Genomic DNA, 57,671 nt, shown 5'->3' with positions numbered 1-57,671 from the left:
AAGGGGAGTTATCAGCGTTTCCCATTGGTTGTGCTCATCAATGAGGGCTCGGCATCGGCTTCCGAGATATTTGCTGGCGCCATGCAAGACAACGACCGCGCTGTTATTATCGGCAGACGCTCGTTTGGTAAGGGACTAGTGCAACAGCAATTGGGCTTCACCGACGGCAGTTTGATACGTCTAACCATCGCCCGTTACTACACTCCATCGGGACGATGCATACAAAAACCCTACACGGCTGGCGACGGTGCCAACTACGAACAAGACATTTACAGTCGCTATCAACATGGAGAATTTTTCTCACAGGATAGTATTAAGCACACCGGACCGGCTTATCACACGGGTATTGGCCGTGTTGTGTATGGTGGTGGTGGTATTACTCCCGATATTTTTGTGGCCGAAGACACACTGGGCGTTACCTCTTATTTCAAACAGGCAGTTATGAGCGGACTGATTTTGCAGTTTGCTTACACCTATACCGATAACAACCGCCAAAAGCTCTCTAAATTTAAAACGCTTAAAGAAATCACTGCTTATTTGGATAAACAAAATCTGGTGGAGCAATTTGCTGCATACGCCGACAAACATGGACTGCAAAGACGCAACTTGATGATACGCAAGTCGCATAAACTGCTGATGCGCTACATCAATAGCCGCATTATTTACAGCATACTCGACGATGAAGTGTGGACCGAATACCTGAACGAAGACGACCCCGTTATCGCTGCTGCAATGAAAGTGTTTAAAGAAGAGGCGTCGTTCCCAAAGCTCACACAAGCAGATAAAGCGAAAAGCGAAACCAAACAAAAACCAAATGATGGACAAAAAGGAGCTAAGACACGAAATTAGGGGGCGTAAAAAACAATTCAGCTCTCTGCAATTGCAACAGCTGTCGCTAGAAGTGGTGCAACGTTTGTTGGTGCATCCGCGAGTGGTGCAAGCTAATACGGTGATGTTCTACCACTCTTTACCTGATGAAGTGTACACCCACGAGGCCGTTGACCAATTGGTGCAAATGGGCAAACGGGTGCTCTTACCAGTGGTTATCGACGAGGAAAATCTCGAAATACGCCTTTATCAAGGTCCGCAAGACTTAAAATTGGGGGCTATGAACATTCTTGAACCCGCCGGAACGCCTTTCACCGACTATCAAGAGATAGAAACGGTGCTTGTGCCTGGCATGAGTTTCGACCCCCAGGGTAATCGCTTGGGGCGTGGCAAAGGTTATTACGACCGTTTTTTGGCACAGGTGCCACAAGCTTATAAAATAGGTGTTTGCTTTGATTTCCAAAAGGTGGAGCTAGTACCTACTGATGAAAACGACATCCAAATGAATGAAGTGATATAACACTGTGGGGCAGGAGGGTGACAGATAAGCACCACCCTGCCCCACTCCTTATTATATATAGCGCACACAAGCGTGGGCATGCGTCGCTATAATACGCACATTTTTCGAACCAACTATTTTCTTTATCTAGGCCTTTGGCGGCTTCTAGTCTAATTCTCTCCCGAAAAACACGCCCCTTTCAGAAATGTACCATCACATTTCGCCAATTTCTCTCATTCCATTTCCGCAAAAACTCGCGCCTTCCAGAAGTTTATTACCCCCTTTTTGCTACATTTTGCACAGCCTTACATGTGAAACGCAAAATCACTTTTATTTTAACGCTGTAAACACCATCTATCGTGTATGCAAATCTGTAATATGAAACTTTGCCAATTGAGCAAACTTGTTATAGTTCTCAAAAACACGAGTTGATGAACTATGCCTCTATTTGCAAGCCATACTGCGAAGAAACGTTTCACCCCAATCGGTGATAAATGTTTATCGCGATGCTTTATGTTGAGCGTTTATTGGTTTCTGTGTGCTGTATTCAAATTCAACCGGTAAGCACAGTATTGTTTTGTAAAATATTCAGCCAATAATTTAACACAAAAAGAGCCGTTTAAAATCACCAATTGCCATCTCCGAGCGAAAATTTTCGATTCTCGCGGAGGTTTGACTTGATAAAAAACCACCTAAATAGGCGATGGCTAGCAAAATATGTTTTCATTACAAAAACCGTATTTTTCACTACAAAATAGGCTTTTTAAAGCATAATCTTGTGCAAAATGCACCAAAACGCTGTGCTAACTCCTAGTAAACGCAGTGCTAACTCCTACTAAACGCGGTGCTAACTCATGCTAAACGCAAGGTAATATGCTGCTAAATGCAATACTAAATGGTGCAAAACGCAAAATTTGGAGCTACTTAAATGCGTACAAAGAATAAAAAAAAGCAAGTGAAATAAGCGAAAACAATCAAATAAAGCGACTTTTTACCTACTAAAAGCACTTATTTGGGCAGATAAAAATCGTGAGAAAATTCGAAAATAGAAAGGCAAAATGGTGCAAAACACCCATATTGTTTCCAAAATCGCGGTAGAAATAAATTCTAAAAGCTAGAAATTGAGAGGAAAAACATAGTTTTGGGCACATTTATTCGCTAAAAGGAGTTGCCCAAAAACGCACGCCTTGTAAAGTATTATTACTACATTTAACAAAAAGTTTAGGAGAATATATTCAAAACCCCATCAGCGCTCATTTAATACACCTTAATATCGGTAATAATCAACGCCCCCACCTGCTCGTTGAGGCGTCTCATCAGTTGCGTGCGCATCATTGAAAGGTCGTGACGCAAAGCGGGATTGGTGATTTTTACAAACAAAGTCTGATTTTTAATAAACCGCTCTGTGGTGTAACTAGCCACCATTGGCCCTGCAACCGTTTCCCAAGCATCAATCAAACGCTTTTGCTGCAATGGCGTTTCCAATCCCTCATCGCGCAAAAGCTTTAGCAAAATTTCGCCCAAAGGCTTCACATCGCGTCTAAACATTGTCGCCTCCTTTCTCGGTTATCTCACCGTTTTCAACATAAAAGAGTTTATAATCCGCTGCACCAGCCTGCAATATACGGTCGAGATGCTCGCGATTGGTATCGGTAATGAAAATCTGTCCATAGCTATCGCCCGAAACCAGTTGCACAATACGTTCTACTCGCTGGCTATCCAACTTATCAAAGATATCATCCAACAAAAGCAGTGGCGTGGTTTTAGAGGCCGTTCGTTTCAGAAAATCAAACTGAGCCAACTTCATTGCCAAGACATAAGTTTTGCTCTGTCCCTGACTACCCTCACGTTTGAGCAGATAACCGTCAATAAGCATTTCCAAATCATCGCGATGAACGCCATGCAAGGAATAGCCCACAGCACGGTCTTTGTGCCTATCCTTGCGTATAACATCAAGCAAAGAACCACGCTGGCAATGCGAAACATAGCGCAAAGAAACCTTTTCAGAGCCGCCCGATATACGTTGGTGAATGCTTTGAAACACCGGAATGAACTCCTCAACGAAAGCGGCACGCTTGACAAAAAGCGCTTCTCCCTGCGTGGCCATTTCTTCTTCCCAGAGTTCGAGCAAAGCCAAATCGGGTTCGTTTTCCATTCTTAACAAGGCATTACGCTGCTGCAAAGCTTTGTTGCAACGAGTAAGCGCATCTATATAAGAGGAGTCGTATTGAGCAATTACCATGTCCATTAAGCGTCGTCGCTCTTCACTCCCCCCATCAATAAGCGTGGCATCGGCTGGCGAAACAAACACTAAAGGTATCAAGCCAATGTGTTGCGAAAGTCTTTGATAAGCCTTTTTATTACGTTTAAATTGCTTTTTGGCACCCCGTTTCATGCCACAATACACATTTTCGTTGTCGCCCATCTCGTTGATATAGTCGCCTTCCACTACAAAGAAATCCTGGTCGTGCGTGATAAGCTGCGAATCAATGGGATTGTGTGCACTTCGACAAAATGAAAGATAATAAAGTGCATCGAGAAAATTGGTTTTTCCCGACCCATTATGCCCAATAAAACAATTTGTTTTGGGCGATAGCTGTAAATTTACAGCCCTCAAATTCTTATAATTGATAACCGAAATGCTATTCAAAATCATAATCCGAAACAATCATTTTAGCACACAGAAAAGCGTATTGGCTCACCCGCGATGCTCGAAACCATACCTCAAGGCCTAACAAAAGCTTGGCGTATCCATTCACTCAGAACCACCATCACAGCCCCCAAGCCCCCCTTGTTTGTGTAATAAACAAGAAAAAGCACAGTATAGAAAATCTAATAATTCATCATAGGCAAATTAAACAACTAGCCTTATCTATCATGCAAAGATACGCCATTTGGGTATGAAAAACGAAAAAAGTAGCGGATATGTTTCACTATATGAGAGAAAATAAGTAATTTTGCCAAACTTCTTAGAACAATAACAACGTTTAAATATAATGGCAGACAAAATTAAACAAGGCGTTGCCGAAACATTCGACGCATCGCAAAGCTCAGAAGCATTCTTCTCGAAGAACAAAAAAGTGATTCTAGGCGCCATTGCAGCAGTGGTAATCATCATTGCCGGCTTCTTCCTTTACAAGTCATTCGTGGCTGGTCCACGCGAAGAAAAAGCCAGTACGGCTCTAGCTAAAGGTCAAGAATACTTCAACTCTGAGCAATTCGACAAGGCCCTGAACGGCGACGGAGCCGGATATGTGGGCTTTGCACGCATTGCCGACGACTACAGCAGCACCGATGCTGGAAACCTAGCCAAGCTTTACGCTGGACTTTGCAATGCAAATTTGGGCAAATGGGAAGCAGCTAGCAAATTCTTAGACAGCTACTCGCCTGCTTCAGATGCAATGGTTAGTCCTGCTGCTGTAGCAGCTTTAGGTAACGCTTACGCAAACTTGAACCAACTGGACAAGGCTGTTGACAACCTGAAAAAGGCCGCTAAGATGGCTGATAGCAAAGATGCCGATGGCGCTAACAGCAGTCTTTCGCCTCTGTTCCTTATCCAAGCTGGCGAAATTTTGGAGTCACAAGGCAAGAAAGACGAAGCTTTGACTCTTTACCAAGACATCAAAAAGAAGTATGTTAACTCGATGCTCGTACAGACATCAGAGATAGACAAATACATCGAACGCGCTTCAACAAAATAATGGCTACCGCATTACACAACCTTTCGGAATACGATTTTACGAAAATTCCCGATGCTAGCAACATGTGTATTGGCATCGTTGTGTCTGAATGGAACACCGAAGTAACTGGCGCTTTGCTTAACGGAGCTGTACAAACACTGGAAAAACATGGTGCATTGCCCGAAAACATCCACGTGAAAACAGTTCCAGGAAGCTTCGAACTGGTGTATGGCGCACACCAAATGGTGCTTAACGGCGGATATGATGCTGTTATAATCTTGGGTTGCGTTATCCGTGGAGAGACCCCACACTTCGATTATATCTGCCAAGGCGTTACCTATGGCATTGCCAAACTTAACGCCACAAGCGAAATACCCGTGGTGTATGGCTTGCTAACCACTAACGACCAGCAGCAGGCTCTTGACAGATGTGGCGGTAAATATGGCAACAAAGGCGACGAATGCGCCATTGTGGCCATCAAAATGGCTAAATTTTAAACCTAGCCTACAAACTTAAAACGAATAATCAACATCTATATATGGGCGGAACACAAGAAATGTTCCGCCCATATCGTTTTAAAATATTTAAAAAGAATGAATAGCTTTGCAGCAATCGACTTCGAAACGGCCAATTTTAAAAGGGAAAGCGTGTGCAGCGTGGGCCTTGTTCTGGTGGAAGAGGGTGAGATTGTAGGGTCGTATTACCACCTTATTCAACCCACACCTAATTATTTTGAAGACGTATGCGTAAGTGTTCACGGCCTAACTACTGCCGACACAAACGGACAACCCACATTTCCTGAAGTGTGGGCAGAGATTGCGCCACTGATAAGAAACAAGGCATTGGTGGCACATAACAAGGCTTTCGACGAGTCGTGCCTTAAAGCGGCCTTCGCTGCTTACGAAATGGAATATCCAGATTACCCATTCTTTTGCACCCTATTAACAGCGAGACGCAAACTAAAAGATGCTGGGCTAACCGACTTTAAGCTGCCCACCGTGGCCAAACACTGCGGTTACGAACTGGATAAGCACCACCACGCATTGGCCGATGCTGAAGCTTGCGCTGCCATAGCATTGAAAATACTCTGATTGGGAAATGCATTCCCAACTCAAACCACATAAAACTAGACAAGAATGAAACTACAACAACTCTTACAACGTTATCCATTCGACGACCTCATGCCTGTTGTCGCCGACATGTTCCCTGGCACAGGAAAGTATCGCACAGCTCTTCAACTGGGCTATAACATATTAATGGGAATGAAACCCGTGGCTTCAAAGAAGAATATTCGTTACAGAATAATGCCCGACCCCAACAGCGACGCATCGTTCATGGGAGCCGAAGACGCCGCTTTCGACACCACGTGGGAAGTGTGCTTGGGCAAAGAGGTGGTGAAAGAAAAGGGGGTTGACCTCACCGACATCGAGCTTGCCGCTAATTGCCTGGTAAACATCTGCCTTATTGGCCGACACCCTAAAGCCTTCGACGAAGCTTATCGCATGCTGATAAAGGAGTAAGGTGATAAAGCGTTAAAGAAAAGATGATATCCATTGTCTTTTGGCGGGCTTAGACAAACAAAATGGGGCATTTATGGCAGCAATATCGCTTACCATAAATACCCCATTAAGGTATTCACACTTTGACGTATCTCGCCATTCTATTTCTTCTTCAAGCGTGCAAATTCTTTTTTAGCCTTTTCAAGTTGTTTACGAAAACCCTCATCGGCATGCAAACGGGCCACTGCTCCACTAGCAGCAACGCGCGCAACGTCGACATCGCTCTGGTAATGATAGCCTACAATAACCCTACTCTCACCATATTGATAACCACGTTCCAAGATTTCGTCTTGGCGTTCGGGATTAATCTCGGCCAATACTAAGGCCATAGCCCATCCACGAGCGGTATGCCCTGAGGGGAAAGAACCCGTTTTACGCAATTCTTCTTCATCAGCAGGCACGCCTGTTGGTTCTCCAAACTGCACATAAGGTCGTTTGCGCATATATTTTTTCTTTGCAGCGCGCACCGAAAGACTACCGTCGTTCTCCACACGCTCCATTAAATAATACAATTCGGGAGCAGTTTGTTTGGTGATTAACATGCCAAAAGCCTCTGAAAAGCCTTTAAGCACCGAGTCGACCTCGACATACGCATCATAAACGGCCTGTTTTCCACGCTCAGTGTTACGCATCGACTTGCCCCACTGATAGCGATTAAAGTCTTTTAGATAAGCAATGCTCGAAGTATCGGGCGGAGCTGGAATAAACTTAGTGGCATTGGGCAAGTCTGTTTTTTGTAGAAACGATGGCCATCGTTCCACTTTCTGGGGCGCTTGCGCATTAGAACAAAGCGTAGCAAGCAGCGCCACAAAGATTAAAGCTGTTTTTTTCATCTTAGTTGTGTATTTATCTTAAACTATAAATTGACTTTACCCAACACTTGTTTGATAACTTCTGGGAAGTGAGCTTGCTCTAAAAGATGCACCTTTGCTGCGATATCATCGGGCGTATCGGCACTCGTAAGAGGCGTAGAGAACTGCGCCACAATCTCTCCACCATCACAAACATCGCTCACCCAATGAATAGTGATACCTGTTTCTACTTCTCCTGCGACCTTCACCGCTTCGTGAACATGGTGTCCATACATGCCTTTACCGCCATATTTGGGCAATAAAGCAGGATGAATATTGAGCATACGTTGACGGAAAGCCGAAACTAGAAAAGTCGGAATCATGAGCAAGAAACCAGCCAAAACAATAAAATTGACATCGTGTGCATGAAGTAAGTCCATCACTTTGGCCTCGTTATTAAACTCGCTTTTGGTTAAAACAGCCGTTGGCACATGGTGATTTTTGGCCCTTACCAGTGCATAAGCATCTGGTCTATTGCTCAACACCAATGCGATATGCACGTTGGCATCATTAGCAAAGTAGTTAATGATGTTCTCGCAATTGGTACCACTACCCGAAACAAAGATGGCAATGTTGGTCATAGGTTTTGTATTTGCGTTATTGTTGTCGTTGTTGAATGTTGTATTGAGTACCAAAGAGCACTCTATTATCCTCACTGCAAGAGTAATTTGTCTAAAATTAAACAGTAAAAGCCTACAGCAAGCAGCCTATCTAGACTTTAATCCTCGTCTTCTTCATCGTCGTCGAACCCAAACATCACAGGATCTACAAAGGCATCTAAGGCTCTTCGTTCCTTCTTAGTTGGTCGGCCCGTGCCATGTGCCCTATCAATAAAGCCACTAATACGGCTCATCTGCAGCAGTTCGTATTGTTTCGGGTCGGTAACATTTTCATAAATTTCGGGCAACAATTTAGCGCCCACACGTTGTTCAATGGCCTTAAGAACCTTAAACGAATAGGTAACAGGTGGTTTTTTCACACTCACCACGTCGCCTTCCTTGATGGTTCGACTTGGTTTCATGTTCATTCCATTAAATGTAACCCGTCCGTTTTTACAAGCGTCGGCCGCTATCGAGCGGGTTTTGAATATCCTTGCGGCCCACAGCCATTTGTCAATTCTTGCCTCGTTCATAGCAAAGTGTTATGCATTCTTTTTGTTAAACTGGTTCATTGTTATGGTTATTCCAGCCAATGCAAAGCTTTTGATTATCTCAATGCTTCGTTCAATTACTGGCTGTAAGGTTTTCTGTTCCTCCTCATCATATTCCCCAAGCACCCAGTCTACCTGCCCACCGCGTGGAAATTCGTTACCAATACCCACGCGCAAACGAGCATACTGCGGTCCGATAAGCTGTTGAATATGGCCCAATCCGTTGTGTCCACCATTGCTTCCATTCCCTTTAAGGCGCAAAGTGCCTAGGGGTAGAGCCAAATCGTCTACCACAACGAGCAAATTTTCTTGCGGGATATTCTCCTTATCAAGCCAATATCGCACGGCGTTTCCGCTAAGATTCATAAACGTAGAAGGCTTAAGCAAGAACAGTTTACGACCTTTTACCATTGTTGAGGTGATAAAGCCATAACGTTTATCCTCAAAAACAATATTGGACGCTTTAGCAAAAGCGTCCAATATCATAAATCCAGTATTGTGACGGGTAGCCTCGTATTCTCTTCCGGGGTTTCCCAAGCCTACAATTAAATATTTCTCCATTCGGTAAAGGGCATCTCAAAGCCCATTTTCATATTACTTAGCGGCGGCAGCAGCAGCGGCAGCAGCGGCACGTGTCATCTTAACTGTACAAACGATAACATCTTTAGGAGTTACCACTTCCAAACCTTCGAACGAAAGTTCTCCAGCTTTGATGCTCTTACCGATACCCAATGCAGTTACGTTAACGTCAAGTTTCTCAGGAATTTGCTTGTAAGGAGCCTTAACAACAAGCTTACGGATAGACAAGCTAAGACGTCCACCATCGCGAACACCTTGAGCCAAGCCCACGAGGTTAACAGGAATACCGATTGAGATGCTCTTTTCTTCGGTGATTTCGTAGAAGTCTACGTGTAGCAGAGCGTCTGTTACGGGGTGGAATTGCAACTCTTTCATGATGGCAGTGTGCTTTTGGCCATCGATATCCAAGTTTACAACATAGATATGGGGAGTGTAAACCACTTTACGAAGGTCGGCCATTGGAACGGTAAACGAAAGAGCTTCGGGCAATCCATCAGCATTTTTCTTTTCGCCATAGAGGTTACAGGGAATCAATCCCTCTTTTCTCATTTCCTTAGAAGCCTTTTTACCCAGGTTGCTTCTGCTCTTACCTGCTACATTAATTTCTCTCATAATGTGTTACTCTAAATTAAGTTATTATTAAATGCGCTTAATTCGCCATCACACGAAATATCAATTTCACGATTGATGTGCTTCAAAAAGCGGTGCAAAGTTACGATTTTTCTTTGTATTACGCAACGTATAGGTCTTAAAAGTGCTGTATTTTGTGTGATGACACAGCCTTTTTGTATGCTTTTTTACTTGCTTACGCGATTTAGTCGCATTCCGCAGAGCATTCCATTCATGCTTCCAATCAGCGAAGATGCAGTTTTGAGCGAAGTATTTCCGCTATAAGCGCCTATGGTTTTGAGATAAGTAAGCAGCTTGGAGGCATCCATAACGATAAGCAAGTCGTTGCCATCCACCTGTGTTGTACCAACAAGTTGTTTCACTTGACCAGCATATTTAAGCACCACTTGTTGGCCTTTAATGGTGAAAGTGCCACTAAGTTTGCGACCTCCGATAGTCTGCGTAAACGTGCCTTTGGTGGTAAAGTTCATCGACATAGCACCTTTTTTAATACCCACTTTATTGAGTTGCGTTTCAATTTTCTTCTCTATGGCACTTGCCATCAGTTTTCCGCCCGCTTTTTTCAGCAGGTTATCACTCATAAACACCACAGCAGGTTCGGTATAAGCCCAATCGCCAGCTAAGTCTTCTATTGTTGCCACTTTCTTACTTGAGAAAATTGAGGTGATTCCCGATACCAAATCGTCTGTAGAACCGCCATTAGATAGCACCTCGGCGCCATTCTGAAGTATTTTTCCAAAGTCTATCTGGGCATATGCTTTGTTGCCCATTAGCGACATAGCAGCTATGGCCATGCCTGCAATCAATTTTATTTTCATTTTTATACTCTAATTTTTTTGTTCTGCAAAGGTACACAAAAATGCGGGAAAACAAAGTTTGGGGAATAACATTTCTAGGGTAACAGGGAGGCATAAGATAACTAAGAAGCCTAAGATAGCTAGCGCTACAAGGATGCCTAGGATGCCTAGGATGCTTAGGATTACTAGGATTACTAGGATTACTAGAATGCCTAGGATTACTAGAATGCCTAGGAGAATCAAAAAGAACCTCTCACTCTTCCAGCTTCCCCTTCTCCAACTCTGCTTTCAGCCTTTGCACTTCGGCCTTTAATTGTTCGTTCTCCGTTTTCAACCTCTCCAACAATTCGTCTTGAGCCTGCCTATACCCCGTGCGAGCAGCGTGCATACGTTCTTTAATGCCGCCCTGTTCCACAAACCGCTTCTCTAATACTTTCAGATAACTGCACATCATCTTATCCGTGATGTGGCAAAGCGTAAGCAGCGTATTGCAGAACTCCTCTGCCGTCCATTTGTTGGCGTAAGGCAAATAGCACTCTGCCTTGTTGTTTGCCCTGCAAAATTTGAGCATCGAGTTGTAGCGAGGATGCGCATTGTCCCAACAAGTAAGGCCACGCGTATGCACAAAATCTTCATAATCTTCGCGCAACTCGCGAAGTGAACCACGAGCCACATTAAGCAGTTTAAGTTCCATCTCTGTCGAAGTATTGCCGTCTTCAATTCCCTCGACAATGTTTTGCTTACTCGAACGCGCGGCCTGAACCATTTGGTCTACGGTACGGTCGCCATACTTAGGTAAAAAACGCTTGCAGAAGATATACGTTAGCTGGAATACGACATCCGTCTTCTGATAGAAGTGCAAGTCGGTGTATTTCGTGTTTCTTCGCAGTACGTCTTTTGCTTTTTGTTGTTTTTCTTCTGGTAGAAAGGTCATAGATTAGGTATCTTATATTGTCATGGTGAAAAACAAATGTTTTGAAAAGCTGTTGCCAGCTGTAACGCGCATACAGACATCAGTACAAGGGACCTTGTACTGATGTTTTGCTGCGCTTAAATGGTACGTTTACATCGTCAACTCCACCACATAATCAATATCAGTGGGCACTTTATTAAGATGAAGTGTCACGCCATCGGCATGCTTTGTAAAATTAACACGCTTGCCTGTGGCATACTCTGTGGCCTGTTTGGGCATGCGGTTACCAAGTGGCAAATACAGTCCAGTGTCTTGCAGGTCCATGATGTGAATGTAAAGTTTGTTGCCTCGCTGCGTGCTAACGCCCCATGTATGTGGACCTACCACCCCGCCACGCGTACCATAGATGGTGTTACCATACTTAGATAGCCAATGTCCAACCTCTTTGAGGCGATCAACAGCCATAGAAGGAAGACGACCACCAGGCTCTGGACCAACGTTTAACAACAGGTTAGCATTTTTTCCTGCTGCTCTAACCAACATCTGGATAAGTTCTTTACCCGATTTATAATTGGTGTCGACCAGCGAATATCCCCAATGTTCGTTGATGGTTTGGCACGATTCAAGAGGCAAATGGCTAATGCTTTGACCAGAAAGTCCTGCTGTATTTTCTCCAGGTAGATCGCGTTCGAATATCTGAATATCTTCACCTGGAAAGGGTGTTTGATGATGATTGTTGCCTATTAAGCACTGGGGTTGCAACTTATGAATGAGAGCATATTGCTCGGGAAGTTCCCAATCAAAGGGTGTTGGGTCGCTATCGTGATCCCACCAGCCATCAAACCAGATGGCACCAACTGGTCCATAGTTGGTAAGCAGCTCAGTTAGCTGCGTATTCATAAAGTTGTAATAGCTTTTCCAGTTGACAGCATCCTTGGGTCTACCCGTTCCTTTGCCCGTTCTTCCCACGGGATAATCAGTGCGATACCAGTCTAGGTGCGAGTAATAGAGGTGTAGCTTGATGCCTTGGCGGGCACAGGCATCGGCCATCTCTTTGATAATGTCGCGTTTAAAAGGCGAGCCATCAACCGAATTATAGGTGCTAGTGCCTGTTTTGTATAGCGAAAAACCATCATGGTGGCGCGTGGTGATGGTTATATACTTAGCACCAGCGGCCTTAATGGCAGCTACCCACTCATCTGCATTGAAGTTAGAGGGGTAAAAAGTCTCGGCCAACTTGGGGTATTCCTTGTAGTTGATGTTACGATTGGTCATCACCCATTCGCTTTCACCAATCATCGAGTAGAGTCCCCAATGTAGAAACACGCCAAACTTCTGGTCTTGAAATGCTTCGCGGGCAGCAAGGTTTTGCGCCGTGGGCACATAATTTTCAGGCGCATTGCCATGTTTAGCCTTAACCCCAACAGCACATAGCAGGGCGAAGGCAAGCAAGATTGTTTTTCTCATTGCATAAGTTAGTTTAGACATACATATATATAATAAGGTGTTAGGACGGTGTATCAGTCGCGTTCGGTGCGATAATGGCTCCTTGCACATATGTTTTGCCAATCCTTACGTTGTTTCCAGTTATACCAATTAGGTATTATTTTGGCCTTTTGTCTGCGCTATTCGCAGATAGGTGCACAGCTTAAACAGCTTAAAGGCCACGAGCGAGGGTTTACCCCCCACGATATTGCGATGCAGCATAGGCATCATTCTATTGAGCATTTTGCATACAAGGCCATCCAGATGCCAGCGATGCAAGCGCCGTTCGAGCCTAATGATGGGCGAGATATCTGCCAGTTCTGTGCTAAAAGCATAGAGCGTGTAGAGTGCCTCAATGGTTTTGGCCACGAATGCCACGTTGTTGTCGTAATAATTAAAGCCCACGGGGTTGTCGATATGTGCCACTTGAATGCCTTTTTGTGCCAACGACATACCCCAAAACACGTCTTCGTAACCGTAAGTAATAAAGCGATTATCGAAAGGGACGGTCTGCATCACCGCTTTATGTACCAAAAGGTTTGACGTGGTGATGTGGTGATGCGGCTGTTTTGCACGTTGCTGAGCGGTGAACTGTCGTTCGGCCGCCTGCTCGTAGCGCACTCTTAGCAGTCGTTCGTCGGTCCATGCACCGCCATACGTGGTGTTTCCGCCATAAACCACCGTACACTCGTTGGGCAGTTGTAAATATCGCTCCACAAAATTGGGCTTCACCACGCGCATATCGCTGTCAACGAAGAGCAGCCAAGGCATGTTGGCCTGTGCTGCTAGGCGATTACGAATTACCGCACGACCCACATTTTCTGTGTTAACGATGTGTCTACAATGACTCAAGGCCATTATTTCGGCATTTCGTTCAATGGTTTCAGCCTCATCGCTTCCATCTTCGGCCACCACAATTTCAAACTGCAAGCCCTCAATGGCCATAGCCTGTTTGTGCAGTTCGCGCACGAGTGTCAAACAAACATAGTTGTATGTGGGAATGAGAACAGACAGTTGGGTTTTCATTTTCGTGCAAGCCTTTTTTGTTTAGTGTATATTGTGAAAGAAGGCTAGCTGCTTAAAGCCATGCAAAACCCACTTTCACAACACTCCAACCTATGCGTTGTTGGCCGGTTTATTGTTTTTACGGCGGTTGTTGTTGCCTCGCGAGCGATTGTTTCTAGCCCCATTGCCCTGATTGTGGTTGGGTTTGGCGTTACGGTGGTTGTTAGAGTACGTCTTAGCATATCGTTTTTTACCGCTGTGGGCACCTCTTGCTCCACCCTTTTGCGGTGCTCTAGAGGCCGGTTTATATTCAGGACCTTCGCCAATGCCTTCGGGTAAGGGCAATTTTTCAATTTCTTTTTCCAAGAAACGTTCAATCTGTTGGAAGTAATAAACGTCTTGATCGCTAATCAGAGTGTAGGCCACACCATCGCGTTCGGCACGCGCAGTTCGCCCAATACGGTGCACATAGTCTTCCACATCGTGCGGAACATCGTAATTAATCACCATCGTGATATCGTCGATATCGATGCCCCGCGATAGGATGTCGGTTGCAACGAGCACGTCGGTTGCGCCACTCTTGAACTTGAACATTACCTGGTCGCGTTCCTCTTGCGAAAGGTCCGAGTGCATTTCGTCGCTGTTTATCTTCATCCGCACCAAGGCGCGGTTAATTTCCTTCACCTTTTGTTTCTTGCCAGAGAAGATAATTACGCGGTTAAGATTGCCTGCCTTAAAGATGTCTTCAAGCACTTTAAGTTTCTGAGGCTCGTAACAAAGGTAGGCTTTCTGTGCTATTTTCTCGGCTGGCTTGCTCACTGCGAGCTTAATTTCAACGGGATTTTTCAGCAAAGTCTTGGCCAACTGCTCTATTTTAGGTGGCATGGTTGCCGAGAACATGATGGTTTGGCAGGTTGGTGGCAGCTGTTTGGCAATAGTCATAATGTCTTCAGAGAAGCCCATATCGAGCATTCGGTCGGCTTCGTCGAGCACAAAGAACGACACTTTACTTAAATCAACATTGCCAAGCTGAAGATGTGAGATGAAACGGCCAGGCGTTGCGATGATGATATCAGCCCCTAGGCGCAGCGATTTAATCTCTTGGTCGTAGCGGTTGCCGTCGTTACCGCCGTAAATAGGTAAACTGCTCACGCTGTCTAGATAATAACCAAAGCCCTGCATGGCCTGATCGATTTGCTGAGCCAACTCTCTTGTGGGCGACATGATGATGCAATTGATGGCATCGTGTGGGAAACCGCCATCGTCTAGCATCGACATGATGGGCAACAAGTAGGCAGCAGTTTTGCCAGTACCTGTTTGAGCCACGCCCAAAATGTCGTTTCCTTTAAGGATTTGGGGTATACAGTGTTCCTGAATGGGAGTGCAAGTCTCGAAACGCATGTCGTACAGTGCATCGAGTACATTGTCGTTTAAGTCTAATTCTTCAAATGTCATGTTGTAGGGGCACATATTTTTCTTTTTTTGTGCCTATATATTTAGTATAATAATCTTTTCGCCTTGAGCTATATATTATATAATGTGTGGTGTTAACCTACTTTAGTTGGGCGCACTGCGATAACAGAAATAGGCCACAACGGCAAATATCAGGTTGGGAATCCATGCTGCAAGCATGGGAGGCGTGTCGGCATTCACGGCAAAGGTTGCCGAAACGGTTTGTAAGAGAATGTAACCAAAGCTCAGCGCTAAGCCTATACCAAGATAAAGACCCATACCGCCTTTGCGTTTGCGCGAGGATAACGACAGCCCGATTGTGGTTAGGATGAACGAAGCAAACGATGCAGCTATGCGTTTGTGATATTCCACCTCGTATTGCACCACGTTGCTGCTTCCTCTTCCTATCTGTTTGGAGATGTAGGCAGAGAGTTCGGGATTGGTAAACGTCTCTTGCTGTCCCTTAGAAAACACCAAGTCGGCTGGTTCCATCATGATAAGCGTATCAAGTTTGCTGCCATAAGTAATTTTCTCGCGTAAGGCTTTCATCTCACGAATGCGCCAATTAGACACTTGCCAATGATATTTCGAATCGCTAATAGTGTCGTATTGAATTTCGGAAGCCGTCATATGGCTCACCAATTTCTTGTTTTCAAACTTATCTAACGAAAATCCGTAGCCGCGTTTTGTCTTGTCATCGTAGTGTTGAATGTAGGCAATCACCCCTCTGTCCACTTGCAATTGCACGTTTTGAGCCGATGTGTTTTTCTTGCTGTTCTTGTACATCGACTCAAAATTCTGCTTAATCACCGTGCCATGTGGTATCACATAGCCACTAAGATAAAACGACAGCGCCGAAATGAGCAAGCACGACACCATATAAGGCCGCATCAAGCGATTGAAAGAGACGCCTGCTGCTAGCATCGAAATAATCTCGGACGTGCCCGCTAGCTTAGAAGTAAAGAAGATAACAGAAATGAATACAAACAGCGGACTGAACAAGTTGGCAAAATAAGGTACGAAATTGGCGTAGTAATCAAACACTATTGCCTTGAGTGGTGCATGAAACTGGGTGAACTTGGCCAAGTTCTCGTTCACGTCGAACACAATAGCAATAGAGATGATAAGCAAAATCGAAAACACATATGTGCCAATAAACTTGCGTATGATGTACCAATCCAGTATCTTAAGATAGCGAGTGGGCAACAACACACGTAGAAAACGCAGAGTAGTCACGAGCCATTCCACCCATTTTTGGTGCATAAATCGCAGCTTTAACAGTTTAAAAAAGCGTTTTAGTTGCATTCGTTTCATTTCTTTCTGCCGTATTTACACGCGTCTATTAAGGTTGTCTATAACACTAGCTTTCCATTGCACGAAGTCGCCTTGTTCGATATGATGGCGCGCATCGGCCGTTAGTCGCAGGTAAAAAGCCAAGTTATGTATGCTTGCTATTTGCATAGCCAGCAGCTCTTGCGCCTTAAAAAGGTGGTGCAAGTAAGCTTTAGAGTGTATGCGGTCTATCTCGCAGCCATCAGGATCAATGGGCGAGAAATCGTTTTCCCACTTTTTATTGCGCATGTTCATCGTGCCTTGGTAGGTAAAGAGCATGGCATTACGCCCGTTGCGGGTTGGCATAACACAGTCGAACATATCCACTCCCCTTTCTATTCCTTCAAGAATATTCTGCGGTGTGCCCACTCCCATCAGGTAACGAGGTTTGTCTTTAGGCAGAATTTCGTTCACCACCTCAATCATTTCGTACATCACCTCGGTGGGTTCTCCCACTGCAAGCCCACCAATGGCATTACCATCGGCACCTTTATCGGCCACATGCTTGGCTGCCTCTTGGCGAAGGTCTTTAAAAGTGCAACCTTGCACAATAGGAAAGAGGCTTTGTTGATAGCCATACAGCGGCTCAGTTTCGTTAAAACGCTTAAAACAACGGTCCAACCAACGTTGTGTTAGGCCCAAACTTTTCTTTGCATAGGCGTAATCACTATTGCCAGGAGGGCACTCGTCGAAGGCCATCATGATGTCGGCACCAATAATTCGTTCGGTGTCCATCACGCTTTCTGGCGTAAAGATGTGCTTGCTGCCATCGATATGCGAACGAAACTCGCATCCGTTCTCGGTTAATCGGCGGATACCAGTGAGCGAGAACACTTGAAAGCCACCCGAATCGGTTAGTATTGGCTTATCCCAGGTATTGAACTTATGCAGTCCGCCAGCATTTTTCAGCACGTCTAGCCCAGGTCTAAGATACAAGTGATAGGTGTTACCCAAGATGATTTGCGCCTTCACCTGCTGCCTTAGTTCGCTGAAATGCACACCTTTCACTGTGCCGCAGGTACCAACAGGCATGAACACGGGCGTTTTTATCTGCCCGTGGTCGGTGGTAATGATGCCCGTTCTTGCGTCCGACGCCGAGTCCGTATGTTGCAATTCAAATTTCATTTATCTGTCAATCCTTTTTCTTCTCTTCTTCAATATCAAACTTAATAGCGTTGTCCACCACCTCATTTGTCAGTGCAAAGTCCCACACGTCTTGCACATTCTCTACGAAATGGAACTTAACGCCGGTGAGATATTTCTCTGGAATTTCCTCAATATCTTTCTTGTTGGCCTTGCACATCATTATATCGGTGATGCCCGCACGCTTAGCTGCAAGTATCTTTTCTTTTATTCCACCCACGGGGAGCACCTTTCCACGCAGCGTAATTTCTCCAGTCATAGCCGTATTCTTGCGCACTTTTCGTTGGGTTAGGGCCGAAGCGATAGATGTGGCTATGGTTATACCAGCCGACGGACCGTCTTTTGGCGTTGCTCCTTCGGGCACATGGATATGGATATTCCACTGGTCGAAGAGGCGATAGTCAACACCCAACTTGTCTACATGGGCTTTAACGTACTCCAAAGCAATCACAGCCGACTCTTTCATCACTTCACCAAGGTTACCGGTTAGCGTTAGTTTGGCACCACGACCCTTGCTCAACGAGGTTTCGATGAACAAAATTTCACCGCCAACACTTGTCCAGGCCAAGCCTGTTACCACGCCTGCATAGTCGTTACCTTGATATATGTCGCGATAATAAGGTGGTTTTCCCAGCAATTCTTCTATCTCGGCGGGAGATATTTTGGTGAAAGGCAGTTCGCCATTTAGCGCCTTCAGGTAGGCCATCTTACGCAAAGCCTTGTCTATTTGTTTCTCTAGCTGTCGCACACCGCTTTCACGGGTGTACTGCTCGATAACTTTTTCTAGTGCCGCCTTATTGAAAGTGGGTTTCTCGGTGACACTTTTTGCCAAGCCCGTGTTTTGCAATTCGCGCGGCACCAGGTGGCGTTTAGCAATTTCAATCTTCTCTTCGGTGATATATCCACTCACTTCTATCAGCTCCATACGGTCGAGCAAGGGGCGCGGAATGGTGTTGAGGTCGTTGGCGGTGGCGATAAAGAGCACGCGCGAGAGGTCGAAATCAACATCGAGATAGTTATCGTGGAAGGCGTTATTCTGCTCTGGGTCGAGCACTTCTAGCAATGCCGACGAGGGGTCGCCGTGCAAAGTATTCTGCGTAACCTTGTCTATCTCGTCGAGAATAAACACGGGATTAGACGAGCCTGCTTTCTGAATGTTCTTGATAATACGGCCAGGCATGGCGCCAACATAAGTGCGGCGATGTCCGCGTATCTCGGATTCGTCGTGCAATCCGCCCAACGACATACGCACATATTTGCGATTCATGGCCGTGGCGATGCTCTTTCCAAGACTGGTTTTACCCACTCCAGGAGGTCCGTACAAGCAAATGATGGGCGATTTAAGGTCGCCACTAAGCTGCAACACAGCCAAATGCTCCAATATACGGTCTTTCACCTTCTCCATTCCATAATGGTCGTGGTCTAAAACCTTTTGAGCACGCTTAATACTTAAGTCGTCTTTGGTGTATTCGTTCCACGGCAATCCCACCATCGTTTGCAAGTACGACAGTTGAATGCTGTAATCTGGACTCTGTGGGTTTAGTGTATCCAGTTTATCCAGTTCTTTATAGAAAATCTTACTCACCTCTTCGCTCCACTTTTTAGCCTTAGCTTTCTCTTCAAGTTCGCGATGTTCGGGCGAGCCTTCGCCGTTTCCTAATTCTTCCTTGATATTTTTTATCTGCTGTTGCAAGAAGTATTCACGTTGCTGTTCATCGATATCTTCACGCGTTTTCGTGCGAATCGACTGTTTTATTTGCAGCAACTGCATCTCCTTATACAGCGTTTTTAGTGCCGTATACACCCGTTCAAGCGAGTTATCAGCCTCGAGCATGGTTATCTTGTCGTCCACATCAAAGGGCATATTCGAGCAGATAAAGTTGGTTGCAATTACATCGTGGTGTATGTTAGCTATAGCAAACTGCGCCTCGTCGGGCATTTCTTCGTTGGCTTTGATAAACTCCACGGTTTGGTTTCGCAAATCTTCCATTGCCGTATGGTATTCGCTGCTGTCTTCATCGGCGAACACTTCAGGGCGTTTAGACGTTTGCGCCACGAGATAAGGTTTGCGTTTCACCACGTCTTCTAGTTGGCAACGTCCCAATCCCTGCACAATGGCGGTGATATTGTTGCCAGGTCCCGACATCTCGAGCACCCTAACCAACTTGGCATACACGCCTAAGGGATAGAGATCTTTCTTCCCTGGGTCTTCCACATCAGCGTTTTTCTGGCAGAACACGGCAAAGATCTGCTCTGGGTTTTTCCTCAACTTGTTAACAAGACTTACGCTTGCAGACCTCCCCACAAGTATCGGCGTCACCACACCAGGGAACAATACAAGATTACGAGTGGCCAAAATGGGTACCACATCGGGAGTGGGCGTATCGAAAAGCGTGTTGATGTCGCCCTCATAGTCGGCAATCATTTGTATTGAAGTATTGTTTCTTCTGTCCATTTATTATTCTTTGCTCTTTAATAAGGCTACAAAGTTACGAATAAATCGCGAGATTAGGGCAAGTGCAACAAATTAGTTAACCTTAATGGATGTAGATTGACACAGGGGTGAGCAGACTATTAATTAGCGAGTACAAAGATTGATTGCCGAGACAATGGCTATATGGGTGGACGTGTTGACAAATTAGCTCATCGGCATTGAGCAAAAGTTGGCGAAACAGTGATTTTTTGGCTAGTGAATAACTCCGCTTACAAACTTCACCCATCGACATTGCCGCTACGTATAGCGAACAACTGTTGATCTAAGATTATCAAGCGTTCTGCTTTGTGTAAAATTTTAACCTCACAAACATCGGTCTTACAACCTTAAATTCGCACACCTCAACTTGTCTTTTAGATTATCACCTACGAGTATTTACCTCATCTATTTAGCTATTTACAAGCCTAATAACCGATGCTGTTATTCAATAGTCAACTAACATTCCATCATTTTTAATCCACGACCTCAAAAAAAAGCAAATTATTTTGGCTGTTTTGTAATAAAAACCTACCTTTGCTGTCAACTATTAACAACAACCACGAATGCTTAAACATACAACTAACAACGGGACATTTATCTATCACGTTGTGGCCTTCGTAACAGTGGCCATCTGGGGTTCTACATTTATCTCCACCAAGTTACTGATTTACGCTGGTCTTTCGCCTGCGCACATCTTTACTTTGCGCTTTCTCATCGCCTATGTGCTGATGCTAACCCTCTCGCTGCTTGGACTTACCAAGGGCGGAAACCGCAAATTGCTATGCGCAAACATGGCCGACGAAGCCTGCATGATACTGCTGGGCATTACCGGTGGTTCGGCTTTCTTCCTCATGCAAAACGAAGCGTTGCGTTTTTCTACAGCCACCAACGTGTCGCTCATTGTTTGTTCGTGTCCACTTTTCACCATGGTACTCATGCGTTTGCTGGTTCGTGGCACTCGTTTGAGTGCTTGGCAAGTGCTGGGTACGCTTTTCTCGTTCGTTGGTATGGCCGCCGTGGTGCTTAATGGCAAATTTGTATTGCATCTTTCGCCATTGGGCGACTTCCTTGCGCTTAGTGCTTGTCTGGCTTGGGCCTTTTATTCCATCATCATGAAGCGCATGAACGAACGCTACGACAGCATTTTTATCACCCGAAAAGTGTTTTTCTACGGACTGCTTACCATGCTCCCTTATTACATCATCGTGCCACAGATGCCACCATTAGAGGCTTTAACCCACCTTGATGTTATCGGCCATCTGCTCTTTCTAGGCGTTTTGGGTTCGATGATTTGCTTCCTTACATGGACCTGGGTTATGGGAAAGCTAGGCGCAATGCGTGCAACCAACTACATCTACGTTAACCCCATCACCACAATTGTGTTTGCTTGGCTGGTGCTTCACGAAACTATAACCCCCTACTTCATCGTAGGCACGGCTTTTATCTTATTGGGCTTGTTTCTCAGTGGCAAATCTAAAAGCGCATGATAAGCCTCGGCACATTGCTCGTTTCGGTGTTTACGCTGGTTCAATTAAATTGTGAAAACCTCTTCGACTGCCGACACGACAGCCTTAAAAACGACCAAGAATTTCTGCCCGATGCATATAGACACTGGACACCCTCAAGATATTGGAAGAAACTTAATCGCATTGGGCAAGAGATTGTGGCCTGCGGAGGGGAGGGACAGCAATGGAAACTGCCCGATGTGGTGGCACTGTGCGAGGTGGAAAACGACAGTGTGCTGCGCGATCTAACACGTCGTTCGCTGCTTCGCACCGCTCGTTACGAATATGTAATGACACAATCGCCCGACCTTCGTGGCATCGACGTAGCCCTACTCTACTCGCCTTTTACCTTTGCATTGATTAAAAGCCACACCATGCGCATAAATCCGCCAACTGGTATGCGCCCCACACGCGACATTCTCTATGCTAAAGGGGTTAGACCAGTGGGCGACACGCTGCACATCTTTGTTATTCACGCACCTAGTAGGGCCGGCGGAGAAGCCAATACAAGGCCTTATCGTGTGGCTGTGGCACAACGATTGTGCAATGCTATCGACTCAATAAGACGAGAAGATGTAACCGCCAACATCATCGTTACTGGCGATTTTAACGACTATGGCAATACGCCGGCACTACAATTGCTAACTCAAAAAGCCTTAACAGACGTTTCGGCCAATGCTAAAGGCTGCAACGGCGCCAAAGGCACATATAGATACCAAGGCGAATGGGGCAGCCTAGACCATGTTTTTGTGAGCGAACAATTATGTAAAAAGGGTGTATCTTGTCGCATTTTCGATGCTCCTTTCCTAATGGAGGACGAAGAGAAATACGGTGGCAAACGCCCGTGGCGAACCTATCAGGGACCAAAATACCTTGGTGGATTTAGCGACCACCTGCCTTTAGTGGTTACTTTCAACTTACCCTTTGCTGAAAGCAAACCATAATAATAGCGGGAAACCACACAACACCCTTGTGCAATAAACAAAAACAAACAACTGTAAGCCTGACCCATAGCACGCTTTTGTAGCGATTAATTACACTTACAAGCGTACAAAGTAGTTTGTAACCACACTACAAGCACCTTGTAGTCGCACTACAAGGCGCTTCTAGCCCAACTATTTTTTTATTATCCCTCTTTTTGCGCAACTGATTTGGCATTGTCGAATACCACTTTCGTCTTATCAAACCCCATTGAACGCAGCAAACTACCAAACTGCAAGCGCGCATTATTTTCGGCCAGAGCAATATTAGCAGGCGTAAGACAGCGTTTGCGCATCATAGCATTGGCCTTTTGATAAAGAAGTTCGCGGTCGGCATCACTCCACGAACCCGAAGAGAAAAACGACTGCGTGCGAGCCTCATCAATAAAATTAGCATCGAGAAGTTTAACGGGAGGAAGCGTTGCACAAAGTGTATCGCCTTGCATCGACAGCCAACGCGGACCGGCCTCGTGCATATTAACACCCAAACGCAACGTACCATAATAGATACGCACTAGTTTGTCGTCGCCAAAGAAGCCATATTTAACAGTGTCTACCAACTCTTCGTTCTCGATGGCCAAAAACTCCCACTCACCAATAGCCTCTATTTGCTGTATCTGATTGGGCGTTAGGTCGATTTTATCGTTGCTAACAATGCTCATCTCATTAGAATTTTCGCAGCGAGAAATAAACACCATAATCACTATAAACACCACAAACGCTAAAACCGCGTATAGCCAAACGCGGAAAGGAATAAGCGAAACCAGTTTGCTAAACTTACTCATTGTCATTTCTCCTTTCTGTATTGCCCAACAAAAGACGCACAATGTCGCCGTAACCAAAGTCGTTGCGGAACTTAACGGTAATATTCTCTTCCTTAAATCCCATCTGCACCACCATCGGAATGATAACATTGGCCGCATTGTGTCGTGCCTGTTCCATCACCTTCAAGTGCGGTATAGACTTCACAATCGACTCGCGTCCCTGCCTTTCGTAAGAAGCCAATTCGGCATCAGTAAAGTTAGAACGCGCAAAGTCTACGTATCGCTTAATACCTTTATTATCAATACGCGTGCCAGTAAGTTCTATTTGCGGGTCGGGAAGTGTAATTTCGATACGGTCACCCTTACGCTTAACATTATCTTTGGTAAAACTCCCAAAGTCAACATAAGCCTTCAACGTGGCTTCCATAGGTATGGCCACCTGCCGTTTGCTAAGCGGCAAGTTGATATTAAACTTGTTTCCAAGAAACGAACCCTTAATGCTTTTCTCATCATTGTGGGTAATAATCTTATGAACTCGTATCTCAGTGGTGTAGAGTCGAGAACATTTCTTAAGCTGAGTAACCATCACAGGCACTGTGTCGATAGCTTCATTAGCTGGTTGGATTTTCTTATCCGAACAAGCCAAAAGCATAAAAGCCAAAGCCAATACCATTAAAACACTTCTATACATTCCTCATATTGATTTACGTGCTGTGCAAAGTTAATAAATAATGTGCACATCATTTTGCTATTTACGCTATTTATTCTTATCTTTGCCAGATAAAAACTACATGCAAATGAAAAAACATATCCTAGGCCTCGTTACCATGAGCGTGGCCATCTGCTTGACCTCGTGTGGGGAGAAAAAAGAGAAAACAGACATTATCGCACGCAAACATATTGTGGTGCGAGCTAAAGAAACACGCATGATGGGCAACCATAGTGAGAGTAGAAAAGTGCAATGGATTGGCAACAGCTATACTGTTGACACCGACTTAAAAGCCGACAAGTCGCTGCCCATTGTTAGCGACGGCGAACAAAAATACTACGACAACCGCGCCACTGTGAAAATACTTCGCAAAGATGGCTCGGTATTCTTCAATCGTACATTCTCAAAAGCCGACTTCATTAACCAAATAGACGCTAGCTACAAGGATGGCGCCTTGCTTGGTGTGGTTTACGACAAGTGCGATGGCAACAATCTCTACTTCGCAGCTAGTGTTGGGTCACCCGATAAATCGAGCGACGAATATGTGCCACTGGTTGTTAAGATTTCTAGATTTGGAGAAGTAAGCATCAAAAAGGATGCTACGCTAGATACGCAAAGCGAAATGACCTCTAACAACACTGCAGAAGAAGAGGAAGGCGTATAAGAATACGCCAGTTCGGGATAAAAAGTGCCCTAAAAAGTTGGTAATCTCGCTATATATGTTTTGTAAGTTATTGATTTACAACTATAAAGCTACAAAATAATAGCGAGATTACCAACTTTTTAGGGCACTTTTTATCCCGAACTGGCGTAAGCAATGCCTTCTACATCATACAACACCTCTGTTTCTAACTTATTCGGTTGCAAACCCGCCTTATTCTGTCCCCATAAGTCAACAGAGATAAGGCTTAGAAAGATGCAAATACACAAGAATAACCTTTTCATACCATCACCTCACTTTCTATATATAAACATACTCATTATGCACATTTTATCTGTATTGAACAACGTTACAGCTCATTTCCCCTACTTTGCCGTTGACTTCTCCTTACTTATCGCTTGTCGTTTCTGTCGCAATTCGCGGCGAAATATCTCAGTCCAACTTTCTTTTGCGAAAAAAGAAAAGGGTAATATGATGCTTGATTCGAACGTTTCCTTTGTTTCGATGTCCCTTTCAGGCGTGAACGGGAGACTTTTAACGAACGACAAGAAAACGTTATAAAAGTCTGAATAGGTGGCAGAGTCTGGCGGTGTACGCTCATACTTGGCCATAACCGCCTTACCTTCTTCGTTCAATTTCAACTTAACTACCAAGAGCATCGTGTCGGGACATGCTTTCTTCTCACGATAAGTACAATAAAGTGAATAGGCCATCTCCAGCAAAGAGTCGACAGACACGCCATAATCTGCCGCCCTCCTATTATATGGATTCAATGCAGGCTTTAATGGAAAAGACTGGTCTTTGCTTTTTATGTATATAGTTCGCCCACGTACTCCTTTCCTCTTTACAATCAGTGTGTCCTCCGTCAGTTTCAAAATTTTCCCTTTCCAATCAAGCTCCGCCGGGTAACGGCTACTATAACGAAACACTTTTAATGTTCTTCGCTTGTCAACTGAAAAGAAGGTAGACAACCACATGCTCGCTCGGGTTACATACTCTCGATGTCTCCCCTCATCGTATTCCATATATTCAAGACCTTGTTTCTGTAAAGCCACGCCCCGTCTACCACTTTTGTAATCCCAATACTTAATGCTGTCGGCCGTTAGGAGTGAGATGTACTCAGCCACTTTCTGCCCACGGCTTTGTTTATTAAGCTTAGTCTGCCCCCATAAGACAAGGGGGATAAAGCTTAGAAAGATGCAAATACACAAGATTTACCTTTTCATACGCGATATTGCAAATTAAATTACGGCTATTAAAATACACGTTCAATAGATGCACTTACATACTTATCAGTCTCGAAACGCCATACCACCACCATACAAACGAATGCAGAAGCTATTCGTCACGTCGCAATTGCCTGAACGCAATTTCATCCAACACCTTATCATAAACAGCTTTATTACGCTTAGGTACATGGTCATAATACACCCTCACCCCATCAGAATAAACGTCCTTACGCCAATATCGATTGTTCTCCACCCCAACAGACGTTTTTCTTTCGCCTTTCCTTTCCACCATTTTACTTTGGTACTTATCTATGGAAAACTCCATCATTGAACCTTGGAAGACAATAATATATGCACTATCAACGAAATGATAGAAATAAATCACGCCTTCTTCGTAGTTCTCTTTCTGTCGATGAAATGGCTTAGGAAGTTTCATTGTCACCTCTTTTGATAAGAGTTTCTGATGTTCCTGCACAAAAAAAAGATGCTCATTGCTTATTGTTGAACAGCATAACAGTACACACATCAACGCCAATGTCGCCATAACATGAACGAATGAGTGCCTTAGAAATAGACAAATCGAGGAGAATGTAAACCTATTAGACGATTGAGCTGCCATTACATGGGCCATTTTAGAGAAGAGCTGTCAAAGTTCATTGTTGATAGTTTATTCCTCTTGAACTTCTGCTCGCAGTCTATATCTTTCAATTTATCAAACACCAACTCGTCCGAGTCTGGCATTTGCACATGGTTCTTTGTGGTATAGTTGTTCATATCTGTAATAAACAAAGTGTCTTCCACAAGCTTGTAACGCACAAACATTATGGTATCATGCACACAATCAAAAACAGCTGTCGAGTCTCGATAAAAGTATAAGTGGCAATATAAAGTTGCTTTAGCGTATCTCGATTCCACTTGCCAATGGCCTATAATATCATTTACGGCAATAGGCTTGCTCCTCTCGCGAGTACACGAAGAGAGTAAGAAGAGCATGATACAGCCAAGGGCTGTAACAACTTTATTGATAGAGCAACATTTCCTCGTTGAAACGAACGGGCCTGTTCTCGGTTTTATGATTAATCTCTTTAACTTCATGATATATCAAGTTTGTTAGCCAGTGATTTTTTAGGTTATACGTTTCTGAGCCCTTATGCTTACAAGCTTATTGCATACGCCGGGGTTAAGGTAAGCAAGAATTACCTATTGGGCTGATACCATAAGGGTTAAGACTACCGACAAAGCAGCCGTGACAAATTGACTTTCCCCAGTATCGGTATTTATCGGCAGGAATATTAAACCCGACAACAAAGTTCGTTATTTTATTTGATAATGACAACTGAAAAGAAAGAAAATGATAATGAAGCCGACGTGACTTTTAATATTGCTATAGATGGAGAGAAGTTTGTTATCCCTATGATGCCAACACAAGATAGGCACTCGTCTCAAAGACGAAGTGCAGTACCTATCAACTCAATAGTTTATAAGCCTGCGAAAACCCAACAAGTCACAAATACATAAACTCGTGGACATATCAACCTTTCAAATCAAAAAAATACAAACCCAAAAAGGTTATAAACCTATAAATTCATAGCTTCATAAACTTATAAGCCCATCAACTGAAGCAATGAAGAGCTCATCAACTCAAAACCTTAAATTATTGCCTTTTATTTTACAATACTACTCTAACTTTTTCTCCGTTCTAGCGAAAATACAGGTTGAAAAGTAGGTAAAAAACCACTGTTTTTAACCTTTCACACCTTTTGCTTTGTCTACTTTTAAGAACACAACCTGCATTTTGCACCATTTTGCCTTTCTAGTTTGGCCGCCAACTCGTGATTTTAGAAGCCCATTTACCCACTTTTAGCCCCTAAAACGATACTTTTTAATGGCCATTTTGCCCTTTTCAGACATGTATTTAAAGGTGCTAAAGGGTTTTGTTTATACCATTGCAGTGGATATTTATGCTTTTCGCCGGGCATTTTGAAGCATTTAGCACTGTATTTAGCGGCATTTTAGCTTGCGTTTAGCACCATTTTGCACTGCGTTTAGCACCAAAACGCAGTGCATTTAGCAGCATATTACACTGCATTTAGCACCAAAACGCAGTCCATTTAGTACCAAATAGTCCAAAAACGGGTGCAAACGACGGCTATTATAAATAAAAATTCATCTTGCCGCATTCTCAAGCTTACCCCATTTTACATCGAAACAAACCTTCGCGAGAATCGATTATTTGCGGAAAGGTGGACGGTTGGTGAACAGAAAGGGCACTCATAATGTTAAATTTCTTACTGAAAACCAGACAAAATTATTTATACTGCATACACGCGCACGAGCTACTTAATGAAAAGAAAGGCTACCCGGGTTTAAATCGAGTAGCCTTTCTTTATCAATAACTTATTCCTCTCTTTATTTGGCTGACCCCAATCGGTGATTAGAACGTTTATCACCTGTTCTAACTTGTTTGGATTGCTCTATGGTCATCTTTCGTTTGCTTGTCGGCATCTTGCCTTCCCTATTGTCTTGCCGTAGCTCGCTACGCTTCACAATGCTTTAGGCAATTTACCAGCAAGCAAACAAAATATGTATAGACGCTTGTGAGCGATTGGAAATAAAGTTTGTTAAGCCTTATTCTTTATCCCACCATACACGCGAACTGAACGAGTCGCCATGTCTGTATGTGCTTCGCGAGATAGCCTCGTTATAATTCGTGGTGTTGCTTTTCTCCTCTCTTGTGGGGTAACGGAAACGACGTGGTATTTCATTATTTACCGTTGCCGACTGTCCATCCAATGCTGCCATAGCGGCTGGAGTGAGCGCGGGATAACCCGAACGACGCCAATTAGCAAACACTTCGTGTGGGTCGCCAAAGGTGGTAATGTAATATTGCGTGTTGATTTGTTCTAAAGCCCTAGCTGCATTAAAGGGATTGGCTGCCAAATAAGCAGTTGCATAGGCGGCAAGTGTTCCACCAGAAATGCCCACAGTGGCATCGCTATTGAGTGCTGTGAGAGCAGCAGCGTAAGCAGGGAACTGCGAGAACTGCTCGAAAGCAGCCGTTACACCCGCTTTATAATAGTTGGCTGCCGAACCAGAGATATAACCGCGCTGTGCAGCTTCGGCCATAAGCAAGCAGGTTTGAGCATAGGTTACAACAAATGTAGGACCCGTTGGGTCGGCATAAGTGCAACGGTTGGGCGACGAGAAGTAAGCGCCATAGTTCTCAAGGAACGATTGCGTGTTGAACGAAGCATCAACCTGACCCACAAAATACTGTGATTCCTTGTTATCGCTGTAGCCACCAACAGGCATACCACGTTGAGAAGCGAAGCTCATGTTGCCATAGTCTGCTGCCCCCCATGTGCCATTGCTCTTTTCGATGTTGGTGTAAAGCTTACCATTCTCTGTGGGAGCCACGGTACAAATCAAGCCCAAACGAGGGTCTTTGGCGCTCTTAAGCATATCTACAAAGGTTTTACCCATGTAGAACTCACGGTCTTCTTTAGAAATAATCTTTGCAAAGGGTTCTGAAGAGTCGTTAGTTACAGCAGCACCGCTATGGTTTAGTAGGCAGTTGTCACTATTAGAGGTGAACACGCCATTAGCCACAGCCTTTGCTGCATAAGTCTTTGCAGTGGCAGCATCAACCTTAACAAGGCGCATAGCCAAGCGTAGCATGAGCGAATTGGCTAGTTTTTTCCATTTAGAAGCATCGCCGTTGTAATACAAGTCTTGCGATTTCATTGCTGCAGTACCCGAAGAGAGGTTAGCTTGTGCCTCATCGAGTTCGGCCAGCATGCTCTTATACATGGCTTCCTGTGTATCGTATTTGGGAAAAGAGAACTGTTCGGGTCTTCCCGCTTCGCTATAAGGGATGTCTCCATAAAGGTCGGACATCTTAGCAAAAGCGTAAACACGCAACACGCGTGCAATGTTCCAATCAATCTGCATATCGGCGTTGTCCTTCCAAAGATCGTAGCAGGTGGTTACGTTGCGCAGAGCGCCTCGGTCGCCAGAGAAGGTGTTAAAGTACGATGCAGAATAACCTTCGTTCCATTGATAACGTGCATAATTGTTCCACCAGCCAATAGACGAAAGCTGTTGAGTCCATTGTGCAGAATAGATACAACCTGTTCGCCAGAGGTCCCAATCAGAACCCAGCACCTGATGTTGCGCACTTGAGAACAACATTTCGTAAGGAACATTTTCGCTATTGAGGTGTTCACCATCGATATTGGTATCGCCAAAATCGCCACAAGCAGTTAAGCCAAGGGCGAAAAGCGGAGCCATCGCAATATATTTTATATTTTTCATTGTGATATTCTTAAAGAGGGATTAAAATTTCACGTTCACATTAAATCCGATATTACGAACTGCGGGGTAGCCATTAAGCTCCAAACCTTGTCCGTTGGAGTTGTTCAACGACGACTCTGGGTCGATATTTGGCGTGTGCTTCATGATTGTCCAGAGGTTACGAGCAATCACCGACACGTTCAAATCCTTAATCCAAGTAGTCTTTTTGAGTAGCGACTTGAAGTTATAGCCAAGGCTCAACTCGCGCAGTTTGATAAACGAAGCATCGTAAACAAACTCTTCGGCGATGTTGTTACTTGTTATTGCCTGATAATAATCGTAAGAGCTAATGGCCACGGTGTTGGCTGCTCCTGTGGCTTCGTCGATACCATTAGCAACGATAGAGCCCACGGGGTTGGCTGCCGAGCGACCATTAAGGGTTTCTTTATGTAAACCGTAAGCATACAATTGGTGGTTAGTACCAGAGAATATCTTCGCACCAAACTTGGCATCAATCAAGAATCCAAAGCTGAAGTCTTTGTAAGTAAACGAGTTTCTGAAACCACCCGTCCATTTATAAACACCATTTCCAAGACTTACCACATCGCCAGCCTGAGGTTTTCCCTTGCTCAAGAGCAGACGGCCTTCTGAGTCGCGTTTGTACTTACGACCCACAATCTCGCCATAGGGCGACCCTACGATGTTGTAGATGGTAACGCTTCCGTTGCGCGATGATGCGCCATCGATAGACAATTGGCTAACGCCGTCGCCTAAATATTCCACCTTCGAGTCGTTAACGGCAAAGTTCAAAGAGGTGTTCCAAGTAAAGTCGGCAGTGCGAATAGGATATGCATCCACCATAAACTCAAATCCACTGTTCCTTATTTTGCCCACGTTCACAATCTTAGCATCGTATCCTGAGGTTGAAGAAGTAGACACTGTTGCGATGTCGTCGGTGGTTCTCTTGTTGTAATAACTCATGTCGAAGGTGAGTCGGTTTTGGAAGAACGAGAGGTTAAGGCCTGTTTCAAACTCGGTAATCTTTACTGGTTTGAGGTTGGTGTTGGGCAATACATTTCCGTTATATTGGGTTGCGGTAGTACGTCCGTCAACCGAATAGTCGTTAATCTTATAAAGCAAAAGTGTTTTATAAGGCTCTGTTCCGTTAGAAGCAAATGCATAACCAGCCCTAATCTTACCAAAGTCGAACCACTGTGGTAGCGAAAGCGACTCGCGGAAGGTGTCGGTGAACACCCACGATGCGGTTAACGAGGGATAGAAATAGCTGTTGCTGTTGGCTGCAAGTGTTGAGAACCAGTCGTTACGACCTGTGAAATTCAAAAACAATTGGTTCTTATAACCAAGGTCGAGTGTTCCATAGAACGAGTTTACCTTATATTCAAGGTGACGTTTCTCGGGGCGTTGCCCACCAGGAGCGAGGTTATTAACCGACCAAACACCATCCACGATGAAGGGTCTACCGCCTGCTGTGGTGAAATAAGTCTTTGTAACGTTGTGCTGTCTGTTACCACCAAAGGTTGCCCCGATGGTAAAGTCGCCCACTGTTTTATCAAAACCTAAAAGGAAATTGAAGTTGGTCTCGTAGAAATTTCTGCTGTATTCGCTCATGAAACCCGATGGGTCGGCAGCTGCTCCCTTAGGTTGCACCTGCTTAAACTCCATATTGAAGCCATCGCGTTGTGCCGAACCTTGCAGATAAAGCCAATCGGTGATATCCCATTTCAAAGTAACGGCAGCCGTTAGTCGGTTGCGTTCTGATTCGTTGGTCTTGCGGTATTGCAGCCAATAGGGGTTGTTAAAGTAAACATTGTTACCGCCAATCATCTCGTTTCCATTGGCATTAGTACCCCAAGTCTTAACGCCTTCCATCCAACGAATGTCGAACGAGTTGCCTCGATACATCAAAGAAGCATTGGTATTGCCGTTACCATCAGATAGTCCGGCACGTCCGTTTGCCTTATCAAACACATAGTTGGCTGTGATGGTTGCCGAGAGGTTTTTCAATATTTGGTATTGCGTGTTGAGGTTAAAGCCCACCTGACTGTTTTGTGCATTGGGTAGGATGGACTTTTCTTTATTATACGACACGCCAAAGCGATAAGTGGCTACATCCGATGCACCCGAAACCGAGGCCGAGGTGTTAGAAGTTACACCAGTGCGATAGAAGTTAGGCCAATTGTCGATATACGAATACTTGTAGGTATTGCCAAGGAAGTTGGTGGCATCGCTACCATCTAGGGCTGCTCCCCAGCTGTAGCTTTCACCTTCTTTCGCAGCTGTGGCTGTGGTGGGCTTTACACCTTCCTTACCCAATCCATACTCTTTTTGCCAATCGCGATAGTCGTATATATTGTTAAAGGTGATGTTCTCGTTCACTTCGATAACAGTTCCCTTACCTTTCTTTCCGCTTTTGGTGGTGATAAGGATGGCACCATTACCTCCGCGGTAGCCATATAGGGCCGAAGCAGCAGCACCTTTAAGCACTTGAATGCTTTCAATATCGTCGGCATTGATGTTAGAAAGACCGTCGCCCATATCTAGTCCGCCCCATGTTCCTGCTGAACCTTGGTTAGAATTGTCGAAAGGCACACCGTCTATTACATACAAGGGCATATTGTTTCCTGTTAACGAGGCATTACCGCGAATAATAACACGCGACGAACCTGTAGAACCTGTGGCGTTTCCAGCCACAAACACACCCGCAACCTTACCAGAGAGGGCGTTACCCACATTGGGATCGCGAGCCAACTGGAAGTTGTCGCCGCCCAATTGTGTGGTGGAATAACCCAACGAACGCTCCTGGCGCTTAATACCAAGAGCAGTAACAACAACTTCGTTAAGGGCTTTTCCTTCTTCTTCGAGCACCACGTTTACAACCGTTTTTCCACCAGGTGTAACGTTTTTGCTAGCAAATCCCACATACGAGAACATCAACGTGGGGTTATTGCCCTGTGTGCGAATGGTGAATTGTCCGTCGATATTGGTGACAACTCCATTTGATGTACCAACTTCTTTCACACTTACGCCCACTAGGGGTTCGCCAGTTGTGCTCTTTACCACTCCCGAATAGGTGTTCGCAGTTTGCTGCTGATGCAGCGCGCCCTTACCTTTTGTTGTTGCATCTGCTGCTTTCGCTCCTTGCGGGTGAAGGCAGAGGAAACAAACAGACAAGGCCGCCCAACCCCAAAATGGGTGGTGTGCGTAATGATACTTCTTCATGTTTTGTTTTTAAGTTAAATAATTAAGATGTGATATTGTTATAGTCTCTTTCTTTTTATAACACAAAATTATCAATATATTTGCCTATCTAGCCCATAAACGCTACAGTTTAACCTATGTATTAAATATAATTAACATAAGATATTATTTGGTTTAATCCAATCTTTAAAATAAGACTTGCGACAACATAGGCTAAAACATTGGTGAGTATTTTGTTAATGCTAGTTTGTTTGCAATGCTAGTCTTCTTTTTGCGCATCAATATCATACGATGTGTTATCTCCTTTTTGTTCACATTTACTAAATCATCTATGTTCCAAAACAAGACAAACAGGCATAAATCTCGCTTTCACTTCAAGTTAATGGTGTGTTGCAATGCTTTTACATCAGAAGAAGGACCAACAAAGACATGGAAAGGGCTTGGTTCGATAACGGGTTGAAGCGACGAACCAATGATTTGGAAATCTTCTGGAAACAAATCGAATGTCACACGCACCGTTTCTCCTTTCTTTATCGCCACGCGTTTAAAGTGCTTTAGCTGCTTAACAGGCTGTACCACCGATGCTGTTTCGGGGGTGAGATATAGCTGGGCAACCTCTTCACCATCGCGTTTACCTGTGTTGGTGAGGTCGAAACTCAGCGCATATCGGCGTTCGCCAATTTTGTTTACTTGAAGATTGTCGTAATGAAAGGTGGTGTAGCTGAGTCCGTAGCCGAAGGGAAAGAGCGGAGTGGCCTGCATTTCCACGTAATTATGTGGCAAGGGCGCACGCTTATTGTAGTAAACAGGCAGCTGCCCTTCGCTTCTTGGCACCGAGATGGGCAACCTTCCTGCAGGGTTGTAGTCGCCAAAGAGCACATCAGCAATGGCTGTTCCGCCTGCTTCGCCGGGATAATATGCCGTGAGGAGTGCGTCGGCATGCTCGGCAGCCCAATTCTTCAACAAGGGTCGTCCTTCAATATACACCACGATAAGGGGTTTTCCAGTGGCCTTCAAGGCAAACAAAAGGGTTTGTTGTTTACCCAAGAGCGAAAGTGTTGCGCGGTCGTAGCCTTCTCCACTCTCCATATCGCTCACGCTGTTTGCATTCACTTCGGCAGCTCCGGTGGACTGATAGTTGGTTTTAAAGTCGCGCGCACTAGACCCTCCCACGCATGCCACCACCACATCTGCACGCATTGCAACCTGCACGGCCTCGTCAATTTGTGCGCTAGCCTCATCCCTTATGGCGCATCCGCGAGCATAAAGCACCTGTTGTTGTGGCAGTTTCTGTCTTACACCCATCAAGATAGTGGTTACATCGCCCATAGCTTGTGGTGCCGTATAGTCGCCAAGCAGGTTATAAACATTGTCGGCATTGGGCCCAACAACGGCCACCCGCAAGTTTTTAGAGAGCGGAAGCACTTCCCCATCATTCTTCAATAGGGTTATTAACTGGCGCGCAGCATCTAGCGCCACTTGCTTATGTGCAGCCGAATGCACTTCTTTGGTAGCCTTAACATCGACATAAGGTTTCTCGAAAAGCCCCATTTCAAATTTCTTTCTCAACACTCTGGCACATGCCTGGTCGATAAGTTTCTCACTCAAAGCCCCTTTCTGCACAGCCTTTTCCAGTTCGGCATAGGCATTACCCCCAAGGTCTACATCCACTCCTGCCTTTAAAGCCATAACAGCTGCTTGCTCAAGGTTGGCACAAACGTGGTGCGTGTGATAAAGTCCGTCGATGCTATAAAGGTCGGAAACAACAAAACCATCAAACGCCCACTGCCCTTTTAGCAGATTGTTATATAACCATGCGTTGCCTGTTGAGGGTATTCCATCGAGCGAATTATACGAGGTCATCACAGAAAGTGCCCCTTCTTTTACCGCTTTTTCAAACGGAGGAAAGAAGTTTTGCAGAAGGTCGCGTGTGCCAACAACGCTCTGATTACCATTCTGTCCGCCCTCAGTTGTGCCATAAGCAATAAAGTGCTTAAGCGTAGCAATAGTGGAATAGGGATTTACCAAGTTTCCACCGCCCAGTCCCTTTACCATGGCAGCTCCAAGCTGCGAAGTGAGAACAGGGTCTTCGCCCATACTCTCTTCAACCCTAGACCAACGTGGGTCGCGCGAAAGGTCTAGCACAGGTCCATAACTTATATGTGCTCCTTGCAGCCTTATTTCCTTTCCTATCACCTGCCCCACGCGTTTTAAAGTCTCCTCATTCCACGTTGCAGCAAGTGCCAATCCCGTAGGAAACACCGTTGTTCCGATAGCCATGTGTCCGTGTGGCGCTTCTTCGGCCAAGAAAAGAGGTATTCCCAATCGGGTGTTTTCAATGGCATAACGTTGCAATGCGTTGCCAGCAGCTGCAGCTCGTTCGGGATTTAGTCCGTTGTCAAGTGTTTTCTGCGTCCAAGGGTCGGCCCTGTAAGTAGCCCACAGCATTCCGATGTGTCCTTCGCGCAAATCTTTTTTAAACTGTTCGGATGGCACGGGCTTGTTTCCTTTCAGTTCGTAGTAGTTCCACGCCAAGGTACAACGCAGCTGTCCAATCTTTTCGGCCAGTGTCATACGCCCTAGCAAGTCGGCAACTCGTTCGTTAATGGGTAGGGTTGGGTCTTTATAGAGCATCTTCTGAGCCCATGATGCAGCGCTGCAAAGGGATAAAATGATGGCCAAAATTGTTTGTTTCATACATGTGGGTGTGAATATTTAGAGTTTGCCGACTAATCATCTCGTTGTGATTGTGCTGAGCGATATGTTTGTTTAAAGCCATGTTGCGTGCTTAAGCTAACAGCGAGACGGCATACTTATCGCATAGCAACATATATGTGGGTACTTATTCCAACCTTAACAGCCACTTCAAAGCCTGCTTCTTGTTTTCTTCGTAGGTCGAGAGGCGAGGCATATAACCCAAGTTGGGGTTCACCTTATATAATATGGTGCGTGCATGTTTGGCTTGGGGTTGTTTAAAGAAGGCGTTATACCAAGCCCAATGTTTGGTGGTGTCGGCATTATAAGCCAAATAACTTCCCTCGGCCTTGTCAATGTAACGTTCAAACGCGGTCTTGGCATCAGCCGAAAGGGCATCCATGTTGCAATTTACATTATATAAAAGATGGTGACGAGAGAACAAACGGTCAACAAAGGGTGTTGCGGGTGTAAACACGTTCACAACGAAGCCTAAGCTTTTACCCAAGGCACGAAGATGCTCTGTTTCGGCATTTTCTTGACCATCGGTCATTACCAATACTTGCTTCAATGGTATGGTAGCCTTGTTGTATTTTAGCAGCGAGAGGTAAACAGTATTCATCAAATCTTCTTGTGCATTGTCTTCTGTGGTCTCCCAATACATGGCTCCAAGCAAGTCTCGGTCTATTATATATTGACATTTGGCAGCAAACGAGCGTGTATTTTCTGCAGCCCATGCCAGTTGTCCCGACCAATCTGCAAGATATGGCACCTGCCCCACCGAGTCCCAGCACGCTTTATAATAACCGCCCGTATAGCCTGTCTTCATATAATGTTCTAAGATATTGTTGCCATGGTCGCCTCGTCCATAAAGTGGAAGTCCCAAACAGAGTTTGTTTTTGGGCACACCTGCTTTGATATGGGCGTCTACAGCCTCGCTAACGGTAATGCGACCTGATAGCGGTGAGCGAAAAAGTGTGGTGTGATGTTTGGGTGCATCGGCCACATCGTATGCCATAATGTTCACAAAATCCATGTATTGTATGCACGAACGAAAGTCTACATACAATGCATCGGCTATGGTTGCAGCAGTTAGCAATTTGTCTTTTCCTAACGTCTTACGCAAGTCGCGCATCAGCAAGGTGAAGTTTTTGGTGTCGTTGGGCGAAGACGAAATACCTGCTTCGCTGCTTGTGGGGTATTCCCAATCAATGTCAATGCCATCTAGTCCATACAATTTCACAATGCGTGCGCAATCTTTTGCAAACATCATACGGTTCTTTGCATCGGCAGCCATCTCCGAAAAGTTTCCGCTTGTCCATCCACCCACCGAGAGTTGTATTTTCAATTTGGGATTAATCTTTTTCAGTGCCACCACCTTTCGCAAGAAATCTGGGTTTTGAACGTCGCATCCGTTAAAGGTTTTGTTTACGTGTCCAAAGGCATAATTTATGTTGGTCATCAACATTGGGTTGGGCAATCGCTGGTCGGTCCACGAGCAAACATAGGCTATTACCAGTCGGTTTTGTTGTTGTGCCAACACGCAAAGACTCATCAGCATAAGCAAAACGCTCATCCATAAACGCGGTGTTTTATTTATTGTCATAACAGGTTGTATTGTTGTTGGTGTTGAAGTTGGTGTAAAATTACAAATAAAATTCGATACAACAGCAGCTATTTGGGCATGTTTTTGTATTTTTGCATCTACAAGTAACACCCTAAACATCAATTATCTATTTACGATAGAACTATGAGTAAAAGTTTTCTTTTGGGTCTGCTCTGGCTAATCTTTCCCGCAACCACGCTAGCACAGGGCGAAATTCACCAACGTTCCACCATATACGAGGCTCCAAAAGACGAGCAAGTGATAAAGAAACTGAAACATTGGCAAGACCTTAAGTTTGGTGTTTTGATGCACTGGGGACTTTATTCGGTGCCTGGAATTGTGGAATCGTGGTCTATCTGCGACGAAGATTGGGTGACGCGCGACACCACCTGCACCTATCAACAGTACAAAGATTGGTACTGGGGGCTATGCAACGAGTTCAATCCCACGAAGTTTAACCCCAACCAATGGGCCGACATCTTGCATCGCGCAGGCATGAAATATATGATATTTACCACCAAACACCACGATGGTTTTTGCATGTTCGATTCTAAATTCACCAATTTCTCTATCGCAAAACATGCTTTTAAAAACCATCCGCAACGCGATGTGCTGAGACATGTGCTGTCGGCTTTCCGAACTAAGGGCTTTATGATAGGCGAATACTTCTCGAAACCCGACTGGCATTCGCAAGATTACTGGTGGGATGTTTACCCCACTAAGCACGGGCGAAACGTGAACTACGATGTAAATCGATGGCCCTGGAGATGGCAACGCTACAAAACATTTGTGTTTAACCAACTGGAAGAGCTGCTCACCAATTATGGTTCTGTTGATATTCTTTGGCTAGATGGCGGATGGGTTAACAAGGATAACAACCAAGATATCGACATGCCGAAGATTGCACAGATGGGTAGAGCACACCAACCTGGCCTTATTATGGTGGACAGAACCATACACGGCGAATTTGAAAACTATCAAACGCCCGAACGAACCATTCCCGATACGCAACTGAACTATCCCTGGGAAAGCTGCATTACGCTTAGCAACGACTGGGGATGGGTGCCCAATGCCACTTGGAAAAGCCCTCACACGGTGGTGAACATCTTGGCAGAGATTGTGGCTAAGGGTGGTAACTTGGTGCTAGGTGTTGGGCCTACTCCCCAAGGGTTGATTGAACCTGAAGCCGAAAAACGACTCATCGAAATTGGGCAATGGCTCAACCGCTATGGAAAAGCGATATACAACACCACCACAACTCCTATATATAATGACAAACAGCTGTGGTTTACTGCCAGCAAAGACGGCAAAACACGCTATGCCATCTACGCACTTAAAGACAACGAGACTCGTCCTCTCTCGTTGCGATGGCGGGGTAATGCACCCAAAAGCGTGCAATTACTTGGTACTGGCCAACGCCTTAAAATGCAAAAAAGTGGAGATGTAACAACTGTTGCTTTGCCCAAAACGTTAAAAAATGAACCTTTTGCGCTTCAACTGAACATGTAGTGCCCTAGCCGTTTACGTCTTTCGGTGCGCAATTTATCGCATCACACACTTCAAGGAGACAAGAACTAGGAGATTAAAACAATACACGAAGTTTGTTTTTTCTTACAAATTAAGTTTTATAAATTGCGTGCCTACATTTATTTTACTACTTTTGCATTCATAGTGATTTACACTTAATTATGGTACCCGCCTAAAAACACGGATTTGGAGAATTAATTCCTTAATCCTCCATGTACACAGTTGGGCGCTACACCTAATAATAAAAAACAACAAACAGATTGTTAGTTAACAATGAAGATAAAAACAGTTCTACGCAAATCTCCCTTATATGCAGTGGCAAGCTTTGGAATGCTTTTGCTGAGTAGTTGCTTTCCAAGTTTCAACTCAGCCGAAGAAGTTATGGAGTACCTCAAGAAAGAGTTTCCCGACCACGATATCGTACTTTCTTCTGAATACAAAACAAGTCGTGGCTTAATGGAAGATTGGCGAATTTGGAAATTTACGCTATCGGGTTATCCCAAAGACACCTTTCAAGTGGCCAGCCATATCGGCAGTTACCCCTTTCCGATGATGAAAACAAATAAAGGTATCATCAGCAACTTCTACAAAGTGGTTACTCTGCGTCGTGAACTAGAATTTGAACAAGGCCCTTTGAAGGCTTTCGATGCGCCAACGCGCCGCATCTGGCATCGCTTTCCACACACAGACTTCTCGCTGCGAGCTGCACAATGGGAGGTGGAAACGCTTGACGATATTTGGCGTGCCAAGCGCTTAATCGACGCTTTTGAACAATTTCTAAGCGAAGAAAAGGTAGGCAGCCACGCCCATTATTACTTGCGTATGTACATGCAAGGCCCATGTTATGCCTTGGGAGGGGGCAATTACATTGACTTTATGGATAATTTGGAGACTGCAGAACCTGGCGAAAAGAGTCCTTGCTATTTAAAATTTCATATATATGGCGACGTTAATAGGCAGGAAGTGTGCCAGATGTTTTACAACAGCGTGATGAAGTTTCATCAGCTGATGGCCGACCAAGGCAATGGCGTTACCAAAGAAAACTTTCAGGAATGGGCTGAGCAACAACTAAGGCTCAAAGCGCGCTTGCCAGAACTTTCCACCGAAGAGGAACGCGACTCGCTACGCAAGGTTCTTGTTGTTGACGCCGACGACGTGCGCCGGGTGTTTATTGATATGGGACAAAAACCTTATATGATGGTGACCTTAGCTAATAGCGACATGCGCCCAAACAGCCGCGGCATCTTCTTCACCTATCCGCAATTACGGGCTTTCTGCTTACGTAGCGGCTTGCGGGTGCAAGGCACTGGCGACCATTTTACGGTGAAGGGCGTTGATGGAAGTAGGTACGAATTTTCCATTCATTTCTACGAAGAGAAGAAAGACGTAGTGGGCTTTGAGGAAGACACCTGCTATTATCTGCGAAATGGCCGCAAAGTAGTGGTGCAGGGATTTTGGTCGCCCGAAGAATGCGTAAACGACGCACTTGTACGCCGAATAACGGGGCGTGATGTCAGGCAAATGGTGGTGAGCTAAGTGAAAAAACAGAACGTCTTCGCCCTTTTACTGAAATCCTAAGCAGCGAAAGTTTCCCTCGTTTAAGTGCTATTTGTGCAGAAAAGGTGCACAATTAGCACCAAAGCACACTGCATAATGCTGCAAAATACACGGTTATTCGTTGCTAAATGCGATGCTGTATGCAGCTAAATGCAACGCGAAAGAGTAAAAGATATATGTAATTTCGCTGTTGAGGCAGCATGATATATAGCGACCAGTTGATTGTACTAAATATCACCACACGCACTTTGGTAAACCTATAAACCTATAACCCCCAGATTTAAAGTACGTGTGCCATTAGTATTTGCGTACAAATAAAACCAAGTGGCCGTCTTTACCTTTATCCCCAATCGGTGATTAAACCACAATATTTCAAGAATTCTTATTTTTGTGTTGTTTCCTAACATCTTTTATTTTCTTCTTGCCATCTTGTTTGTCTTTGCAACTTGACGTAACCCACTACGTCTGCATTACAAAGAGAGCCCATCTGCTCGACAATAAAGCAAAATCTGTTTAGGCTCTAAGGAGCGATTGGGGGTGAATGTATCTATAAATTGAAAGGTATTTGTTATCTTTGTGATACCAACGCAAACACTCCTTTCGTATGAGAAATACTGAAGATATTAACGCACAGGTTTATAATCAGCAACTACTGAATACATCAACTCATCAACTCAAAACCTCAATTTGTTCTTTTTGTTTTACAACAGCACTCTAATTTTCACTCCAATCTAGCGAAGATATAAGCCGAAAAGTAGGAAAAAACCCACTATTTTTAACCATTCACGTCTATTATTTTGTCTACTTTTAAGAACACAACCTGCATTTTGCACCATTTAGACTTTCTAGTTTGGTTGCGAGCTCATATTTTTTAAAGGCCAAATATCCGCTTTTAGCCTCCAAAACCACACTTTTTAATGCCCATTTTGCCCTTTTTAGCCATGTATTTCATGCCGCGAAAGGGTTTTGTATATACCATTGAAGCGGATATTTATACCTCTCATTATGTATTTAGCACCATTCCATAGCGCATTTTGCACCATTTTGCATTGCGTTTAGCAGCAAAACGCACTCCATTTAGCAGCAAAACGCATTGCATTTAGCAGCATATTACACTGCATTTAGCACCAAAACGCACTCCATTTAGCGGCAAATAGCCCCAAAATGGGTATAAACGACGATTATTATAAATAAAAATTCATCTTATTGCATTTACAAGCTAACCCTATTTTACATCGAAACAAACCTTCGCGAGAATCGATTATTTGCGACAAGGTGAGCGGTTGGTGAACAGAAAGGGCAATAATAATGTTAAATTTACTGCTTAAAAATGGACAAAATAGATCGTATTGCATGCACGCACACGAGCAACTTGACGGAAAGCATGTACCCTTACGCCCGCTAGCGCGAGCGGTTGCAGGGAATGCTGCTTATAGTTAACGGAGCCTGCATCTTGCAAAGGTTGCAGTAATCTGCCATTGACAGCCTGTTTTCTGGCATGTAGAGAATGTTGTGAATAACTTTCTCTCGGTAATCGTTTAAGGTATAACCGCTTTTTGCCACAGACAAATGGGGCAGAATTATAGATTTTAAAGCATCTTTGTTCAGCACTTCGCAGCTGATAGAGAATTGCCTAGGTTTTGCATCACAAAGATAATAAAAACGTTCTCCATTTGTTGAAAGAATAAAAAAGTAACGACGACTTCCAACAAAATTGCGTAGTCACATATATTTTATTAATTTTGCAAACATAACAATTTACCTTTTGCTTTGACACACACCTAAAAGCGCGAGACATCAAGGTTCACGACTTAAACTTACAGGTGCAATTGGGCCGTGCGCAAGCAATTAAAACAATACCATATTTTGCCAACAATGAAAATAAAGAAAACGATAACTCAGTCGCCATTATTTATGCTTATGCTATTATTAGCATTAGTGGTGAGTAGCTGTTTCCCCAGTTTCAAATCTGAAGACGAGGTTATGGACTACCTTAAGGAAAAATTTCCCAACCAAGATATTGTTCTTTCCTCCAGTAGAACAACTAAGCGTGGCTGGACAAACGACATACGCATTTGGACTTTTACGTTATCGGGTTATCCTAAAGACACGTTTAGAGTGGCTTGCTATATTAGTAGTTACCCCTTCCCTATGATGAAAACGAGAAAAGGTATTATAACCGACTTTGATAAAGTGGTTACGCTACGCTGTGCAAAGGAATTTGAACAAGGGCCGTTAAAGCAGTTGGATGCTGCCACACAGCGAATATGGAGACCGTTTCCTGTTAGGGACTTCTCGCTTGGGGCGGCCACTTTAGCACTAGAAACAATGGACGATATTTGGCGCGCAAAACGCTTGATAGAAGCATTTGAACTTTATCTCAGCAGAGAAAACAACCTTAAAGAGAACCAATATTACTTGCGCATGTACTTGCAAGGGGAATGTTATAAACTGGAATATGGCAAACGTTCGCCTGGAGCAGAATCCGACAAAGAAGATGAGAAGGACGACCCAAACGAAACGAAACGCCCTTATATGAGATACCACTACTATTATTATCATGACAAACTGGAAGAACTGTGCATTGACATGTGTAACGAGTTAATAAAATATCATCAACGTATGGCCGACGAAGGCAATGGCGTTAACGATAAAACGTTTCAACTATGGGCTGAAAACCAGCTGAGACTTAAAGCCCAATGGCAAGAAACAACTAACAAAGAAGAACGCGACTCGCTTTACAAACGACTGGTTATTGCAACGAAAAGCATACACTACGACCTTATCGACTTAGGAGAGAAGCCCTATATGCTGGTTGTTTGTGCCGACTCTGCTTACCGCGAAACAGGACGTGGCCTCTACTTCACCCTACCGCAGCTTAGAACTTTTTGTCTACGCAGTGGTTTAAAGCCTGAAGGAAAAGGCGACCACTTTAAGGTAAAGGGCATAGATGGTAGTTGGTACGAGTTTTCTACCCTTTTTTATGAAGAAAAGAAGGATGCTGTGGGCTTTGACGAAGATACTTTCTATTATCTACGTAATGGACGTAGAATTAATATAAAGAACTTTTGGGCGCCAGATGAATGTTTACACGAAAGCCTAATACAACAAATAACTGGTCGCAATATTAGGAATATGGTTGTGCACAGTTTAAAAGAGTAGCACACTTCGCCTTTTACTGCTGAATTTAATATGTTTTTAATCCCCATTTTTTAAAACTTTCAACGTGATACCCTCATTTCAACAAATTCGCATTCAAATACTCAAAGAATTAAGGTATGGCAACATTATGCAAACCAAAGATTTGCAAACTCCCCTAGCCAATCATTTTAAACTTACCCCCGAAGAGGTAAATGCAATATACGATTCGGGGAATGGGAAAGTGTTTAGGGACCGCATTTCTTGGGCTTTATCCTACCTCTTTATGTCCAAACTGATTGAAAAACCTAAGCGTGGTGAATATGTTATTAGCCAAATGGGTAAAGAGATGATTGCTTCGTGCAACGAAGAACAAATAAACGCTTTTATAAATAAAGCGGTAAACAAGCCCAAAGCAACTACCGAGAATGTAACTACACCGACGGATGCCACAAACCCTGTTGAGGCCACCGAGTTAACACCTCAAGAAGCACTGAACAACTCGTTCGAAAACATTAAGCAGTCGATAAAAACAGACCTACTAGCAACCATCTTAAGCAAAAAATCACAGGCTTTTGAAATACTAGTTGTCGACCTTTTGCAAGCTATGGGCTATGGGGGCGAAATTAAAAATGCAGGCGTTGTAACCCAACTGTCTAATGATGGAGGCATCGACGGCATTATTAAAGAAGATGTTTTAGGCTTTAACCATATCTCTATTCAAGCCAAAAGATATGCAGAAGACAATCATGTTAGTCGCAAAGAGGTGCAAGCTTTCGTTGGCGCTGTTGCCGGAACGCCCTCTAAAAAGGGTGTATTTATCACCACATCCTCTTATACAAAGGGTGCCATCGAATATGTTGAAAGCCTAAATGGGTCGCCCATCATCATCTTAATTAATGGTGAACAACTCACTGAATATATTTATGAATGTGGACTTGGCCTACAAACAGAAAGAGTTTTGAAGGTTATGAAACTAGATAGAGACTATTGGGACACCATGCTTGACGAGTAAACGAGGGGTGAAAGGGTGAAAGGGTGAAGCCCTTTCACCCTTCTTTATTCGTATCTCATAGAAGCTGCGGGATTGATTTTCGACACCAAATAACTAGGTGCGATTAGCACAAACACGCTGATAACTAGCGTGGCCACATTGAGTAAGAGCCATACAAAAAGGTTGAACTCTACTGGAACAGTGCTAACGTAGTAGGTGGCGGGGTTTAGTTTCACCAGTCCTGTGTAATGTTGCAAGACAATAAGTCCCAAGCCGATGAGGTTACCAATGAGCATTCCCTTGCCAATGGTGAACACCGCGAACCAAAGAAAGGTGCGACGGATAGTTGTGTTACGTGCGCCAATGGCCTTAAGGATGCCAATCATGGCCGTTCGTTCTAAAATAATGATGAGCAAACCCGAAATCATGGTAACGCCAGCAACGGCTAACATAAGCCCCAAAATAATCCAAACGTTGAGGTCGAGCAGGTCGAGCCACGAGAAAATCTGCGGATTCATCTCTTGAATGGTTTGAGAAGAATAGGTTTCGCCGTAACTATCGATGGTGCGGTTCACCTTCTCCACCACGCGTTCAGCCGTTTGGTTAAGCAGGTTAAAATCGTTAACCGTTAGTTCTGCGCCACTAGCTTGGTCGGTTTCCCACGCATTTAGCTTCACCGCCGTATACAAATCAATAAAACACGTTACCTTATCAAATTGCGAAAGATTGGTTTGATAAATGGCAGCAATGGTAAATCGCCTAGCCTTTACACCTGTATTATCAATGAAATAAGCAAAAACCTTATCGCCAAGTTTAAGGTTTAGCTGGTCGGCAATGGCCTGCGAAACCATCATTTGTTGTTTTCCTACCGTGTCCGAGAAGTGTGGAATGGCGCCTGCCACTAGGTTTTGGTGTATAAAGGTGGTGTCGTAGTCGGCCGCTATACCCTTAAATGCCACGCCCAGAAAGTCTTTATCTGTTTTAAGTATGCCTTGCTTCACGGCAAAACGCTGCACATGTTTCACGCCAGGGATGGCACGCAGCACCTTCAACATGGAATCGCCCATCTGTATGGGGTATTGTTCGGATGCCTGAAGGGTCATAAAGTTGGCCACTTGAATATGACTTCCAAAGCCCACCACCTTATTTCTGATGGTGTGTTTGAAACCAAAAACAACGCTCACAGATACCAACATCACGGCCAAACCCACAGCCACGCCAGCAATTGCTATGCGTATGGCGGGCATATCTACACGTTTTTTATCGGCGTTGTTGGTATAAATGCGCTTTGCGAGGAAGAAGGGTAAATTCACAAGTTGTTAAGTTTACGAGTTTATAAATAGAAGATGTTATAAATTGATGAAGTTATAAATTGAGGAATTGATGAGTTTACGCGTTGTTGTATTGAAGCATTGATGAGTTGATGAGTTGATGAATGACGGGGTGATGAACTGACAAACTAATGAATTGTTGAATTTATAAATTGACCAGTTCATGAGTTCATGGGTTCATGAGTTGTTGAACAGTAACTGATGAACCGATGAACCAATGAACTGCTGTAATAATGAATGATGAATTGATGAATGATGAGTTGATGAATGACAAGTTAATCAATAACAAGTTGAGAATAATGGGTTGACGAACGAAGCCATTTTCACTCTTTCACCTTTTCACCCTTTCACTCTTTCACCTTTAAAAGTCTTTTCATTTTTCGTCAACGCGCCCAGGATATTCTTCGAGAGCCTTACGCAATATCACCAACGCACGTTCCAAGTCTTCTTTTTTCAGTACGTAGGCAATGCGCACTTGATTGTATCCAGCGCCAGGAGTGGTATAAAAACCAGAAGCAGGGGCCATCATTACCGTTTCGCCTTCGTAGCTAAATTCGTTTAAGCACCAGCGACAGAACTTCTCGCAATCGTCTACAGGCAACCTTGCCACAGTGTAAAAGGCTCCCATAGGCATGGGCGAATAAACCCCTGGTATACTGTTTAGCCCATCAATAAGGCATTTGCGACGCTCTACATATTCATCGTACACGCTGCGGAAATAAGCTTCAGGTGCATCGAGCGAGGCCTCAGCCACAATTTGTCCCAACAATGGAGGCGACAAACGTGCCTGACAGAATTTCATCACCGTTGCCCTCAACTCTTCGTTCTTCGTGATGAACGCACCAATACGCACTCCACATTCGGAATAACGCTTCGAAACAGAGTCGATAAGCACCACATTATTCTCAATTCCTTCTAGGTGGCAGGCACTGGTGTAAGGTGCATCGGTGTAGATATATTCGCGATAAACCTCGTCTGAAAACAAATAGAGGTCGTATTTCTTCACCAAGTCGCGTATCTGTTCCATCTCGCTTCGGGTGTAAAGATAGCCCGTTGGGTTATTAGGGTTACATATCAATATACCCTTTGTGCGTTCGTTTATCAATTCTTCAAACTTTTCTACCTTGGGCAACGCAAACCCCTCGTCAATCGTTGTAGTGATGGTACGAATGGTTGCACCAGCCAAAAGCGCAAAAGCCTTGTAGTTGGCGTAGCCTGGCTCGGGGATAATAATTTCGTCGCCAGGATTCAAGCAAGCCATAAGTGCAAAGAACACAGCTTCAGAGCCTCCAGTAGTCACAATAATATCATCGGGCTTTACGTCTATGTTATATTTCTTGTAATAAGAGATGAGTTTCTCTCGGTACGACTGGTAACCTTGCGATGGAGAGTATTCAAGAACCTTGCGATCGATGTGTTTCAGGGCATCTAGACCCACTTGCGGCGTAGGCAAGTCGGGCTGTCCGATATTCAAGTGATAAACTTTAATTCCTCTGGCCTTTGCGGCAACGGCCAATGGTGCTAGTTTTCTAATGGGCGATTCTGGCATTTCCAACCCACGAACAGATATTTCAGGCATAATTATTTAGTTTTATGGTGATTTGCAAAGTTATCGAATTTAATCCGAAAAGTAATGCACGCATAGTAATTTTATTTGAATAAGACACATTTTTTTTGTGCCTTACGGATTAATTTGTTACTTTTGCCAACAAAATCAATAAGCAAAACACAAGCATGAGACAAAGAACTGCAGACTGGTTTGAAACAAAAATCAGATACGACAAAACCATGGACGATGGCATGTTGAAACCCATCACCGAACAATATGTGGTAGACGCACTAAGCTTTACCGAAGCCGAAAACGCTATCATCGAAGAAATGTCGGCATTTATTGCGGGAGATTTCAAAATCACAGGCATCAAACCCGCACCTTATCACGAGGTGTTTTTCAGCGAAAACGATAACGACGACAAATGGTATAAGGCAAAATTGCAATTTATTACGCTCGACGAAAAAACCGAAAAGGAAAAAAGGTCGAACGTTAATTATCTTGTGCAAGCCGCCAGTTTGCAGGGAGCCGTTAAGCACATCGACGCTGTAATGGGTAACACAATGATTACCTACGACATTGCTAGCGTTACCGAAACGCTCATTATGGACGTTTACGAACACATGGCAACAATGGGTAAAACTGTCGCTAACGACAAACCCGAATACGAAGAAGACCCCAAAAGCACCAAGGAGGCAGAATAATGGCTACCGATGTGGCAGGAAACCTTAAGCGCGTGGCACAAAGCTTGCCACCACACGTTAGACTGGTGGCTGTTAGTAAGTACCATCCCAACGAGCAATTGATGCTGGCCTACAACGAAGGACAACGCGTTTTTGGCGAAAGCAAAGAACAAGAGCTTAGCAAAAAGGCCGAACAACTGCCAAAAGATATTGCTTGGCACTTTATCGGACACCTGCAAACAAATAAGGTGAGGTTTATTGCGCCCTACATCAGTATGATTGAAGCAGTAGACAGCTTAAAACTACTGCGCGAGATTAACAAGCAAGCTGAAAAATGCGGACGCGTTATTGATGTGCTACTTGAACTGCATGTGGCCGAAGAAGATACCAAATTTGGACTCACACTCGACGAGTGTAGAGACCTCTTGGCAGCTGGCGAATGGAGAGATATGAAAAATGTGCGCATCTGCGGACTGATGACTATGGCCTCGAATGTTGACAATGATGAGCAAATACGCGCTGAACTAACTACTGCTTGGCGCTTCTTCGACGAGATTAAAAGCCTTTATTTTGCTCAAGACGAGGCGTTTAAAGAGCGTAGCTGGGGCATGAGCCACGATTATCCCATCGCCATCGAATGCGGAAGCACTATGGTACGCGTGGGCACGAACATCTTTGGCGAGAGACAGTATTAATGCTGTGACGCCTAAATTCTGCTTACACTTGCAGTTAACAGCTACATCCACTCACTACAACAAGCAACAACGATAATAAAGACAAACAACAAACACACCCATACAAATATGAAACAAACGATATTGGTAACTGGCGGAACTGGATTTATTGGTTCGCACACCACAGTTGAACTGCAACAAGCTGGATACGATGTGGTTATTGTAGACAACTTGTCGAACTCAAACGCAGAAGTGGTTGACGGTATTGAACAAATTACGGGCATTCGCCCCGCTTTTGAACAAGTGGACTGCTGCGACAAGCAGGCGCTAGAGGCTGTATTTGCCAAATATAAAGACATCAAGGGTATCATTCACTTCGCTGCTTCTAAAGCTGTGGGCGAGAGTGTTGAAAAACCTTTGCTCTATTATCGCAACAATACGGTGTCGTTGCTCAACCTATTAGAACTGATGCCTGTATATGGCGTAAAGGGTTTCATCTTCTCTTCAAGCTGCACGGTGTACGGTCAGCCCACCAAAGAGCATCTTCCCGTAACCGAAGACGCACCCATCCAAGAGGCTTGCAGCCCTTACGGCAACACCAAACAAATTAACGAGGAGATTATTCGCGACTATATTCACAGCGGCGCACCCATCAAGAGCGTTATTCTTCGCTACTTCAATCCCATCGGTGCACACCCTTCGGCTCTTATCGGAGAACTTCCTAACGGCGTGCCCAATAATCTTATCCCCTTTGTTACACAAACAGCGATGGGCATTAGAAACGAACTGAAGATTTTCGGCAACGACTACGACACGCCCGATGGTACATGTATTCGCGACTATATCTACGTGGTTGACTTGGCCAAAGCGCACGTTAAGGCCATGCAAAGGGTGCTAGACATGGACACAGAACCAATTGAATACTTTAACGTGGGTACTGGTCGTGGCGTAAGTACTTACGAAGTGGTTGACAAATTTGAGAAAGCCACTGGCGTGAAGGTGAATTGGAGCTATGCCGCTCGTCGTGAAGGCGACATCGAAAAAGTGTGGGCTAACCCCGACAAGGCTAATAATGTGCTTGGATGGAAAGCCGAATCTGAACTGGAAGAGGCGCTAAGCACGGCCTGGAAATGGCAATTGAAACTGCGCGAGAAGGGCGTAATGTAAGCTGCTCGCCCGCTTTCCACTGAACTAAATAATGCACAAGGCGTGTTTTGTAAATGTGTCTTAGGCAACATTTCGTGGTTTGGGTTATGCCCATGCCTCTGTTGCTACTAACGATGCGTTTACAAAGCACGCCTTTGTGTTTGTGTTGTGCCAGAGTTCTACTGCATTTAACCCCAATCAGCTGTTAGAACCATTTAAATGTTGTGTATGGTTGAGCGCATTGCCTGTATTATGTTTGAAAGCACAATCTACAACGCCAAAAGAGTAATACAGCGAAGATAACAACAAGCAAACGAAAGACTGACTTGAAACATTGAGAACAATATAAAACATGCGATAAGCGGTATAACATCCAAGTTAAGTTGGATGTTTACTTCTTGTCGCTTCCTTTATCCAAATACCCTCTTCTAAAATCATACTGCCTTTAAATTTCTGCAGATGGCTAACTAGATAAGACGTAAATCTAGTAATTATATTTTACAAAACCACGCCCTACGCATCCCAATTCTAGACGAACACGAACCCAAAAAACGATATAAAACGCACCAAAACAAAAAAAAGCGCGAAGGCTTTTTACTTGTTTTTCGATCCATTTTTTGCTATTTACTATGTTTTTGCATTTCTCTTTGAAGAAAAATCAAGCCAAATTTGCATCAACAACAAAAAAAATATGCAGTCGGAATTTGTAATTTGCCTTGCATTTAGCACCAAAACACCTTGCATTTAGCAGCAAAATATCTTGCATTTAGCAGCAGATCGCATTGCGTTTAGCATAAAAACGCAAGGTTATTTGTAGCAAAACACATTATTTTTGCAGCAAACAACACTCCATAAGCGCCCTTGAAACATATAAACAACTGATTATAAAAGGATTATCCTTTAGGCACAAAAACGAATTGTAGACGTTTTGCAAAACGCATAATCATGCCGTAATCTCTTCATTAACGCCAAAGAAAAGCATATTTTTGCAACTTTACTGATAAACCTCAATAAATCAACATATTACAAACTTTTAAAATACGCGCTTATATTCACCCAACGTCCAGATTTTTTGTAGGGAAGGCAGCCACGATGCTAAAACTTAGTATATTTATTTTACAAAACAACAAACAATAATTGGCACGTATCCTGGTACGAATAGCCAACAGAAACATGAGTGTAGCAATCAAACCAGAAGGCTCCACACAAAAAAAAGCCCCCCCGCCCCCTTCATCTGCCCCACCCCATACCTAGAAACACAACTCCGACATTTAAAAATTATAAGCCCAGAGGATACGACAAAGCGTAAAAAAGGAACGTGATAACAATTAAGCAGTAGAAAGCAACACCCTAATTTTACGCAAATAATAGAAAACAAAAACAGCAATTACTCGTCATAAAAAGCATAAAACTGTTTGATTTATTACATTTATAAGATAGTAATATAAAACAATCTTTAGTAACAATTTGAAACCAGGGAAACAAAACACCACCAAACAACGGCTAATATATTCATTATCAGGCTTAAATAACACAAAAATAATTGTCACGAAACTATAAAAAGTCCATATTTCGAACCTAAATGTTACAATAAGCGCAAATTAAGTTTAATATGATAGCATTTTATCATTTTTTTGAACTATAAGCTATTGCAATGTAAAAAGAAAAGACTAACTTTGCCTTCGAGATTCGAAATAACACAGCACGCATAGAAAGCTAAAAAGTAGACCGTTGATTGAGTAAATGCCAACCTTGAGAATTAGACCATTTATAAGGCAAGCAATACATGAAGTGAACAAATAATACTTCCCTACTCATCGTATAGTGCTGTAATGCAATATAATAACCATTCAGACTACAGCTTCTGCAGTCTATCACTTAATAGAAACAACCTAAATTTTTGTAAGTATGAAAGTAAATTTATTGAAGGCCGCTCTGCCAATTTCAGTGGCATTATTCGCCATGACATTGGGCTCTTGTTCGCAAGATGAACAATTAATTGAGCAAAAAGGAGAGCAACAAAACGAGAGTAAATTATTGGACAAACAGGCAGACATTCAAAACTTTCTGCGCACGTTGCCATTAGCACCAAACATGACACGCGCAACTGCACCCGTTAGTCCAAATGATGGAACACCTGTGCCAGTAGACGAAAACGCTCCTGTACTAGAAAATGAGGGCGTACTGAATGGCATACCAGGCAACTGGGTGAAAACCACACGGCGTTACAAAATGACGCAAACGTTTGATGAAAACTTCCTTTTCGACCCAACCGTCGACATTATTTATCCTGGTTGCGTGCTTAAAGGCGGTACCATCTCAAACGGAACCTACGCCATGATTACTTCACACCAAACGGGTGATGTGACATTCTCTATCAGTTTGTCGCCTGCTAATCCCGCCCAAGCAAACGAAACATCGGCCACCATCCCTAACATCCGCAAGAGCGAATACCAAGCCGTATGGAATAAGTGGGCCAACATGGATTGGAAGGAATCGCCTGTAACAACCATTGAGAGCGTAGAGAAAATCAACTCTCAAGAGGAACTCGTTACTAAACTGGGCGTTGCAGTAACTACTCCTGTGGGTAATGGTTCGGTGAACCTAGGTTTTAACTTCAACAAGAAGAAAAATCATATCTTAGCTCGCCTTATCCAAAAGCATTTCTCTGTTTCGACCGATGCACCAAAGAAGGGTACTATCTTCGAATCTATTGATAAAGATGCGCTAGACGAATACCAACCCGTATACATTTCTAACATCAACTATGGTAGAATTATATACTTGTCTATCGAAACCGACGAGAACGAAAAGAACATTAACGAGGCTATTGAATTTGCATTGAACCAAATTAAGGGCGTTGACGTTAACGTTTCGGTTGACCAAGCGGTAAATTACAGAAAGATGCTTGCAAAGAGTGATGTACATATCACCGTATTAGGCGGCGGTAAAACCATCCAACAAGAAATCTTAAAGGGCGACATCGACTCGTTCCAAAAGTTCCTCGCAGCAGACATCCCCATGGAACAGATGCACCCCATCAGCTTCTCGCTTCGCTATGCTGTTGACAACACGCAGGCTCGCGTAGTAACAAGCAACGAGTTTACTGTTACGCAACGCGACTTCGTTCCTACATTCAACAAGGTTCGCATGCAAGTGCGCGTGCTGGGCTTCTCGGGTAAGAACACAGGACCCTTCCCCAACCTCGACAAGAAGGCCAACATCTGGGGTAAAGTTGCCATCGCACTTAACGGACAAGAGTACGAACTGCTGAACATCCCACAAAAAAATCCGTTCTACTTTAACTATCGCGAGAAGAACGAAGCCATGCACCAGATTGGTAAAGGCGGTATTGTAAACATTGAATTTGATAGAAATGGAGAAGAAAGCTTGGAAGACTTCGTTGACCATATGAAGATGACTTTCATTACCGACCTTCATACCGACAATGGTATTTACAAATATAACTACGACCGCACGGAATACAACCATACATTTGGTAGCGTTTACTCAATGTTCAAAGGCGAAACACCCATTGTGAAACTTGAGTGCAGCTACAAGCAAATTAAGATTCATGCTTATGTAGAGATTATGGATATTAAGTTCTTTAAGTAATAACTTACTCCCCCAAATCGTTCATTAGACGAGGTTGGCCACAAGCTAAAGCCAAAAATAGTCGTACCATTGACTACACACACAAAGGCGATTAGTTATTGTAGAAAGCTTAAAACCTTTCAGAGCCACACCCCACACTAATGAACGATTTGGGATTAATATAATATACAAAAATGAAAAAGTCATTTACACTGATAGCGTTCCTGATGCTGCTTTGCCAGATGGTTTTTGCAGGACCTATCGACCAAGCACAGGCATTGAAACTGGCTGAAAACTTCTTCGGAGCAGGCGCAACAAGAGCACAACTGAAGATGACGTATAAAGCGTCGGCAATAACTAGAGCCGGACAGGCTGAAGAAAACTTGTTCTACATCATTAATCGAGGGAACGAGCAAGGCTATGTGGTGATTGCAGCAGATAATCGTGTGAAAACAGTTCTCGCTTTCTCGGACAAAGGAACACTCACCGAACAAGATATTCAAAACCATCCATCTATTAAATGGATGTACGACGAATATCGTAACCAAATAAAGTGGGCCATCGAAAACCAACCCGACATCCCATCCAACGAGTATAAAATGGCTGCAACCACTCGTGCACGCAACTATCAAATAGAAATCCAACCACTGTTGGAATATGCTACCGATAGAACCACGAAACTAGCCACACCCATTAGCTGGGGACAAAGCTGGCCCTTCAACCAGTATTCGCCTAACTATCGTTATAACGGCAACAGCTATCCCACCGTTTCGGGATGCGTTGCAACGGGTATCTGCACCGTGCTTCGCTGGCATAAGTGGCCACGTAAGGCAACTGGCTCTGTGAGCTATTATTGGAAAGGAAAATACATGGCGTTGAATTTCGATGGCAACGGCTCTGAAAATGCAGCTTACGATTGGAGTCAAATGCCCGCCGGAGTGGACGGAGCAGGTCGTGACAGACTAACAGGAAGAAGGGTTACAGACGTGCAAGCCGACAACATCGGCAGATTGCTGCGCGACATCGGTTATGCAGTAGAAATGGATTATAACCCTGCTGCAGCTGGTGGCTCGGGTGCTTTCGTATACAAGGCCCCAAGAGTGCTAACAAGAAACTTTGGGTATAAAAACACGGTTAGATTTCTTGAGCGCGACAACTATTATGACAATGCATGGCTCAAAGAAATTCACGACGAGATGCGCGACTACGGACCCGTGGTATATGCGGGCTATTCTAATGGAGGCGGACACTGCTTTGTGCTCGACGGATTTGCCTCAAACGGTTATGTTCACGTAGACTGGGGATGGAACTATTCGTCTAACGGATGGCATCTGCTCAACGTGCTTCGACCAGGACAAGAGGGCATCGGCGGTGGTGCTGGTGGATACAGCTCAAATCAACAGATGCTTCGCTATCTGAAACCCGATCGCGACTTCGACCCAGAGCCAGACCCTAACCCAAATCCCGACCCAAAACCCGACCCCAATCCAGACGAAGAAACAGAAATTAGCCTGTATATAGCCGCTAAATGTGCACAAACCACTTTGGAACAGCGCAATTCGGTGCCTATCACCATCACCGTGGGTAATTCTAATTCGGAGGAAAGTTATTATGGCAGACTTGCTTTAGCTATCTTCAAAAACTCGGATAGCAAGGCTACTATTATCGGTACAACCACTGCTTCTATTGGTGCTGATGCCAAAAAGGCTATCACCTTCTATGCTAATCTGGCCAATATAGACCCAGGAACATACAACTTATCGGTTAACTATGCCTATGGCTCGGGATATAAACCCATCAACGACATCGCTGGAACTGTAACCGTTGGAAAAACTAAACCCAACCCTGAACCCGACCCAGATGTTACCACAGCGAAACCTGAACTAGTGGCTGTACAAAAAGTGATAAGCTACATTACAAAGGGAGAAAATGCCAAGATTGTGGCTACATTGGCCAACGAAGGTAAGGCATCGTACAACGGACAGCTTAGATTGTATGCACTACCAATAACGTCTACGAATTTGAGTTCGGCCACCGTTATCTGCGAAGGCAATGCAAAAGTGGAAAAAAGTCAGCGCGTTACATTCTCATTCTACACCAACGATAACTTGAAGACGCTCAACACGGGCAAATATAACCTCATTATTGGCTACTTTGTAGACAACAAAGAAATAGCTGTTAAAGCTAGCTCTGGCACGCTAGCCTGGAAAATCGGAGAACTAACCATTAATCCAGAAAACAACAATAATAAGGTAACAAAAGACGATGTTAAGCTGCAAACCATCTACTTCTATCAAAGTGGTTCATATCTTGGTACAGACAATGCTTATATTTCAAGAAGTTCGGGCAAGTTCACTGCTCGCGTCTATGTGAAAACCACAAAGGGCTTTGAAGGTCGTGTATGCTTCTATGTAACTGATATGCAAAATGGTTCGAAAGCTATTAATAGCTATATGCAAGACAAGCGCACTGTTTCTATGAAGCCTAATTCTTATGGATACATTGATGTTGTGATGCCAACGACTTACTTACGCAATTCTCGCTACTACATGAACATCATGTATAGCACGAGTGGCACTAACTGGATGTACTATCCAACAGATGCTGTACCCTTCTATACATATGCAAGCTATAGCCTGCCCGCCGACATGAGTGAATGGGACAAGAATCCGACAATGGGTCCAACGTTCGACTTTAAAACAGCCCCTGCATTTGGTCAGCTGTACCAGTCGGTAGGAAACAAGGCCGATGGAAATGCTATTGATAATACATTAGGTATTGGTGAAGTGAAAGCAAACGAGGCCGAACTTACACTTTACGCGAATGTTGTAACTAGCGAAATAACCATTTCGGCTCAAGAGGCTGGCGTGTTAAACTTGTTTAGCGTTTCGGGCAACCTCATCTGCAAGTACGATGTAAAAGCAGGCGACAATGTTATTGATGTTACCAATCTACCCGCTGGGGTATATCTCATCAGCAAGGGAAAAACTACGCTGAAGTTTGTTAAGAAGTAATATCTAAATAACTGCTCCAATCTAGGCAGACTGCTATAAAGATTATACAACATATCTTTGTAGGGGTCTGCCTTTTTTATTTTAGGTTATTTTATCGACCGAAAATCGGGATAAAAGTCAACATTGGTTTGGGGCGATATAGCCAGTCGCTATCGCCAAACAACAAAACCATGGTGCTTGCTTTAAGGCAAATCGCACATTAGGTGTATGGAATGAACAATGGGGAGCTAACCAAACAAAAGCCGTAAAACGAGGTTTACGCATTCACAAACGGAAATAAAAATGAAGAAAACATTTGGTATTTATCGAAAAAACTGCTACCTTTGCACCGCATTTGAGATAATGCCCTTATGCAATAAGTAGGGAAAGGCCGATATGGCTCAGTTGGTAGAGCAATTCATTCGTAATGAATAGGTCCCCGGTTCGAG

44 protein-coding genes (1 of these 44 running past the window's edge) are annotated in these 57,671 nt (G+C 44.1%); 18 read left to right on the top strand and 26 right to left on the bottom strand.

The window, feature by feature from the left end; translation table 11 throughout:
- Both QME03_RS01915 and QME03_RS01910 read left to right on the top strand, forming a co-directional pair.
- Positions 1-849: the 3' portion of a S41 family peptidase gene (locus QME03_RS01915; protein WP_110370094.1), read on the top strand. It extends 846 nt beyond the left edge of the window; 849 of the gene's 1,695 nt are visible here — the last part of the coding sequence; its start codon lies off the left edge, out of view; it ends in the stop codon at positions 847-849.
- A complete protein-coding gene (locus QME03_RS01910) occupies positions 818-1,348 on the top strand; it encodes a 5-formyltetrahydrofolate cyclo-ligase (RefSeq protein WP_273113503.1) in 531 nt (176 codons plus the stop codon). The genes QME03_RS01915 and QME03_RS01910 overlap by 32 nt, the downstream gene beginning before the upstream one ends.
- Positions 1,349-2,584: 1,236 nt before the next feature.
- On the opposite strand, the gene QME03_RS01905 is transcribed toward QME03_RS01910, so the two are convergent.
- On the bottom strand, positions 2,585-2,875 hold the full coding sequence (locus QME03_RS01905; RefSeq protein ID WP_025815468.1) for a DciA family protein: 291 nt from the start codon (positions 2,873-2,875) through the stop codon (positions 2,585-2,587).
- A complete protein-coding gene (recF, locus tag QME03_RS01900; protein ID WP_281723294.1) occupies positions 2,868-3,983 on the bottom strand; it encodes a DNA replication/repair protein RecF in 1,116 nt (371 codons plus the stop codon). The genes QME03_RS01905 and recF overlap by 8 nt, the downstream gene beginning before the upstream one ends.
- Before the next feature lie 340 nt (positions 3,984-4,323).
- Between recF and QME03_RS01895 the strand changes: the two genes are divergently transcribed.
- The 4 genes from QME03_RS01895 to QME03_RS01880 all read left to right on the top strand — a co-directional run bounded on the left by QME03_RS01895 (position 4,324) and on the right by QME03_RS01880 (position 6,527).
- Positions 4,324-5,028, top strand: a complete 705-nt coding sequence (locus tag QME03_RS01895; RefSeq protein ID WP_273113478.1) for a tetratricopeptide repeat protein — start codon at positions 4,324-4,326, stop codon at positions 5,026-5,028.
- Positions 5,028-5,504: a 6,7-dimethyl-8-ribityllumazine synthase gene (ribH, locus tag QME03_RS01890; RefSeq protein ID WP_025815465.1), complete on the top strand. Its 477-nt coding sequence runs from the start codon at positions 5,028-5,030 to the stop codon at positions 5,502-5,504. Before QME03_RS01895 ends, ribH begins: the two co-directional genes overlap by 1 nt.
- Positions 5,505-5,600: 96 nt before the next feature.
- Positions 5,601-6,098: a 3'-5' exonuclease gene (locus QME03_RS01885; RefSeq protein WP_273113481.1), complete on the top strand. Its 498-nt coding sequence runs from the start codon at positions 5,601-5,603 to the stop codon at positions 6,096-6,098.
- A 45-nt stretch (positions 6,099-6,143) separates the two neighbouring features.
- Positions 6,144-6,527, top strand: coding sequence for a hypothetical protein (locus tag QME03_RS01880; RefSeq protein ID WP_025815463.1), 384 nt, complete (start codon positions 6,144-6,146; stop codon positions 6,525-6,527).
- A 140-nt stretch (positions 6,528-6,667) separates the two neighbouring features.
- Here the strand turns inward: QME03_RS01880 and QME03_RS01875 are convergent, their stop codons facing one another.
- The 13 genes from QME03_RS01875 to lon form a co-directional block, all read right to left on the bottom strand.
- Positions 6,668-7,399, bottom strand: coding sequence for an acid phosphatase (locus QME03_RS01875; RefSeq protein ID WP_281723293.1), 732 nt, complete (start codon positions 7,397-7,399; stop codon positions 6,668-6,670).
- Positions 7,400-7,422: 23 nt separating this feature from the next.
- The gene (gene purN / locus QME03_RS01870) at positions 7,423-7,998 is read right to left on the bottom strand and encodes a phosphoribosylglycinamide formyltransferase (RefSeq protein ID WP_273113487.1); all 576 of its coding nucleotides are present in this window, start codon (positions 7,996-7,998) and stop codon (positions 7,423-7,425) included.
- Between the two features lie 137 nt (positions 7,999-8,135).
- On the bottom strand, positions 8,136-8,549 hold the full coding sequence (locus tag QME03_RS01865) for an RNA-binding S4 domain-containing protein (RefSeq protein ID WP_273146657.1): 414 nt from the start codon (positions 8,547-8,549) through the stop codon (positions 8,136-8,138).
- Positions 8,550-8,558: 9 nt separating this feature from the next.
- Positions 8,559-9,128, bottom strand: a complete 570-nt coding sequence (pth, locus tag QME03_RS01860; protein WP_281723292.1) for an aminoacyl-tRNA hydrolase — start codon at positions 9,126-9,128, stop codon at positions 8,559-8,561.
- A 33-nt stretch (positions 9,129-9,161) separates the two neighbouring features.
- Entirely contained in the window at positions 9,162-9,758 is a 597-nt protein-coding gene (locus QME03_RS01855) for a 50S ribosomal protein L25/general stress protein Ctc (protein WP_025815458.1), read from the bottom strand.
- A 185-nt stretch (positions 9,759-9,943) separates the two neighbouring features.
- Complete coding sequence (locus tag QME03_RS01850) at positions 9,944-10,594, bottom strand: lipocalin-like domain-containing protein (RefSeq protein WP_281723291.1); 651 nt, start codon at positions 10,592-10,594, stop codon at positions 9,944-9,946.
- A gap of 232 nt (positions 10,595-10,826) precedes the next feature.
- On the bottom strand, positions 10,827-11,507 hold the full coding sequence (locus QME03_RS01845) for a four helix bundle suffix domain-containing protein (protein ID WP_281723290.1): 681 nt from the start codon (positions 11,505-11,507) through the stop codon (positions 10,827-10,829).
- Between the two features lie 129 nt (positions 11,508-11,636).
- Complete coding sequence (locus QME03_RS01840) at positions 11,637-12,953, bottom strand: alpha-L-fucosidase (RefSeq protein ID WP_281723289.1); 1,317 nt, start codon at positions 12,951-12,953, stop codon at positions 11,637-11,639.
- A gap of 129 nt (positions 12,954-13,082) precedes the next feature.
- Positions 13,083-13,997 (bottom strand): glycosyltransferase family 2 protein, encoded by a 915-nt coding sequence (locus tag QME03_RS01835; protein ID WP_281723288.1) that lies wholly within the window; start codon positions 13,995-13,997, stop codon positions 13,083-13,085.
- A 90-nt stretch (positions 13,998-14,087) separates the two neighbouring features.
- Positions 14,088-15,446 carry a DEAD/DEAH box helicase gene (locus QME03_RS01830; protein ID WP_410521746.1) on the bottom strand — a complete coding sequence of 453 codons (1,359 nt, stop codon included), beginning with the start codon at positions 15,444-15,446 and terminating at the stop codon, positions 14,088-14,090.
- Positions 15,447-15,533: 87 nt separating this feature from the next.
- The gene (locus QME03_RS01825; RefSeq protein ID WP_281723287.1) at positions 15,534-16,742 is read right to left on the bottom strand and encodes an LptF/LptG family permease; all 1,209 of its coding nucleotides are present in this window, start codon (positions 16,740-16,742) and stop codon (positions 15,534-15,536) included.
- 15 nt (positions 16,743-16,757) lie between these two features.
- Positions 16,758-17,885 (bottom strand): tRNA guanosine(34) transglycosylase Tgt, encoded by a 1,128-nt coding sequence (tgt, locus tag QME03_RS01820; protein ID WP_025815455.1) that lies wholly within the window; start codon positions 17,883-17,885, stop codon positions 16,758-16,760.
- 7 nt (positions 17,886-17,892) lie between these two features.
- Positions 17,893-20,358: an endopeptidase La gene (gene lon / locus QME03_RS01815; RefSeq protein ID WP_273261895.1), complete on the bottom strand. Its 2,466-nt coding sequence runs from the start codon at positions 20,356-20,358 to the stop codon at positions 17,893-17,895.
- A gap of 581 nt (positions 20,359-20,939) precedes the next feature.
- Between lon and QME03_RS01810 the strand changes: the two genes are divergently transcribed.
- On the top strand, positions 20,940-21,863 hold the full coding sequence (locus QME03_RS01810) for a DMT family transporter (protein WP_281723286.1): 924 nt from the start codon (positions 20,940-20,942) through the stop codon (positions 21,861-21,863).
- Positions 21,860-22,825 (top strand): endonuclease/exonuclease/phosphatase family protein, encoded by a 966-nt coding sequence (locus QME03_RS01805; RefSeq protein WP_281723285.1) that lies wholly within the window; start codon positions 21,860-21,862, stop codon positions 22,823-22,825. The genes QME03_RS01810 and QME03_RS01805 overlap by 4 nt, the downstream gene beginning before the upstream one ends.
- A 182-nt stretch (positions 22,826-23,007) precedes the next feature.
- On the opposite strand, the gene QME03_RS01800 is transcribed toward QME03_RS01805, so the two are convergent.
- On the bottom strand, positions 23,008-23,646 hold the full coding sequence (locus QME03_RS01800; protein WP_281723284.1) for a DUF4230 domain-containing protein: 639 nt from the start codon (positions 23,644-23,646) through the stop codon (positions 23,008-23,010).
- On the bottom strand, positions 23,639-24,316 hold the full coding sequence (locus QME03_RS01795; protein ID WP_273146632.1) for a DUF4230 domain-containing protein: 678 nt from the start codon (positions 24,314-24,316) through the stop codon (positions 23,639-23,641). Before QME03_RS01795 ends, QME03_RS01800 begins: the two co-directional genes overlap by 8 nt.
- A gap of 100 nt (positions 24,317-24,416) precedes the next feature.
- On the opposite strand from QME03_RS01795, the gene QME03_RS01790 reads away from it, so the two are divergent.
- Positions 24,417-24,998: a DUF4738 domain-containing protein gene (locus tag QME03_RS01790; RefSeq protein ID WP_273116701.1), complete on the top strand. Its 582-nt coding sequence runs from the start codon at positions 24,417-24,419 to the stop codon at positions 24,996-24,998.
- Positions 24,999-25,129: 131 nt separating this feature from the next.
- On the opposite strand, the gene QME03_RS01785 is transcribed toward QME03_RS01790, so the two are convergent.
- The 7 genes from QME03_RS01785 to QME03_RS01755 form a co-directional block, all read right to left on the bottom strand.
- On the bottom strand, positions 25,130-25,279 hold the full coding sequence (locus QME03_RS01785; protein WP_274946452.1) for a hypothetical protein: 150 nt from the start codon (positions 25,277-25,279) through the stop codon (positions 25,130-25,132).
- 81 nt (positions 25,280-25,360) lie between these two features.
- Positions 25,361-26,122: a hypothetical protein gene (locus QME03_RS01780; protein WP_274946451.1), complete on the bottom strand. Its 762-nt coding sequence runs from the start codon at positions 26,120-26,122 to the stop codon at positions 25,361-25,363.
- A gap of 211 nt (positions 26,123-26,333) precedes the next feature.
- A complete protein-coding gene (locus QME03_RS01775) occupies positions 26,334-26,660 on the bottom strand; it encodes a hypothetical protein (RefSeq protein WP_274946450.1) in 327 nt (108 codons plus the stop codon).
- A 2,192-nt stretch (positions 26,661-28,852) separates the two neighbouring features.
- Positions 28,853-30,538, bottom strand: coding sequence for a SusD/RagB family nutrient-binding outer membrane lipoprotein (locus QME03_RS01770; protein ID WP_281723283.1), 1,686 nt, complete (start codon positions 30,536-30,538; stop codon positions 28,853-28,855).
- A gap of 21 nt (positions 30,539-30,559) precedes the next feature.
- A complete protein-coding gene (locus QME03_RS01765) occupies positions 30,560-33,757 on the bottom strand; it encodes a SusC/RagA family TonB-linked outer membrane protein (protein ID WP_281723282.1) in 3,198 nt (1,065 codons plus the stop codon).
- Between the two features lie 348 nt (positions 33,758-34,105).
- Positions 34,106-36,433: a glycoside hydrolase family 3 N-terminal domain-containing protein gene (locus tag QME03_RS01760; protein WP_281723281.1), complete on the bottom strand. Its 2,328-nt coding sequence runs from the start codon at positions 36,431-36,433 to the stop codon at positions 34,106-34,108.
- Positions 36,434-36,578: 145 nt separating this feature from the next.
- The gene (locus tag QME03_RS01755; protein ID WP_281723280.1) at positions 36,579-38,036 is read right to left on the bottom strand and encodes a glycosyl hydrolase family 18 protein; all 1,458 of its coding nucleotides are present in this window, start codon (positions 38,034-38,036) and stop codon (positions 36,579-36,581) included.
- A 144-nt stretch (positions 38,037-38,180) separates the two neighbouring features.
- On the opposite strand from QME03_RS01755, the gene QME03_RS01750 reads away from it, so the two are divergent.
- The 4 genes from QME03_RS01750 to QME03_RS01735 all read left to right on the top strand — a co-directional run bounded on the left by QME03_RS01750 (position 38,181) and on the right by QME03_RS01735 (position 45,273).
- Positions 38,181-39,545: an alpha-L-fucosidase gene (locus QME03_RS01750; RefSeq protein WP_281723279.1), complete on the top strand. Its 1,365-nt coding sequence runs from the start codon at positions 38,181-38,183 to the stop codon at positions 39,543-39,545.
- A 399-nt stretch (positions 39,546-39,944) separates the two neighbouring features.
- The gene (locus tag QME03_RS01745) at positions 39,945-41,099 is read left to right on the top strand and encodes a regulator of G-protein signaling domain-containing protein (RefSeq protein ID WP_281723278.1); all 1,155 of its coding nucleotides are present in this window, start codon (positions 39,945-39,947) and stop codon (positions 41,097-41,099) included.
- A gap of 1,896 nt (positions 41,100-42,995) precedes the next feature.
- On the top strand, positions 42,996-44,282 hold the full coding sequence (locus QME03_RS01740) for a hypothetical protein (RefSeq protein ID WP_281723277.1): 1,287 nt from the start codon (positions 42,996-42,998) through the stop codon (positions 44,280-44,282).
- Positions 44,283-44,346: 64 nt separating this feature from the next.
- A complete protein-coding gene (locus QME03_RS01735) occupies positions 44,347-45,273 on the top strand; it encodes a restriction endonuclease (protein WP_281723276.1) in 927 nt (308 codons plus the stop codon).
- Between the two features lie 44 nt (positions 45,274-45,317).
- On the opposite strand, the gene QME03_RS01730 is transcribed toward QME03_RS01735, so the two are convergent.
- Positions 45,318-46,565 carry an ABC transporter permease gene (locus QME03_RS01730; protein WP_281723275.1) on the bottom strand — a complete coding sequence of 416 codons (1,248 nt, stop codon included), beginning with the start codon at positions 46,563-46,565 and terminating at the stop codon, positions 45,318-45,320.
- Positions 46,566-46,956: 391 nt separating this feature from the next.
- Positions 46,957-48,162, bottom strand: a complete 1,206-nt coding sequence (locus QME03_RS01725) for a pyridoxal phosphate-dependent aminotransferase (protein ID WP_281723274.1) — start codon at positions 48,160-48,162, stop codon at positions 46,957-46,959.
- 155 nt (positions 48,163-48,317) lie between these two features.
- On the opposite strand from QME03_RS01725, the gene QME03_RS01720 reads away from it, so the two are divergent.
- The 5 genes from QME03_RS01720 (at position 48,318) to QME03_RS01700 (ending at position 57,243) form a co-directional block, all read left to right on the top strand.
- Positions 48,318-48,836, top strand: coding sequence for a DUF4494 domain-containing protein (locus QME03_RS01720; protein WP_273261880.1), 519 nt, complete (start codon positions 48,318-48,320; stop codon positions 48,834-48,836).
- The gene (locus QME03_RS01715) at positions 48,836-49,510 is read left to right on the top strand and encodes a YggS family pyridoxal phosphate-dependent enzyme (protein WP_281723273.1); all 675 of its coding nucleotides are present in this window, start codon (positions 48,836-48,838) and stop codon (positions 49,508-49,510) included. Before QME03_RS01720 ends, QME03_RS01715 begins: the two co-directional genes overlap by 1 nt.
- 108 nt (positions 49,511-49,618) lie before the next feature.
- Positions 49,619-50,656 (top strand): UDP-glucose 4-epimerase GalE, encoded by a 1,038-nt coding sequence (gene galE / locus QME03_RS01710; protein ID WP_281723272.1) that lies wholly within the window; start codon positions 49,619-49,621, stop codon positions 50,654-50,656.
- 1,887 nt (positions 50,657-52,543) lie between these two features.
- A complete protein-coding gene (locus QME03_RS01705; RefSeq protein WP_281723271.1) occupies positions 52,544-54,250 on the top strand; it encodes a thiol-activated cytolysin family protein in 1,707 nt (568 codons plus the stop codon).
- 173 nt (positions 54,251-54,423) lie between these two features.
- Entirely contained in the window at positions 54,424-57,243 is a 2,820-nt protein-coding gene (locus QME03_RS01700; RefSeq protein WP_281723270.1) for a thiol protease/hemagglutinin PrtT, read from the top strand.
- Positions 57,244-57,671: the final 428 nt, after the last annotated feature.

Origin of the sequence: Hoylesella shahii, assembly GCF_937990675.1 — a bacterium.
Taxonomy (GTDB): domain Bacteria; phylum Bacteroidota; class Bacteroidia; order Bacteroidales; family Bacteroidaceae; genus Prevotella; species Prevotella shahii.
The sequence above is the reverse complement of the archived record's forward strand: the minus strand, read 5'-3'. Positions and strand labels throughout refer to the sequence as shown.

Bases quoted from the DNA above. Each gene is read 5' to 3' on its own strand.
- QME03_RS01910 (WP_273113503.1), top strand. From the start codon at position 818: ATGGACAAAAAGGAGCTAAGACACGAAATTAGGGGGCGTAAAAAACAA.
- QME03_RS01905 (WP_025815468.1), bottom strand. From the start codon at position 2,875: ATGTTTAGACGCGATGTGAAGCCTTTGGGCGAAATTTTGCTAAAGCTT.
- recF (WP_281723294.1), bottom strand. From the start codon at position 3,983: ATGATTTTGAATAGCATTTCGGTTATCAATTATAAGAATTTGAGGGCT.
- QME03_RS01895 (WP_273113478.1), top strand. From the start codon at position 4,324: ATGGCAGACAAAATTAAACAAGGCGTTGCCGAAACATTCGACGCATCG.
- ribH (WP_025815465.1), top strand. From the start codon at position 5,028: ATGGCTACCGCATTACACAACCTTTCGGAATACGATTTTACGAAAATT.
- QME03_RS01885 (WP_273113481.1), top strand. From the start codon at position 5,601: ATGAATAGCTTTGCAGCAATCGACTTCGAAACGGCCAATTTTAAAAGG.
- QME03_RS01880 (WP_025815463.1), top strand. From the start codon at position 6,144: ATGAAACTACAACAACTCTTACAACGTTATCCATTCGACGACCTCATG.
- QME03_RS01875 (WP_281723293.1), bottom strand. From the start codon at position 7,399: ATGAAAAAAACAGCTTTAATCTTTGTGGCGCTGCTTGCTACGCTTTGT.
- purN (WP_273113487.1), bottom strand. From the start codon at position 7,998: ATGACCAACATTGCCATCTTTGTTTCGGGTAGTGGTACCAATTGCGAG.
- QME03_RS01865 (WP_273146657.1), bottom strand. From the start codon at position 8,549: ATGAACGAGGCAAGAATTGACAAATGGCTGTGGGCCGCAAGGATATTC.
- pth (WP_281723292.1), bottom strand. From the start codon at position 9,128: ATGGAGAAATATTTAATTGTAGGCTTGGGAAACCCCGGAAGAGAATAC.
- QME03_RS01855 (WP_025815458.1), bottom strand. From the start codon at position 9,758: ATGAGAGAAATTAATGTAGCAGGTAAGAGCAGAAGCAACCTGGGTAAA.
- QME03_RS01850 (WP_281723291.1), bottom strand. From the start codon at position 10,594: ATGAAAATAAAATTGATTGCAGGCATGGCCATAGCTGCTATGTCGCTA.
- QME03_RS01845 (WP_281723290.1), bottom strand. From the start codon at position 11,507: ATGACCTTTCTACCAGAAGAAAAACAACAAAAAGCAAAAGACGTACTG.
- QME03_RS01840 (WP_281723289.1), bottom strand. From the start codon at position 12,953: ATGAGAAAAACAATCTTGCTTGCCTTCGCCCTGCTATGTGCTGTTGGG.
- QME03_RS01835 (WP_281723288.1), bottom strand. From the start codon at position 13,997: ATGAAAACCCAACTGTCTGTTCTCATTCCCACATACAACTATGTTTGT.
- QME03_RS01830 (WP_410521746.1), bottom strand. From the start codon at position 15,446: ATGTGCCCCTACAACATGACATTTGAAGAATTAGACTTAAACGACAAT.
- QME03_RS01825 (WP_281723287.1), bottom strand. From the start codon at position 16,742: ATGAAACGAATGCAACTAAAACGCTTTTTTAAACTGTTAAAGCTGCGA.
- tgt (WP_025815455.1), bottom strand. From the start codon at position 17,885: ATGAAATTTGAATTGCAACATACGGACTCGGCGTCGGACGCAAGAACG.
- lon (WP_273261895.1), bottom strand. From the start codon at position 20,358: ATGGACAGAAGAAACAATACTTCAATACAAATGATTGCCGACTATGAG.
- QME03_RS01810 (WP_281723286.1), top strand. From the start codon at position 20,940: ATGCTTAAACATACAACTAACAACGGGACATTTATCTATCACGTTGTG.
- QME03_RS01805 (WP_281723285.1), top strand. From the start codon at position 21,860: ATGATAAGCCTCGGCACATTGCTCGTTTCGGTGTTTACGCTGGTTCAA.
- QME03_RS01800 (WP_281723284.1), bottom strand. From the start codon at position 23,646: ATGAGTAAGTTTAGCAAACTGGTTTCGCTTATTCCTTTCCGCGTTTGG.
- QME03_RS01795 (WP_273146632.1), bottom strand. From the start codon at position 24,316: ATGTATAGAAGTGTTTTAATGGTATTGGCTTTGGCTTTTATGCTTTTG.
- QME03_RS01790 (WP_273116701.1), top strand. From the start codon at position 24,417: ATGCAAATGAAAAAACATATCCTAGGCCTCGTTACCATGAGCGTGGCC.
- QME03_RS01785 (WP_274946452.1), bottom strand. From the start codon at position 25,279: ATGAAAAGGTTATTCTTGTGTATTTGCATCTTTCTAAGCCTTATCTCT.
- QME03_RS01775 (WP_274946450.1), bottom strand. From the start codon at position 26,660: ATGAAACTTCCTAAGCCATTTCATCGACAGAAAGAGAACTACGAAGAA.
- QME03_RS01770 (WP_281723283.1), bottom strand. From the start codon at position 30,538: ATGAAAAATATAAAATATATTGCGATGGCTCCGCTTTTCGCCCTTGGC.
- QME03_RS01765 (WP_281723282.1), bottom strand. From the start codon at position 33,757: ATGAAGAAGTATCATTACGCACACCACCCATTTTGGGGTTGGGCGGCC.
- QME03_RS01760 (WP_281723281.1), bottom strand. From the start codon at position 36,433: ATGAAACAAACAATTTTGGCCATCATTTTATCCCTTTGCAGCGCTGCA.
- QME03_RS01755 (WP_281723280.1), bottom strand. From the start codon at position 38,036: ATGACAATAAATAAAACACCGCGTTTATGGATGAGCGTTTTGCTTATG.
- QME03_RS01750 (WP_281723279.1), top strand. From the start codon at position 38,181: ATGAGTAAAAGTTTTCTTTTGGGTCTGCTCTGGCTAATCTTTCCCGCA.
- QME03_RS01745 (WP_281723278.1), top strand. From the start codon at position 39,945: ATGGAGTACCTCAAGAAAGAGTTTCCCGACCACGATATCGTACTTTCT.
- QME03_RS01740 (WP_281723277.1), top strand. From the start codon at position 42,996: ATGAAAATAAAGAAAACGATAACTCAGTCGCCATTATTTATGCTTATG.
- QME03_RS01725 (WP_281723274.1), bottom strand. From the start codon at position 48,162: ATGCCTGAAATATCTGTTCGTGGGTTGGAAATGCCAGAATCGCCCATT.
- QME03_RS01720 (WP_273261880.1), top strand. From the start codon at position 48,318: ATGAGACAAAGAACTGCAGACTGGTTTGAAACAAAAATCAGATACGAC.
- QME03_RS01715 (WP_281723273.1), top strand. From the start codon at position 48,836: ATGGCTACCGATGTGGCAGGAAACCTTAAGCGCGTGGCACAAAGCTTG.
- galE (WP_281723272.1), top strand. From the start codon at position 49,619: ATGAAACAAACGATATTGGTAACTGGCGGAACTGGATTTATTGGTTCG.
- QME03_RS01705 (WP_281723271.1), top strand. From the start codon at position 52,544: ATGAAAGTAAATTTATTGAAGGCCGCTCTGCCAATTTCAGTGGCATTA.
- QME03_RS01700 (WP_281723270.1), top strand. From the start codon at position 54,424: ATGAAAAAGTCATTTACACTGATAGCGTTCCTGATGCTGCTTTGCCAG.